General features: G+C 47.2%; 54 protein-coding genes, 1 tRNA gene, 1 pseudogene and 1 riboswitch (2 of these 57 running past the window's edge). Of the genes and pseudogenes, 47 read left to right on the forward strand and 9 right to left on the reverse strand.

The window, feature by feature from the left end; all coding sequences use genetic code 11:
• A protein-coding gene (locus AAE250_RS18100) for a Cof-type HAD-IIB family hydrolase (RefSeq protein ID WP_342289233.1) crosses the window boundary here: on the reverse strand, positions 1-243 show its 5' portion. The gene continues 990 nt to the left of window position 1, outside the view; the window shows 243 of its 1,233 coding nt (coding positions 1-243); it begins with the start codon at positions 241-243; the stop codon falls past the left edge of the window.
• Positions 244-371: 128 nt separating this feature from the next.
• Positions 372-571, forward strand: a riboswitch (cobalamin riboswitch).
• A 58-nt stretch (positions 572-629) separates the two neighbouring features.
• Here AAE250_RS18100 and AAE250_RS18105 point away from each other — a divergent pair.
• The 10 genes from AAE250_RS18105 to AAE250_RS18150 all read left to right on the forward strand — a co-directional run bounded on the left by AAE250_RS18105 (position 630) and on the right by AAE250_RS18150 (position 12,689).
• Complete coding sequence (locus tag AAE250_RS18105) at positions 630-2,648, forward strand: TonB-dependent receptor plug domain-containing protein (protein WP_342289234.1); 2,019 nt, start codon at positions 630-632, stop codon at positions 2,646-2,648.
• 13 nt (positions 2,649-2,661) lie between these two features.
• Positions 2,662-3,768, forward strand: a complete 1,107-nt coding sequence (locus tag AAE250_RS18110) for a DUF5074 domain-containing protein (protein ID WP_342289235.1) — start codon at positions 2,662-2,664, stop codon at positions 3,766-3,768.
• Positions 3,769-3,777: 9 nt separating this feature from the next.
• Entirely contained in the window at positions 3,778-4,911 is a 1,134-nt protein-coding gene (locus tag AAE250_RS18115; RefSeq protein WP_446715771.1) for an ABC transporter substrate-binding protein, read from the forward strand.
• Positions 4,912-5,129: 218 nt separating this feature from the next.
• Positions 5,130-6,158: an iron ABC transporter permease gene (locus tag AAE250_RS18120; protein ID WP_294603249.1), complete on the forward strand. Its 1,029-nt coding sequence runs from the start codon at positions 5,130-5,132 to the stop codon at positions 6,156-6,158.
• Between the two features lie 244 nt (positions 6,159-6,402).
• A complete protein-coding gene (locus AAE250_RS18125) occupies positions 6,403-7,665 on the forward strand; it encodes a carboxypeptidase-like regulatory domain-containing protein (RefSeq protein WP_294603252.1) in 1,263 nt (420 codons plus the stop codon).
• 51 nt (positions 7,666-7,716) lie between these two features.
• A complete protein-coding gene (locus tag AAE250_RS18130) occupies positions 7,717-8,268 on the forward strand; it encodes an RNA polymerase sigma-70 factor (protein ID WP_294603254.1) in 552 nt (183 codons plus the stop codon).
• 14 nt (positions 8,269-8,282) lie between these two features.
• Positions 8,283-9,122, forward strand: a complete 840-nt coding sequence (locus AAE250_RS18135) for a FecR family protein (RefSeq protein ID WP_446715769.1) — start codon at positions 8,283-8,285, stop codon at positions 9,120-9,122.
• A 54-nt stretch (positions 9,123-9,176) separates the two neighbouring features.
• Positions 9,177-10,724 (forward strand): carboxypeptidase-like regulatory domain-containing protein, encoded by a 1,548-nt coding sequence (locus AAE250_RS18140; RefSeq protein WP_294603257.1) that lies wholly within the window; start codon positions 9,177-9,179, stop codon positions 10,722-10,724.
• 118 nt (positions 10,725-10,842) lie between these two features.
• A complete protein-coding gene (locus AAE250_RS18145) occupies positions 10,843-11,019 on the forward strand; it encodes a DUF4250 domain-containing protein (RefSeq protein WP_294603260.1) in 177 nt (58 codons plus the stop codon).
• Positions 11,020-11,090: 71 nt separating this feature from the next.
• Positions 11,091-12,689, forward strand: coding sequence for a ClC family H(+)/Cl(-) exchange transporter (locus tag AAE250_RS18150; protein WP_294603262.1), 1,599 nt, complete (start codon positions 11,091-11,093; stop codon positions 12,687-12,689).
• Here the strand turns inward: AAE250_RS18150 and AAE250_RS18155 are convergent.
• Complete coding sequence (locus AAE250_RS18155; protein WP_294603265.1) at positions 12,686-14,053, reverse strand: TrpB-like pyridoxal phosphate-dependent enzyme; 1,368 nt, start codon at positions 14,051-14,053, stop codon at positions 12,686-12,688. The two genes, AAE250_RS18150 and AAE250_RS18155, sit on opposite strands and share 4 nt — an antisense overlap.
• A gap of 132 nt (positions 14,054-14,185) precedes the next feature.
• Between AAE250_RS18155 and AAE250_RS18160 the strand changes: the two genes are divergently transcribed.
• The gene (locus AAE250_RS18160) at positions 14,186-16,015 is read left to right on the forward strand and encodes a TrkH family potassium uptake protein (protein WP_294603267.1); all 1,830 of its coding nucleotides are present in this window, start codon (positions 14,186-14,188) and stop codon (positions 16,013-16,015) included.
• A gap of 1 nt (position 16,016) precedes the next feature.
• On the opposite strand, the gene AAE250_RS18165 is transcribed toward AAE250_RS18160, so the two are convergent.
• Positions 16,017-16,373: a YybH family protein gene (locus AAE250_RS18165; protein WP_294603269.1), complete on the reverse strand. Its 357-nt coding sequence runs from the start codon at positions 16,371-16,373 to the stop codon at positions 16,017-16,019.
• A gap of 322 nt (positions 16,374-16,695) precedes the next feature.
• Between AAE250_RS18165 and AAE250_RS18170 the strand changes: the two genes are divergently transcribed.
• The 28 genes and pseudogenes from AAE250_RS18170 (at position 16,696) to AAE250_RS18300 (ending at position 42,973) form a co-directional block, all read left to right on the forward strand.
• The gene (locus AAE250_RS18170; protein ID WP_294603271.1) at positions 16,696-17,382 is read left to right on the forward strand and encodes a potassium channel family protein; all 687 of its coding nucleotides are present in this window, start codon (positions 16,696-16,698) and stop codon (positions 17,380-17,382) included.
• 552 nt (positions 17,383-17,934) lie between these two features.
• Positions 17,935-18,558, forward strand: a complete 624-nt coding sequence (locus AAE250_RS18175; protein ID WP_294603274.1) for an HU family DNA-binding protein — start codon at positions 17,935-17,937, stop codon at positions 18,556-18,558.
• Positions 18,555-20,309 carry a helix-turn-helix domain-containing protein gene (locus AAE250_RS18180; RefSeq protein WP_446715770.1) on the forward strand — a complete coding sequence of 585 codons (1,755 nt, stop codon included), beginning with the start codon at positions 18,555-18,557 and terminating at the stop codon, positions 20,307-20,309. The genes AAE250_RS18175 and AAE250_RS18180 overlap by 4 nt, the downstream gene beginning before the upstream one ends.
• Positions 20,310-20,726: 417 nt before the next feature.
• The gene (locus AAE250_RS18185) at positions 20,727-21,860 is read left to right on the forward strand and encodes a FimB/Mfa2 family fimbrial subunit (protein WP_294602371.1); all 1,134 of its coding nucleotides are present in this window, start codon (positions 20,727-20,729) and stop codon (positions 21,858-21,860) included.
• A gap of 12 nt (positions 21,861-21,872) precedes the next feature.
• On the forward strand, positions 21,873-22,823 hold the full coding sequence (locus AAE250_RS18190) for a fimbrillin family protein (RefSeq protein ID WP_342289238.1): 951 nt from the start codon (positions 21,873-21,875) through the stop codon (positions 22,821-22,823).
• A gap of 37 nt (positions 22,824-22,860) precedes the next feature.
• Positions 22,861-23,772, forward strand: a complete 912-nt coding sequence (locus AAE250_RS18195; RefSeq protein ID WP_294602368.1) for a fimbrillin family protein — start codon at positions 22,861-22,863, stop codon at positions 23,770-23,772.
• 47 nt (positions 23,773-23,819) lie between these two features.
• A complete protein-coding gene (locus AAE250_RS18200) occupies positions 23,820-24,755 on the forward strand; it encodes a fimbrillin family protein (RefSeq protein ID WP_294602367.1) in 936 nt (311 codons plus the stop codon).
• A 41-nt stretch (positions 24,756-24,796) separates the two neighbouring features.
• A complete protein-coding gene (locus AAE250_RS18205; protein WP_294602366.1) occupies positions 24,797-25,771 on the forward strand; it encodes a fimbrillin family protein in 975 nt (324 codons plus the stop codon).
• A 322-nt stretch (positions 25,772-26,093) separates the two neighbouring features.
• A complete protein-coding gene (locus AAE250_RS18210; RefSeq protein WP_294602364.1) occupies positions 26,094-26,246 on the forward strand; it encodes a hypothetical protein in 153 nt (50 codons plus the stop codon).
• A gap of 42 nt (positions 26,247-26,288) precedes the next feature.
• Positions 26,289-26,675, forward strand: a pseudogene (locus AAE250_RS18215) (GNAT family N-acetyltransferase); the annotation flags it as partial.
• 112 nt (positions 26,676-26,787) lie between these two features.
• Positions 26,788-28,392 carry a fimbrillin family protein gene (locus tag AAE250_RS18220; protein ID WP_294602360.1) on the forward strand — a complete coding sequence of 535 codons (1,605 nt, stop codon included), beginning with the start codon at positions 26,788-26,790 and terminating at the stop codon, positions 28,390-28,392.
• 49 nt (positions 28,393-28,441) lie between these two features.
• A complete protein-coding gene (locus AAE250_RS18225; protein WP_294602358.1) occupies positions 28,442-30,949 on the forward strand; it encodes a phosphatidylinositol-specific phospholipase C domain-containing protein in 2,508 nt (835 codons plus the stop codon).
• 445 nt (positions 30,950-31,394) lie between these two features.
• Positions 31,395-31,676, forward strand: coding sequence for a hypothetical protein (locus tag AAE250_RS18230; RefSeq protein WP_294602356.1), 282 nt, complete (start codon positions 31,395-31,397; stop codon positions 31,674-31,676).
• Positions 31,673-32,074 carry a type II toxin-antitoxin system VapC family toxin gene (locus tag AAE250_RS18235; protein ID WP_294602354.1) on the forward strand — a complete coding sequence of 134 codons (402 nt, stop codon included), beginning with the start codon at positions 31,673-31,675 and terminating at the stop codon, positions 32,072-32,074. Before AAE250_RS18230 ends, AAE250_RS18235 begins: the two co-directional genes overlap by 4 nt.
• Positions 32,075-32,847: 773 nt before the next feature.
• Positions 32,848-33,726 carry a hypothetical protein gene (locus tag AAE250_RS18240; RefSeq protein WP_294602349.1) on the forward strand — a complete coding sequence of 293 codons (879 nt, stop codon included), beginning with the start codon at positions 32,848-32,850 and terminating at the stop codon, positions 33,724-33,726.
• A gap of 161 nt (positions 33,727-33,887) precedes the next feature.
• On the forward strand, positions 33,888-34,064 hold the full coding sequence (locus AAE250_RS23660; protein WP_446715772.1) for an AraC family transcriptional regulator: 177 nt from the start codon (positions 33,888-33,890) through the stop codon (positions 34,062-34,064).
• 213 nt (positions 34,065-34,277) lie between these two features.
• Positions 34,278-34,760, forward strand: coding sequence for a D-Ala-D-Ala carboxypeptidase family metallohydrolase (locus tag AAE250_RS18245; RefSeq protein WP_294602346.1), 483 nt, complete (start codon positions 34,278-34,280; stop codon positions 34,758-34,760).
• 219 nt (positions 34,761-34,979) lie between these two features.
• Entirely contained in the window at positions 34,980-36,509 is a 1,530-nt protein-coding gene (locus AAE250_RS18250) for an adenosine deaminase family protein (protein ID WP_294602343.1), read from the forward strand.
• A 169-nt stretch (positions 36,510-36,678) separates the two neighbouring features.
• Positions 36,679-36,996 carry a nucleotidyltransferase domain-containing protein gene (locus AAE250_RS18255; RefSeq protein ID WP_294602340.1) on the forward strand — a complete coding sequence of 106 codons (318 nt, stop codon included), beginning with the start codon at positions 36,679-36,681 and terminating at the stop codon, positions 36,994-36,996.
• Positions 36,993-37,391, forward strand: a complete 399-nt coding sequence (locus AAE250_RS18260) for a HEPN domain-containing protein (protein WP_294602337.1) — start codon at positions 36,993-36,995, stop codon at positions 37,389-37,391. The genes AAE250_RS18255 and AAE250_RS18260 overlap by 4 nt, the downstream gene beginning before the upstream one ends.
• A gap of 311 nt (positions 37,392-37,702) precedes the next feature.
• Complete coding sequence (locus AAE250_RS18265) at positions 37,703-38,185, forward strand: HU family DNA-binding protein (protein ID WP_294602335.1); 483 nt, start codon at positions 37,703-37,705, stop codon at positions 38,183-38,185.
• A gap of 123 nt (positions 38,186-38,308) precedes the next feature.
• On the forward strand, positions 38,309-38,536 hold the full coding sequence (locus AAE250_RS18270; protein WP_294602332.1) for a DUF4248 domain-containing protein: 228 nt from the start codon (positions 38,309-38,311) through the stop codon (positions 38,534-38,536).
• A 138-nt stretch (positions 38,537-38,674) separates the two neighbouring features.
• On the forward strand, positions 38,675-39,220 hold the full coding sequence (locus AAE250_RS18275) for a DUF4890 domain-containing protein (protein ID WP_294602376.1): 546 nt from the start codon (positions 38,675-38,677) through the stop codon (positions 39,218-39,220).
• Positions 39,221-39,336: 116 nt separating this feature from the next.
• A complete protein-coding gene (locus tag AAE250_RS18280) occupies positions 39,337-39,885 on the forward strand; it encodes a DUF4738 domain-containing protein (RefSeq protein WP_294602329.1) in 549 nt (182 codons plus the stop codon).
• A gap of 55 nt (positions 39,886-39,940) precedes the next feature.
• Positions 39,941-40,618, forward strand: a complete 678-nt coding sequence (locus tag AAE250_RS18285) for a response regulator transcription factor (protein ID WP_294602327.1) — start codon at positions 39,941-39,943, stop codon at positions 40,616-40,618.
• Positions 40,615-41,904, forward strand: a complete 1,290-nt coding sequence (locus tag AAE250_RS18290; protein ID WP_294602324.1) for a sensor histidine kinase — start codon at positions 40,615-40,617, stop codon at positions 41,902-41,904. Before AAE250_RS18285 ends, AAE250_RS18290 begins: the two co-directional genes overlap by 4 nt.
• A 94-nt stretch (positions 41,905-41,998) precedes the next feature.
• A complete protein-coding gene (locus tag AAE250_RS18295; RefSeq protein ID WP_294602321.1) occupies positions 41,999-42,439 on the forward strand; it encodes a PepSY-like domain-containing protein in 441 nt (146 codons plus the stop codon).
• Between the two features lie 39 nt (positions 42,440-42,478).
• Positions 42,479-42,973 (forward strand): PepSY-like domain-containing protein, encoded by a 495-nt coding sequence (locus AAE250_RS18300; protein WP_294602318.1) that lies wholly within the window; start codon positions 42,479-42,481, stop codon positions 42,971-42,973.
• Between the two features lie 91 nt (positions 42,974-43,064).
• Here AAE250_RS18300 and AAE250_RS18305 read toward each other — a convergent pair whose 3' ends face one another.
• Positions 43,065-44,276: an L-serine ammonia-lyase gene (locus tag AAE250_RS18305; RefSeq protein WP_294602315.1), complete on the reverse strand. Its 1,212-nt coding sequence runs from the start codon at positions 44,274-44,276 to the stop codon at positions 43,065-43,067.
• 31 nt (positions 44,277-44,307) lie between these two features.
• On the reverse strand, positions 44,308-46,842 hold the full coding sequence (locus AAE250_RS18310; protein ID WP_294602312.1) for an endonuclease MutS2: 2,535 nt from the start codon (positions 46,840-46,842) through the stop codon (positions 44,308-44,310).
• Between the two features lie 115 nt (positions 46,843-46,957).
• Between AAE250_RS18310 and AAE250_RS18315 the strand changes: the two genes are divergently transcribed.
• Positions 46,958-47,042, forward strand: a tRNA-Ser gene (locus AAE250_RS18315).
• Between the two features lie 105 nt (positions 47,043-47,147).
• Here AAE250_RS18315 and AAE250_RS18320 read toward each other — a convergent pair.
• Together AAE250_RS18320 and AAE250_RS18325 are read right to left on the reverse strand one after the other, a co-directional pair.
• On the reverse strand, positions 47,148-47,546 hold the full coding sequence (locus AAE250_RS18320; RefSeq protein WP_294602308.1) for an HU family DNA-binding protein: 399 nt from the start codon (positions 47,544-47,546) through the stop codon (positions 47,148-47,150).
• Between the two features lie 245 nt (positions 47,547-47,791).
• Positions 47,792-48,070: a hypothetical protein gene (locus AAE250_RS18325; RefSeq protein ID WP_294602305.1), complete on the reverse strand. Its 279-nt coding sequence runs from the start codon at positions 48,068-48,070 to the stop codon at positions 47,792-47,794.
• 238 nt (positions 48,071-48,308) lie between these two features.
• On the opposite strand from AAE250_RS18325, the gene AAE250_RS18330 reads away from it, so the two are divergent.
• On the forward strand, positions 48,309-48,824 hold the full coding sequence (locus tag AAE250_RS18330) for an OmpH family outer membrane protein (RefSeq protein ID WP_294602303.1): 516 nt from the start codon (positions 48,309-48,311) through the stop codon (positions 48,822-48,824).
• An 88-nt stretch (positions 48,825-48,912) separates the two neighbouring features.
• On the opposite strand, the gene AAE250_RS18335 is transcribed toward AAE250_RS18330, so the two are convergent.
• Both AAE250_RS18335 and AAE250_RS18340 read right to left on the reverse strand, forming a co-directional pair.
• Entirely contained in the window at positions 48,913-49,734 is an 822-nt protein-coding gene (locus tag AAE250_RS18335; protein ID WP_342289240.1) for a DUF4249 domain-containing protein, read from the reverse strand.
• Positions 49,735-49,740: 6 nt separating this feature from the next.
• A complete protein-coding gene (locus AAE250_RS18340) occupies positions 49,741-52,059 on the reverse strand; it encodes a TonB-dependent receptor (RefSeq protein WP_294602298.1) in 2,319 nt (772 codons plus the stop codon).
• A gap of 269 nt (positions 52,060-52,328) precedes the next feature.
• On the opposite strand from AAE250_RS18340, the gene AAE250_RS18345 reads away from it, so the two are divergent.
• The 6 genes in view from AAE250_RS18345 to AAE250_RS18370 are tightly spaced (at most 38 nt apart) and all read left to right on the forward strand, a layout consistent with a single transcriptional unit that may run on beyond the window.
• Positions 52,329-53,468 carry an N-acetyltransferase gene (locus AAE250_RS18345; protein ID WP_294602295.1) on the forward strand — a complete coding sequence of 380 codons (1,140 nt, stop codon included), beginning with the start codon at positions 52,329-52,331 and terminating at the stop codon, positions 53,466-53,468.
• A 14-nt stretch (positions 53,469-53,482) separates the two neighbouring features.
• The gene (locus AAE250_RS18350; RefSeq protein ID WP_294602293.1) at positions 53,483-54,703 is read left to right on the forward strand and encodes a beta-ketoacyl-[acyl-carrier-protein] synthase family protein; all 1,221 of its coding nucleotides are present in this window, start codon (positions 53,483-53,485) and stop codon (positions 54,701-54,703) included.
• 38 nt (positions 54,704-54,741) lie between these two features.
• A complete protein-coding gene (locus tag AAE250_RS18355) occupies positions 54,742-54,990 on the forward strand; it encodes an acyl carrier protein (RefSeq protein WP_294602290.1) in 249 nt (82 codons plus the stop codon).
• Positions 54,987-55,412 carry a beta-hydroxyacyl-ACP dehydratase gene (locus tag AAE250_RS18360; RefSeq protein ID WP_294602288.1) on the forward strand — a complete coding sequence of 142 codons (426 nt, stop codon included), beginning with the start codon at positions 54,987-54,989 and terminating at the stop codon, positions 55,410-55,412. Before AAE250_RS18355 ends, AAE250_RS18360 begins: the two co-directional genes overlap by 4 nt.
• A gap of 15 nt (positions 55,413-55,427) precedes the next feature.
• Positions 55,428-55,793, forward strand: a complete 366-nt coding sequence (locus AAE250_RS18365; protein ID WP_294602287.1) for a beta-hydroxyacyl-ACP dehydratase — start codon at positions 55,428-55,430, stop codon at positions 55,791-55,793.
• Positions 55,790-57,671, forward strand: the 5' portion of a protein-coding gene (locus AAE250_RS18370) for an MMPL family transporter (protein ID WP_294602286.1). It continues 605 nt past the right edge of the window; only the first 1,882 of its 2,487 coding nucleotides appear in the window; its start codon is at positions 55,790-55,792; its stop codon lies off the right edge, out of view. Before AAE250_RS18365 ends, AAE250_RS18370 begins: the two co-directional genes overlap by 4 nt.

Genomic DNA, 57,671 nt, shown 5'->3' on the forward strand with positions numbered 1-57,671 from the left:
TTCTCCGTTTTGGGCACTGATAATCTGACAACCGTTATACGACAGGATGAATCCTCCATAGTTGCCCAGTTCAAGCGCTTTGGCCAGTGGCATTAATCCATAGGTAGGTCTGCCGGATGCTAGTACAATCCGTACTCCCATTTGTTGAACTTTCAGCAGAGCAGCCAATGTTCGTTTGCTGATTTCTCTTTCGTCATTGAGCAATGTTCCGTCTACATCCAGAACTAATAACTTGTATTTCATGGCAACTTGTTTTTGGGGTTTTAGATTACAAAGTTAGGAAATGAAAACAACAATGGTAATTTATTTCCTGCTTTTTGTCTTAACAATTGATAAAAGATGTTTGAAGCGTGATATCTCATAATATATTCTTATCTTTGCCAACGTTTTGTTCCGTATCCTCTATTCGGGGGATTGGATGAAAAGGGAATCGGGTGCAAATCCCGGACAGTCCCGCTGCTGTGAGTTTCATGTAAGGGGTATCATACTTATGCCACTGTTCTTTTAGGAAGAATGGGAAGGCGATACACCGGAAACGAGTCAGAAGACCTGCAAAACAAAGTCGAAAAATTGTCCGTTCGAGGAAAGCGGGCAGTGCGCAGAATGTTTTAAGATAATTTTCGTTTCTTATGATAGGAAGAACTATGGTACGGCCGGTCTGTATCGGTTTCTTTTGTATGGCTGCATTGTCGCTTGGAGCACAAGAGGTTACTAATGATACGATTAGTGGCAAGGTACATGCTATTGAAGAAGTTACGGTCAACGCATCTGCAAGTGCACGGAAAGTAACAAGTACCGCTCCGATACAGATGCTTTCTCGTCAGCAACTGGAACAGCAGGGAGTGACGGATATAGCAGATGCTTTACGCCGTTTTTCCGGAGTGAACGTAAAGGATTATGGTGGTGCAGGGGGAATGAAAACCGTTTCAGTCCGGAGTCTTGGTTCCCAGCACACCTCAGTAGCCTATGATGGCATAACTGTAACCGATTGTCAGAGCGGGCAGATTGATCTTTCCCGCTTTTCATTGGATAACATCAAATCCCTTTCTTTAGCGGTTGGTGATAATGATGATATTTTTCTTCCGGCACGTACTGTGGCGTCTGCTGCATCTCTTCGCCTGCAAACATTGCCTCCTGATTTGTCGGATAAAAATGCCCGTTTGAAAACCGAAATTAAAGTTGGCTTTTTTGGCCTGGTAAATCCTTTTGTGCGCTACGATCAACGTTTGGCTGCGAAGGTATCTATGTCTTTTTCCGGTGATTTCATGAGGGCTGATAATTTATACCCATTTACTCTGGTGAATGGAAAATATGTTTCGGAGGAACGCCGCGAGAATAATTACATCGAAACATATCGGGGAGAATGGAATATCTATGCCCAACCCAATGAACGGTCTGTTTTGAATGGCAAGATGTATTATTACGACGCGTTTCGTGAGCTGCCCGGTCCGGTTATTTTATATAATAGTGTGTGTGAGGAGGAATTGAGTGAAAGAAACTTCTTTTCCCAATTACATTATCAGACTTATTGGGAGAATAATCTTTCTCTGCAAGTGAACGGTAAATTCAACTGGGCTTATTCGCATTACCATGATGAAGGTGCGGAATATCCGGGTGGCGAGATGAACAATCTCTATTATCAGCGGGAATATTATGGTTCTGCTGCGCTGCTCTATACTCCGATGGACAGTTGGGCTTTTTCTTATGCTGCCGATTATTCGTTCAATAATCTCAGTTCGAATGCTGCTTCGGGGGTAAAACCTTATCGGCATACGGTATTGCAGACTTTGACGGCTCGCTACCGTTCTCCGCATGTGACATTCACGGCCTTAATGTTGGGCTCTTTGTATATGAACAGTGCCAAGGTTGGAGAAAGTGCAAGTAATGCCCGGCGTATTTCTCCATCCGTTTCTTTGTCATGGAAGCCTTGGTTGCAGTCTGATCTTTATTTTCGGGCTTCATACAAAAATATTTTCCGTGTTGCTACGTTTACGGAGAACTATTTCGACCGTTGGGGCAGTCGCGACTTGAAGCCGGAAGTGGCGCGGCAATATAATGTAGGGGCGACTTATGGATGTAGTTCCGCTTCATCTTGTTTGACCAGCCTGCACGGGTCATTGGATGGCTATTATAATTATGTAAAGAATAAGATTGTGGCTATGCCCTATAATATGTTTTTCTGGACAATGGTTAACTTGGGACATGTTGATATCTGGGGGGTAGATGCCAATCTGGACGCATCGTTCCGTCTGGCTTCGCGGCATCAGCTTTTGTCTGCAGTTTCTTACACCTACCAATATGCAGTAGACAAAACAGATCCTGCATCTGTGTATTATAGAGACCAAATACCTTATACTCCGGTTCATTCCGGTTCATTCTCATTGGCATGGGAAAACCCCTACATAAACTTGTCTTTTCATGCTACGGGTGTCAGCAAACGCTATGCAGCAGAACAGAATGTAAAGGCTAATGAATTGGAGGGTTACGTAGAGTGTGGCGTCGCGCTTTATCGTTCGTTCCGGTGGAGAGGGGTAGATTGCTCTTTGCGGGGCGATATACAGAATATTGGCAATAAGCAATATAGCATTGTGAAGAGTTATCCGATGCCTGGTCGCTCCTATAAATTAACGTTTAATATATCCATTTAAAAACTAACTGAATATGAAATTGAATTTGAAAGAACAATTAAGGATGCTGGCTTTGATGCTTGCACTTCCGATGGTTTTTGTAGCTTGTAGTGATGATGACGATAATGACCCTACAGGCGGTGCTCCTATAGTAGCGCAAAAAGGCGTATTTGTATTTGATACCGGTAATCAAGGGAAGAATATAGATGGTGCTTTGTCTTTTATTGATGAGAAGACTAATACTGCGATAAATGATGTATTCAGAACCGTGAATGCCCGCAGCTTGGGATCTACGGTTCAGGATGGAGTAATCCTCGGGCAGAATTTGTATATAGCTGTTTCTGAGTCCAACACGATCGAGGTGGTTGATAAGAATACATTGGTCAGCGTGGCCCAGATTGCACCAACGGCAGAGCAAGGCAGTAAACCGCGTGATATTGTAACGGATGGCAAATATGTATACGTATCTATGTATTCCGGCCATGTATCTCGCATTGATGCTTCGAAGAATGTGATAGATAAGACCGTAAAGGTGGGACCCAACCCGGAAGAAATGGCTGTGGCTAATGGCTGCCTGTATGTTGTCAATTCTGATGGTTTGAATTGGGAAGCCGGTTACGTCAACGGTAAGAGTGTTTCCAAGATAGACTTGGCAAGTTTCGCAGAGACGAAGATTCCAGTAGGCTTAAATCCGACGAAGATTGTGGCAGATGCTTCCGGCAATTTGCTGGTGATTTGTATGGGGAATTATAGTGATGTTCCTGCCAGCATCTGGAAAATAAGCAGTAGCGATGCAGTAGAAGATTGGGGAAAACCGGCTACCATTATGGCTGTCAAAGGAAACTCTCTTTATACGGTTTATGATTCTTATGCAGGCGCTGATGCCGTGGAATACACTGTTTATAACACATTGACCGGTAGCGTGGAGAAAGATAACTTTGTTGCATCTCCCGTAGACTCACCTTCCGGCATTGTTGTCGATCCGGACAATGGCAATATCTTTATCACTTCTTATACGTTGGTAGGTGGTTTTGCATCTTATACGACTCCCGGCTATGTAAACGAGTATTCGGCGGATGGAACTTTCGTGAAGAAATACGATGTAGGGGTAGGAGCTGTTTGTATGACATTTCTTAAATAACAGATGAAGATGAGATTTTCTTCGTTGCTTTTACTTTATTTATTATTCATTTTCTCTGCCTGCCAGGGAGGAAAAAAACAGATGGTGCCTTCACAAGTTGGAGACACCATCCCCCTGCGCTATGCCGACAATCTGACGTTAGTCACTTATACCGACTATACCGTTGTCACCTTGCGCAACCCTTGGGATACGCTGAAGACGCTGCATACGTATGTGCTTGTGCCTTCTGCCGAGCCCGTGCCGGAGCACTTGCCGGAAGGTACTGTTGTGCGTACGCCTCTCTCCAAAGCAGTAATCTACTCGTCCGTGCATTGCGGACTGGTGGATAAGTTAGGAGCTTTCGGCAGTATCGGTGGTATCTGCGATTTGAAGTACATCAAACTGCCTGCCGTGCAAGAGGGAGTGGCCGAAGGTATTATCGCAGATTGCGGCGACGGCATGAATCCCGATATGGAGAAGATTATCGACCTGCACCCCGATGCCATTCTGCTTTCTCCGTTCGAGAACAGCGGCGGATATGGACGTATCGAGAAACTCAATATCCCGATCATCGAATGTGCCGACTATATGGAAACTTCCGCTTTGGGGCGTGCCGAGTGGATGCGTTTTTACGGATTGCTCTTTGGTGTTGCTGCGCAGGCCGACAGCCTTTTTGCCGAAGTGGATAGTTGCTATCAGCATCTCAAGATGCGTGCAGCGCTTTCGTCTGTGTCTCTGTCCGTTGTCAGTGAGTTGAAGAGCGGTTCGGCATGGTATGTGCCGGGAGGACGCAGCACGATAGGGAGGCTTTTCGGGGATGCTTGCGGGCGTTATGTTTTTGCCGACGACGCGCATAGCGGGTCTGTACCGTTGGCTTTCGAGACGGTGTTCGACCGGGCAGGAGATGCGGATGTGTGGACGATCAAGTACAATCGCGATCGTGATATGACTTATTCCGACTTGAAGGCAGATTATATCGGATATACGGGGTTCAAAGCTTTCAAAGAACGGAATATCTATGGATGCAATACGGCTAAAGTTCCTTTTTACGAGGAGACACCTTTCCGTCCCGACTATCTGTTGGCGGATTTTATACAGATTCTGCATCCTGAGATAGGAGATTTGGGTGGTTTGCGCTATTTTTGCAGACTTGAAGAAAAATGATAATTTAGCGTCGTGTGATAACAAGTGTATCTCAAACTCCTCCGCCTGAAAGGGGAGGTGCCCGTAGGGCGGAGGGGTTTCACATCCGAAGGGACTTGCACTAAGTTACTTTCTATTTATGTAAGACCCCTCCGCCCGCAAGCGGGCACCTCCCCTTTCAGGCGGAGGAATTTAAGATACTCCGCTAAATTCCCATTTACAATATATACAAAGAACAGATGGCTAAAGGCTGGAAATACGGTATCGTTTTAGGAGTAGTCATCTTGCTGCTCTTTATAACGAATTTACTGGTGGGATCGGTTTCGATTCCGGCAGCAGATGTTTTTCGCATTCTTCTTGGTGGAGAAGGGGAGAAGGCCAGTTGGAATTTCATCCTTTGGGAGTCTCGTTTGCCCCAGGCACTGACGGCGCTGCTTTGCGGAGGCGCGCTGGCTGTCTGCGGACTGATGTTGCAGACGGCATTCAAAAACCCGCTGGCAGGACCATCCATCTTGGGCATCAACTCCGGGGCGAGCCTGGGCGTGGCCTTCGTCATGCTGCTGTTTGGCGGAAGCATCACGGCAGGTACATTCAGCCTGTCCGGTTTCTTTTCCGTGCTGGCCGGGGCATTTGTCGGCGCCATGCTCATTATGGCACTTATTCTTTTCTTTTCCACATTGATAAAAAGTAATATCATGCTGCTGATAACGGGCATCATGATAGGCTATATCGCCTCTTCCGCCATCGCCCTGCTGAATTTCTTTGCCACGGCAGAGGGCGTGCAGTCTTATATGATTTGGGGAATGGGTAACTTCGGCGGCGTGTCCCTGCAACAGATGCCGGCCTTTGCGCTGGTCACTGTGCTTGGCTTGTTCGGTTCGTTGTTGCTGATAAAGCCTCTGAACGCCTTGTTGCTGGGCGAACGCTATGCCGAGAACCTGGGCGTCAATATCCGCCGCGTGCGCAACTGGCTTTTGATTATCACCGGACTGCTGACCGCCATCACTACCGCCTTCTGCGGCCCGGTGGCGTTTATCGGACTGGCTGTGCCCCATGTAGCCCGTATGATATTGGGAACTGCCAATCACAATTCCCTGCTTCCCGTTACTATTCTTAGCGGTGCCGCCGTGGCACTGCTCTGCAATCTGATTTGCGTCCTGCCGGGCGAAGCAGGCATCATTCCGCTGAATGCAGTTACCCCAATCATTGGTGCACCGGTCATTATCTACGTTATAATGAGCCAAAGGAATCCGCAGCATTTCAATTAATCATGCGAATTCGCGGTTCATGATATTTATATAAATGGGAATTTACGGAGTATCTCAAATTCCTCCCCTTTCAGGCGGAGGAGTTTGAGATACACTTGTTATCACACGCCCCTAAATTATCATTTAACTCCTGATTCGCATTAATCTACTTTTCTGTCCCCACTTCCCTTTTTTCTTCCAAAATTCATAGGGTTCTTCCCCTTCCGGCGCTCTTAACTATAGAAACCCCTTAAAACCATGTCGTATGAGAAACTTAGTAAGATTTACACTTGGGTGTCTGCTCATATTTCTATGTTCAAGTATCACCCCGCTGATGGCACAAGATGCCGCGGTGAACGACCTCATCATAACCGGTGTCGTAAAGAACAAGGATAACCGGAAAAAACTGGAGAACGTGAACATCTCTGTTGTCGGAAGCAATATCGGTACCGTTACCAATGCCGACGGTACCTTCTCCCTGAAGGTGACAGAGGCCGAAGCCTTCCGCGGCTTGGAAATCTCCCACATCGGCTATCTCAATACCCGCCTCTCGCTGGATGAGATCGGAAGCGGAAACAGCCTGACCGTATGGATGATACCCGCCCCCAATCTGTTGAATGAAATTGTGGTCTATGGCAATAATCCCCGCGTCATCGTGGAAGAAGCCATCAAGAAAATCCCATCGAACTACTCCGCCAGCAACAATATGCTGACCGCCTTTTACCGCGAAACGGTGCAGAAACGCCGCCGCTACATCAGCGTGTCCGAAGCCGTGATGGATGTCTACAAGACCGATTACAGCAACCGCGATGTAGGAGGCGACAAGGTGCAACTGCTGAAAAGCCGCCGGTTGATGAGCCAGCGGCAAAGCGATACACTGGCAGTAAAAGTACTGGGAGGTCCCAATCTTTCCCTCTATCTGGACATCGTGAAGAACGGCGACGCACTGCTGAGCCCGGAAAACCTGAACTACTATGACTTCCGCATGGAAGACCCTGTCAACCTGGACAACCGCATGCAATATGTAATCAGCTTCCGTCCGCGGGTCAGCCTGATGTATGCCCTGTTCATCGGGAAACTGTACATCGACTACGAGCGGCTCTCCTTTACCCGTGCCGAATTTGAGCTGGATATGGCAAACCGGGTGAAGGCAGTAGAGGCCATTCTCCATAAGAAACCCCTCGGGCTGAGGTTCCGTCCGCAAGAAGTCAGCTATCTGGTGAGCTACAAGCAGCAAGGTTCCAGGACCTACCTGAACTATATCCGGAACGTCATCCGCTTCAAGTGCGACTGGAAGAAGAAACTGTTCTCCTCCACCTATACCGCCTTCTCGGAAATGGTGGTGACCGACCGGACCGAAAACCCCGCCACCGGTATTTCCAACAAAGCCTCGTTCAAGCAGAAACAAGTGTTCTACGACCTGGTAGATGAATACTGGAACGAGGACTTCTGGAAGAAATACAACATCATAGAGCCTACAGAGTCGTTGGAGAATGCTGTAGATAAATTGCGGAAACAATCCAACTGATTATCTGATAGTTTTTCATTATATTTGAGGCAACCAAGAAAACTGTCGGGTATGCTGAATGAACTGATTATACTGGCCAAAATAAAAGAGGGCGATATCAAGGCTTTCGAAGAAATCTTCCGCCGATATTATTCCCCTCTTTGCTGGTATGCCGCGGGTATCACGGGCACTATGGAGTCTGCCGAGGAGATTGTGGAGGAGCTGTTCTATGTGCTGTGGAAGAACCGTGCGGAGTTGCAGGTGCTCCAGTCCGTCAAGAGCTACCTTTATCGGTCGGTACGGAACGAAGCCGTCCAGTATTGCGAGCATCAGGAGGTGAAGGAACGATACCGGGCGTCCGTGCTGGCGAAACCTGAACCGGGCTACTCATCCGACCCGCATTGCCAGATGGAATACAAGGAACTCCAGGCACTGGTTCAACAGATACTCGGGAAACTGCCCCTGCGCAGACGGCAAATCTTTGAAATGCACCGTGAGAAAGGAATGAAATATGCAGAAATAGCCACGGAACTTTCATTGTCCGTCAAGACGGTGGAAGCGGAAATGACCAAGGCGCTCCGGGCGCTGCGAAACGAAATTGATAATTATATCCGGATTAAATAATGGAAATAAATAGAATGAGAACAAAGACAGACGAAGCGTGGGAACGGCTTTATGCCCGCTTCGAGGCCGATAACTTGCTGGCAGATGCTGCAGGAGGCAGTATGGCGGTGCGACGCAAGCTTCACCTGAGGTGGGGAGCGGTGGCGGCAGCCGTGATTGCCGGTATAGTGTGTTTGGCCGCATGGTGGGTTATGCCGGAGCAGGGCGAGGACATCCGTAACTTTGTGACGCAGGAGAACCGGGAGCTTACGACCTTGGTCAAGACGCTTGAAGACGGTTCGGTGGTATATCTGGCCCAAGAAAGTACGCTGCAATACCCCGAGCATTTTGCTACGGACAAACGGGAAGTGAACCTGCAGGGCGAAGCGTTCTTCGACGTTGCCCGAAAGCCCGAACAAGCTTTTACGATTGAAACAGAGAAAGTGCGTGTCGAGGTGTTGGGAACAGCTTTCGACGTCCGGAGCAATGAGGACATTCCATTCAGTCTGTCCGTAAAGCGGGGGCGGGTAAAGGTTTCCCTGAAGCAGGACGGTACGGAAGTGTTTGTAAAGGCAGGCGAGACGGTTACCTTGCAATCGGGCGAATTGCTTTTGAGCAAGACGGAACATCCGGAACTCTTCGACCGTTATATTAAGAACATCCGTTTCAAGGACGAATGCCTTGAAAACGTGTTGCGCGCCATCAATAAGGAGTCCTCGGACTGGCAGATAGAAACTGCATCGCCGGCTTTAGGCAAAAGAAGACTGACCGTTGAGTTTGCAAACAATTCTCCGGAGTCCGTAGCCGAATTGATCTGCTGGACGTTCAATCTGAAGTGTGCGCGGCAAGGCAACAGGTTGATTTTATCAGAATGAAATGCCTGTCTCTGTATGGGCATATCTACCTGAAATCTTATATACAAATAAAATATGAAGTCGTTTCGTTTCTTAGTTCTTCTCTTGGGAATGCTTTTCATTGCCGGCAATGTAAGAGCAGACGGAGGTGATGTGCTGGACCGCATCATCCAGCTTCCCAGGGCTAAAGAAACGATTTATTCCTTGTTGGGGAAGATATCGGAGCAATCCGGTTATCTTTTTATTTACGACAGTAAAGTCATCAACAACGACTCTATTGTAAAGGTCAAAAAGATGAATTGTTCCGTGCGCCGGGCCATCTACGAGATAACCGGTAGCAAGGATCTTGAATTGAAGGTATTAGGACAACATATATTGATTACGAGGGCGGCAGAAAAGGTAACAATGAAAAAAACGGTCGCACTGCCGCCCCAACCGACACACTCCACCGTCACCGGCACCTTACTGGATAAAGAAACCGGAGACCCCATTGCCAGTGCATCTGTCCTGGTGCAAGGCACCTCGCTGGGCAACATCACCAACCGGGACGGGAAGTTCAGGCTTCATTTGCCCGATTCCCTGCGAAACCGTACTCTTTCCTTTTCTCATCTGGGCTATGTAGGACAATCTGTAGAAGCTTCTGCGCTGGAAGGGCAAGACAACGTTCTGAGTCTGGAGCCTAAAGTAGTTCCTTTGCAGGAAGTCCTGATCCGCCTGGTAGAACCTAAAAAGCTGCTTCGCGAGATGATAGAGCGCCGTAGCCGGAATTACTCTTCTTCACCGGTCTACCTGACTACCTTTTATCGGGAAGGCGTACAGCTGAAAGATAAATTCCAAAGCCTGACAGAAGCCGTTTTCAAAGTCTATAAATCCTCTACAATAGAGTCCGAAACCTCCGACCAGGTGAAGCTGCTGAAGATGAGCCGGATTGATAACCGTGAGAAAACGGACAGCGTGGTTGCCAAAATCAGGTCGGGTGTGGAGGCCTGCCTGCAACTGGACATCATGAAGCATATTCCCGATTTCCTTTCCCCCGAAGTAAGCGATGCGCTATATGTGTATACCTCCGGCGACATTGTATTTGTGGACGACCGAAGTGCCAACGTCGTTTACTTTGAGCAAAGGCGGGGGATAGGGGAACCGCTGTATTGCGGGGCGCTGTACATCGACTCGGAGAACAGTGCTCTGCTGCAGGCACGTTTTGAGATCCAGCCCCGATACATAAAAGAGGCAACCGGGCTTTTCGTGGTGCGCCAGGCACAAAAGACCCGGCTGACCACACAGAAGGTAGTCTATACCATCTCATACAAGCCCTGGAACGGCACTTATTACGTTCATCATATCCGTGGAGATCTTTATTTCAGAATGAAAAGAAAGCGTATCTCCTTCAGCAACCCCACCCTCCATACTTGGTTTGAGATGGTGACATGCCGGGTTGATAACGAAAATGTAGCACGTTTCCCCCGGGCGGAGCGGCTGCCTACCCATACCGTATTTGCCGAGACCGACTTCAGGTATGACAAGGACTTTTGGGCCGATTTCAATGTGATACCGCTGGAGGGAGGACTCGAAAAGATTATCGAGCAGGTGTCCCTGAAGATAGAGCAAACGGAGCAGCCCTGACCGGCGTTCCTCAATCGTTTGCGTAAGTAAATTGTAATTTTTACACTAAAATACCTTTTCTTTTTGTTTTTTGTTGTAATTTTGCCCCCGGTATTAGTTTTAATTAAAGATTGTAATTATGAAACTACCTGAGGATCCGGTGATGCTGTATAGCTTCATCAACACAAAACTACGTGACTTCTATCCTTCCTTGGATGCACTTTGTGAGGATATGAACGTGGAAAAGGAAAGCATTGTACGAAAACTGAAAATGGTGGGATTTGAATATAATCCTGCAAAGAACCGGTTTTGGTAAATAATGTTTCTGTATAAAACAACTCCCGTTGCTTGTTGTTGTAAGGCGCAAGTGATGGGAGTTGTTTTGTTATGGAACTTTGGGATAAGACAAAGAAACTTTGGGCGAAAGTCAAGAACTGGAAGACGGTCCGCGGCTGGCACATCTGGAAGCTGAAGCTAGTGGATGCCCGTCTCTACTTCGTCAGCATGTTCGTAGGGCTGCTGACGGGACTGGTTGCCGTACCCTATCATTACCTCCTCTATTACTTTTTCCACCTCCGCAGTGATTTCTTTGCCTCACGTCCGGCGTGGTACTGGCATATTCCGTTGTTTCTTTTCTTCTGGGGAATCCTTGTTTTTGTGTCGTGGCTGGTGAAAAAGATGCCGCTCATCACCGGTGGGGGCATACCTCAGACGCGGGGAGTCATTAATGGACGCATTACCTATAAACATCCTTTCATCGAACTGGTCTCCAAATTCGTAGGCGGTATTCTTGCTTTTTCGGCAGGTTTGTCATTGGGGCGCGAGGGGCCTTCCGTGCAGATAGGCTCCTATGTCGGCAGCCTGGTGTCTCGCTGGACGCGTATCCTGAAAGGCGAGCAGAAACAACTGCTGGCAGCCGGTGCAGGTGCAGGGCTTGCAGCTGCTTTTGCGGCACCGCTGGCATCTTCGCTCATCGTCATCGAGTCCATCGAGCGTTTCGATGCCCCCAAAACAGCCATTACCACCTTGCTGGCGGGCGTGGTGGCAGGAGCGGTGGCAAGCATGGTCTTTCCGGTAAATCCCTACCATCTGATAGAAGTGACAGAGCCCATATTCGCTTTCTTCATTCAGATGAAGTACTTCCTGATACTGGCTGTGGTCATTTCTATCTGCGGTAAACTCTATTCGTCTGTCCTGATCTCCTTCAAGCGCGTGTACGCCAAAGTCCAGTCGCCCACGTATATCAAGATGCTCTACCTGCTGCTGGTGGCCTACGTCATTTCGTTGATGCAAGTCAACCTGACGGGTGGGGGCGAGCAGTTCCTCCTGGCACAGGCACAGAACGGCAGTACGGACATTATGTGGGTGACGGCCATCATGCTGCTGCATTTCGGTTTCTCGGTCTTTTCCGTTTCTTCGGGGCTGCCGGGCGGGAACTTCATCCCGACTTTGGTGACGGGTGGACTGCTGGGGCAGATTGTTGGCCTGATAGGGGTAAAGTACGGCATCATCGGGCAGGAGAATGTAAGCTATGTGATGTTGATTTCCATGTCTGCTTTCCTGGTGGCGGTTGTTCGCACACCACTCACGGCCATTGTGCTGATTACGGAGATAACAGGGCATTTCGAAGTCTTTTATCCTTCGGTAGTGGTAGGCGGGCTGACTTATTACTTCACCGAGCTTCTGCAGATGAAGCCGTTCAACGTCGCTCTGTATGAAGACATGATTCATGCCCCCGATTTTAAAGAAGAGAAACGCTATACCCTTTCTGTGGAAATTATGACGGACTCCTACCTGGACGGGAAACTGGTGGACGAACTCTCCTTGCCGGAGCGTTGCATCATCATCAACGTGCATAGGGATGGAAAGAACCTGGTCCCCGCAGGAACACGTTTGATTCCGGGGGACCAGGTCCAGATTGAGATGGACTCGCAGGACATTGAGAAACTCTATGAACCGCTTGTCAGTATGGCGAATATTTATTAAGCCAGATTTCCTATTTCGTCCAGATTCTTTTGGATATCGGCATCGGTCAGTTCGTAGTTCACCAAGTCGCCGGAGAGGTACTTGTCGTACGAAGCCATGTCGATAAGTCCGTGACCGGAGAGGTTGAACAGAATCACTTTCTCTTCGCCCGTTACCTTGCATTTGTTGGCCTCCTGAATGGCGGCGGCAATGGCGTGGCAGGATTCCGGTGCGGGGATGATGCCTTCTGCTTGTGCAAAGAGGCAACCTGCATCGAACGATTCGAGTTGTTTGATGTCTACTGCTTCCATATATCCGTCCTTCAGCAGTTGCGAGACGATGACGCCTGCGCCGTGGTAGCGCAAACCGCCGGCGTGGATGTTGGCAGGAGCAAAGTTGTGTCCCAGTGTAAACATAGGCAGCAGCGGCGTATATCCGGCTTCATCGCCGAAGTCGTATTGGAATTTGCCGCGCGTCAGCTTCGGGCACGAAGCCGGTTCGGCAGCCACGAAGCGTGTCTTTTTCCCTTCCAGGATGTTGTGGCGCAGGAAGGGGAAAGCGATACCGCCGAAGTTGGAACCGCCGCCGAAGCAGGCGATTACCGTGTCGGGATACTCACCCGCCATTGCCATCTGCTTTTCGGCTTCGAGGCCGATCACCGTCTGGTGCAGGGCAACGTGGCTCAATACGGAGCCAAGTGTATATTTACAGTTGGGCGTGGTCTGTGCCAGCTCTATGGCCTCGGAAATGGCCGTTCCCAAAGAACCCTGATAGTTGGGGTGTGCGGTCAGAATATCCTTTCCGGCACGGGTAGACATGGAGGGCGACGGAGTGACCTGCGCACCGAACGTCTGCATGATGCTGCGGCGGTAGGGCTTCTGCTCGTAGCTGATTTTTACCTGGTAAACGGCAGCTTCCAGTCCGAAGAGGCGGGCGGCATAGGCCAGCGAGGCACCCCATTGTCCTGCACCGGTCTCGGTGGTGACGTTGGTCACTCCCTCTTGCTTGCAATAGTAAGCCTGCGGAATGGCCGAGTTCAACTTGTGCGACCCCATCGGGCTGACACTTTCGTTCTTGAAGTAGATATGTGCCGGCGTGCCGATTGCTTTTTCCAGTCCGTAGGCGCGCACCAGCGGAGTGCTGCGGTAGTATTTGTACATTTCGCGCACTTCTTCGGGGATTTCAATCCAGGCATCGGTCTGGTTCAGTTCCTGGCGACAAAGTTCTTCGGCGAAGATGGGAAATAAGTCTTCCGCTTTCAGTGGCTGCTTGGTGCCGGGGTGAAGCGGAGGCATGGGTTTGTTCACCATATCGGCCTGTATATTATACCAATAGCGTGGAATTTCCTCTTCGGGAAGAATGAATCTTTTTGTCTTGTTGCTCATAGTGGTTAAATTTATAAATAATTTGGAGCCCAAATGTAGTTATTATTTTTAAACCATTTTCTTTTTCCTTTTGTTTTTTGTATATGAAGGCAGATTTGTCTAAGTTTGCCGCGTCTTATTAATAGATGTCTTATGAAGATTTATCATAAATTTCTTCTGTACCAAAACAAATGGATCCACCCTTACGTGCGGATAATCGTGGGAGCAATGACTTCCATCACTTATCTGGCTTCCATCCTGCTGATTGCAGGGGTGGTCTATGAACACGGATTTACAATTTCGGCTGCCGAGGCGCACCAGTTGCAACGTTTGTATCATGGCGTATGGATTGTTTTCATGGCAGACGTCACCCTGCGCATTTTGTTGGAATATAAGGATACCCGGCGCACGTTCAGCAAGCTGACGTGGATATTGACCGTCCTGCTTTATCTCACGCTTATCCCGGTCATTTTTCACCGGCCGGAGGAGGAGGGTGCCATCCTGCAATTCTGGGAGTTCCTGAACGGCAAGCTCTATCACCTTGCCTTATTGCTGGTATTCTCTCTCCTGAGCCTTTCCAACGGGCTGGTGCGGCTGTTGGGGCGGCGTACCAATCCTTCGCTTATCCTGGCCGGCAGTTTCTTGATAATCATACTTATAGGTACGGGGTTGCTGATGCTTCCCCGTTGCACGGTAGCCGGCATTTCGTGGGTCGATTCATTGTTTATCTCCACCAGTGCGGTGTGCGTCACGGGGTTGACTTCGGTGGATGTGGCTTCTACTTTTACAACGACGGGTTTTGTGGTGATTATCCTGCTGATTCAGATTGGCGGCCTCGGGGTGATGACGTTGACGAGCTTCTTTGCAATGTTCTTCATGGGTAATACGTCGCTCTACAATCAGCTGGTGGTGCGCGATATGGTCAGTTCCAACTCGTTGAACTCGCTGCTTTCCACGCTGGTCTATATTCTTGGCTTTACGCTGGTGATTGAAGGAGTCGGGACGCTGGCCATCTGGGGGAATATACACGGTACGATGGGGATGAGCCTTCAGGAAGAACTGGCTTTTTCGGGATTCCATGCCATTTCGGCATTCTGCAATGCCGGGTTCTCTACGTTGCCGGGCAACCTGGGCAATCCGTTGATGATGACGGGGCATAATCCGTTCTATGTCTATATCTCTCTGCTGATTATCCTGGGTGGTATCGGCTTCCCTATATTGGTGAATTTCAAGGATATCATTCTCTATCACTTGGGGCGTTTGTGGAAGTTCGTGCGTACATGGCACTGGGACGGACGCCGTTTTTATCATTTGTACAATTTGAATACAAAGATTGTGCTGATCGTCACGTTCCTCCTTCTGCTGCTGGGCACGGTGGGCATTGCTGCTTTTGAGTGGAACGGCGCTTTTGCGGGCATGTCGGTGGCCGATAAGTGGACGCAGGCGTTTTTCAATGCTTCGTGTCCCCGTACGGCGGGTTTTACCAGTGTAGACCTGGCGGGACTGGGGGTACAGACATTGCTGATTTATCTCTTCCTGATGTGGGTGGGAGGTGGCTCGCAGTCTACGGCGGGTGGTGTCAAAGTCAATGCCTTTGCGGTGGTGGTGCTGAATCTGGTGGCTGTGTTGCGGGGCACGGAGCGGGTAGAGGTTTTCGGGCGTGAACTGTCGCACGATTCCATTCGCCGTGCCAATGCTACGGTGGTGATGTCGTTCGGCGTTCTGTTTCTTTTTATTTTTGTCATTAGCATATTGGAACCCAAAGCGTCTCTCATGGCCATTACTTTCGAATGTGTTTCGGCATTGAGCACCGTGGGTTCCAGCCTGAATCTTACACCGCTGCTGGGAGATGACAGCAAACTGCTGGTAGCTCTGCTGATGTTTGTGGGACGCGTGGGATTGATAACTTTGATGCTTGGCGTCATCAAGCAGAAGAAGCATACGAAGTATCAGTATCCGAGCGGGCAGATTATTATTAACTAATTTACTCGATAGGCTTGACTAACGACCAGTGGGTTTGTATTATTCTCCACTGATTGTCGAGGTTGCGTCTGTAAACTTCGGTACAGTTCCACTTTGTTACATTACCGGCTTCGTAGGAGTCCAGATTAAATGTGAGTATTGCTATGTTTTGCGTGACCTGGACGATGGGACGTATCATTTCGAAACTGTCTGCGGGAGCAGTGTTACTCATGTTTTCATAATGTGCCCGCAGTTGTTGCAGTCCTTCAATTTTCTTTTCAAGAGAAGGGTCGAAATAAACGACATCGGTGTCCGAGAGTTCAACAAATGCCATTCCGTCGGTAGCGGCTAAGGCTTTTTGCTCTAAAGAAATAATCATCTCTGAGATATCTCTATCAGATGTGTTTTCTTTTATTTCTTTCTGTTCTCTGCAAGCTGATAGCGCCATTCCTAACAAAGCCACTATCCATAAATTGTTTTTCTTCATGTTACTTTTTAAGGGTTGATTATTGTAGGCAAAGTTAGGGGAGTTGACGGGACTGAGTGTAATACAAATAATGGGGAAAATAGTACTTTCTACGGTTTTTTGTAATCTTACATTTGCCGGCTTGCCATACGTTTAAAATAAAACAGTGCGATATTAGAGAAAAGTATTTATCTTTGTTGTTTATACTATAGTGACATACTAATATTAATGAAATATGAAATACATTATTATCGGTTTAGGAAATTATGGGCAGGTGCTTGCCGAAGAACTTTCTGCCTTGGGACATGAAGTGATAGGTGCGGACGAAAATATCGGTCGCGTAGAAAGTTTAAAGGAGAAGATTGCTACGGCTTTTGTTATTAATGCTACGGATGAGCAGGCTTTGTCCGTTCTTCCGCTGAATACGGTAGATGTGGTGATTGTTGCCATCGGTGAGAACTTTGGTGCGTCCATTCGTGTGGTAGCATTGCTGAAACAGAAAAAGGTACAACATATTTATGCGCGTGCTATCGATGCTGTTCATCGCTCTGTGCTCGAAGCCTTTGAGTTGGAACGCATTCTTACTCCTGAAGAAGATGCGGCGCGTGGATTGGTGCAGTTGTTGGAGTTCGGTGCTAATATGGAGACTTTCCGCGTATCTCCGGATTATTATGTTGTTAAATTCACTATTCCGGAAAAGTTTGTAGGCTATTATGCCAATGAATTGAATCTGGACAAGGAATTTGGTTTGAAAATACTTGCTCTGAAGCGTGCCGAAACGATAAAGAATTGCCTCGGCATTTCTTTTACCGAACACAATGTAGTGAATGAGCTTCCTGATAATGACCAAATGCAGGCAGGCGACCAGTTAGTGTGCTACGGACGTTACAAGGATTTCCAAAAATTCTGGAGGGCGCTGTAAATGATAATTTAGCGCAGCAAAGCATCAGCGCATCAATGCCTGAAAGGCTTTTATCTATCAGCCCAGGGCAACGCCCTGGGTTTAAGAACGCCCCTCTCACATTACGCCCTGAAAGGGCATAAGATTGTATAACGGGCTTTTGCCCTTTCAGGGCGCAGAGATACGAGCGCATTATTACCCAGGGCGTTGCCCTGGGCTGATAGATAAAAGCCTTTCAGGCATTGATGCGCAAGTAATCCGAATGGAAACCTTGCTCCAGCGCTACGCTGGTAAATCCCCATTTACCTCATCACCTCCTTCTGCAAATCCTTCTCCCGGTCTTTTCTATTATCAGGGAATAAAATTAGAAATTTTATTGTGAAAACTGTATACTTTTGTGGCAATAGTTAGTATCTTTGTATACTAATAGCTATTTGTTACACTATAAGGAAAAATTCATCCCTCTGCAGGGAAACTTTCATACCACTGCAGTGGTATGAAAGTTTCCCTGCAGAAGAACAAATAATTATTAGCATTTGAAGTCCTTCTTCATCACCTTTAAAAAAAATAAATATGAGCGCTTATTACGATCTTTACGAAACACCGGATATCCGGAACACAGGTGAACGTCAACCCTTGCATGCACGCATTGTTCCCAAGGGTACCATTGACCGGAAAGAATTTATCGACCGTGTCCATCATTTTACCGGCATCAGCCACAGCATGCTCGAGGGAGCCATGACAGCTTTCATGGACGAACTGTGCGATAGCCTTGCCGGTGGCTGGACGGTAGAATTGGGTGAACTGGGCTATTTCACCCCTTCGTTGAGTTGCCGTCCCGTCATGGAGAAGAAAGACCTGCGGTCTGCTTCTGTCTCTTTGCGCGGCTTGAACTTTCGTCTGGGCAAGGAATTCTATCGCAGCTTGAATGAAAAGATACATTTTGAGCGCAGGCCGGTCTCCACTACGGGAGCGCAGGCTGCTGCTCCGACAAAAGAAGAATGCCTGAAACTGTTGCAGGATTATCTTGCTCAATATCCCTGCATCAATCGTGCGCAATACTCCCGACTGACCGGACGCAATTACAAGCAGGCCGTTGCCGAGCTGAATGCGTTTATTGCAGACGGTGTGCTGATGAGGCACGGGATGGGGAAGAGTGTGGTGTATGCCAAGAACACAAATCAATTGGAAAGATGAATAACCTCTACCGCACAATACTTACATGGATGATTACGGCAATCAGCCTGACCGGGACACATGCCCTTGCCGATGACAGCACCTCCCTGCCGGACAGCCTCGTTACCGACGACTGCGTCTACGATTATACCTTCTCCGACTTCGACAAAGCGGAACGCATCATGCAGGAACTGCGCAAGCGGAAGAAGCTGCCGGACTACAAACTCGACATCACCGAAGGCGACCTCTACTTCAATACCGGACAATACTACCGGGCATTGAAATTCTACAAGCGCGCCTTGGAGAGCGATTCCGTGCGGCTGGACGACAACCGCACCATGGAACAGACGCACCGCCTGATCTCCTGCTACGACTGCCTGCACAACGAGGTCAAGAAAGCGCAGTACGTGGACCGGCTGATGAAGAAAGCGGAGCAATGCGATAACAAGGAAATGCAATCTATCGCCATGTTCAACATGGGAAAGATGCTCTATTACCAAGGCAACAAGGAGAGAGGCTACGACTATATGCAGCGTGCCGCCGACCTGATGGAGCAGACGGACTATAAATACAAGTACGACAACCTGCGCTATAACTACAACACCCTGCTCACCTTTCAGGAGCTGGATCGCCGGAGCGAGGAAGCTCTCCGCACGCTCGAAGCCCTGCAAGAGGTGGTGATGGGAGAAACCGGCAGTGAAACCCCGATGGAAGGGCTGAGCGAGAAAGAGAAGAAAGCGATGTACGCCCATTACGCCGTTGTCCTTTTCCGATTGGGGCGCACGCAGGAAGCGGAAGATTATTATAAGAAGTTCCTCTCCACCGCCGCAGACTATACCCGCGACGACTACCTCGTCATGCCCTATCTCTTCGACCGGAAGAGGTACGATGAGGTGATCCGCATGAACTCCGCCCGCGAGAAAACGCTTGCCGCACAGGGTGACACGGTGACCTACCACATGACCACCATCAAGAAATCCCTCGGACGGGCCTACGAGGAAAAAGGCGACTACCGTGCCGCCACACACTATTTCAAGGAGCTTGCCGTGCTGCGCGACAGCATCAAGAACCGGGAACAGGAGAGCGCGGCACTGGAACTGGCAACCCTCTACGAAACGCACGAGAAGGACTTGCAACTGCAAAAGCAGGAAGCCGATGCCTACACGCGCAATATTTGTTTGTGGACTATAGGGTGTATCGCTCTCCTGTTGGGCATCCTCCTGTGGCTTACCGTCCGCCACAACCTGACCATACGGCTTAAAAATTCGGCTATGGTACAGACCATCGAAGATTTACTGGCCTATAAGGAAGAGCTTGAGAGTCTCCGGAAGGAACTGCGGCAGAATGAGGCGACCGCCGGAAAAGTTTCCCTTCCGGAAGTGACGGAAGAACCAATCGTTCCCGTTCCTGCCGAAGAGGTTCTGCCGGAGAAAGAGGTGATAGAAAACCAACGGCTGTATTGGGAACTGGACGCTATCGTCACAGAACAGAAGCTGTTTCTTAAAGATGCAAAGCGCGATGACTTGATAAAACTTATAGGCGTCAACAAAAACCGCTTCGCTAAGATTTTGCAACAAAACACGAACATGCCCCTGCCGAGCTATCTGAACAAAAAGCGGATGGAATATGCCGCCTCATTGCTACAGACTTGTCCGGAATATACCATTGCCACTATCGCAAAACTCTGCGGAATCAGCCTTTCCAACTTCAATAAGATGTTTAAAAGTAAATATGGAATGGCTCCTGCCGAATTCAGGGATAAACAGAAATAGCCTGATTTACAGTGATATTGGACAGGCCGAACTAATGTTTGTGACAGTTTGAGCCAACAAGTGGACAGATTGAGCCAACAAGTCAAAAAAAGAGCATATCATTCTCATTTTCTTTCTCTACCTTTGGAGCACGTAAATAATGAAAAATGGTATGCTCCAATGAAGATAAACAGTATTGATATATTTAACACCTATAGTTTGGAAGTTAGAAATAATTTCCTAACACACACACACACACACACACACACACACACACACACACACACACACACACACACACACACACAAAGCAGACGTCTCTATAATCAAAAAATAGCAAATAAACAAGCCTTCCGGCTTTTTATTTCTTCTATATTATATCCCTTTCTCCTATTTATTTTCACTTGCATCCCGGTACCGGTCTGTGCCGGGATAATCATGAGATCCTATTCTGATTATAAAGCCGGTAGTGCCTTTCCGGTGCTGCCTTCCCTGCTTATAGTGTCTCTGCTGACGATCATACTTCTTACTATCGCCCTCTGTCATTACAAACGCCGCCTGCGCCGCAGCCAGGAATATCTGATACGTTACATCACCGAAAATCTGGAATTGAGGAAGCAAGTCCCCACTTCCCGGCGCCCCTATGCGCTCAATCCTCCCGACATCACTCCCGAAGAATTTACTAAAATAATAGATAATATGCTGAGAAGAATCATGTTTCTCCCGATTGTGCTCATAGCGCTACTGCTGACGGGCTGCTCGAAGGACGACACAAGCAAAACCCCGCATCCCGACCAGGGCGCCGTCGTGGTAAACACCGACTGGGCAGCGCTCTCTCCAGATGCCACCGTACCGGGCAGCTACATCCTGCGCATTGGCGACAAAGAACAGACCGTCAGTGGAGCGACGAATGCTTTCAACGCCTTGTTCCTGCCCGGCGAACAGAACCTGCTGGTCTATAACTCTGCCGAAGGGAGCATCGTCAGCGGAAACGCCGCCACAGTAAACACACTGCCGGACGGCACACTGGAACCGATGCCCGGTTACCTGTTCTCCGCCGCGCAGAAGCTGGAAATAGAAAAGGACGATACACTGAAAGTAACCGTAGCCATGCAGCAACGCATCCGCCGCCTGACGCTGACATTGAAGCTGAAGCCCGGCGACGAGCAGCGCATTGCCTCCACCACCGCCACACTGACGGGCATTGCCTCCTCGATAGACCTGGCCACCGGAACCATTGCAGCAACCCAAGGTAAGACCGTCATCCCTGCCTTTGCCCCCGGAACGGACGACGGGCAGACACGTGCAGCCGGGCAACCGATACTCTCCGCCACCATGCGCCTGCTGGGTGTAATCGCCGGAGAGAAGCAGTTGCTGACATTGGAAATCACCCAGACGGACGGCCATGTGCAGACCCTCACCACCGACCTGACCGAACCCTTGAAAAACTTCGGCAGCGACATGAAACCGCTGGAACTGAATGCCACGCTGGAACTGCCCGCAGAAGCAGGCCTCACAGCCACCATTGGCAACTGGACCGTGATAAACAACGGAAATATTGATATACATTAAAACAACAAAAATATGAAGAAGAAGAACTTCAGCAAGCCGGGCATAGGCCTTGGCATAATGCTTTGCACCTTTGCACTCCTCCCGGCAGGGTGCAGCAACGACAGTGCGCCGGATGATGGAAAAAGTGACGGACGCGTGGCCCTGCAAGTGACGGGCGGCATCAGCGTGCAGACCCGTGCCCACGACAAAACGTGGGATGCCGGCGACCAAATCGGCATCTATATGTTTGCCGCAGGCCAAACCACCCTTGTAGAAGGAGCCGATAATATCCCTTACGAGACGAAGACAGATGCCGGCATCTTCACCCCGGTGGCAACCATCATCTACTTCCCTACAGACGGAAGCAATGTGGACTTCCATGCGTGGTACCCTTACAAAGACGTGGGAGACGGCGAATGGACCGCCGACCTTACCGGCCAAACCTCACAAGCCGTCCTCGATCTGATGACTGCCGATGCTAAAAGTAGCACACAAGCAGGTGCAGCCGTTTACAACAAGGAGAATCCCTCAGTCGTACTAAACTTCCGCCACCGCCTGACCAAGTTGCAGCTGAACATCACCCCCGGCAAGGGCATCACCCCCGACGAGCTGAAAGGCCTGAAGGTGGAAATCACCAAGCAATGGAAAACAGCAATCTACGATCCTGAATTCGATGCAACCGGCTTCACGGAGGAACTCGCCTCCATCTCCCTGCTGACTGCCGCCGACGGCACCTCCGCCGAAGCCATCCTCTTTCCGGACGACCTGACGGGGAAAGCCCTCACCCCGGGCCGGCAACTGGTCTTCACCTTCAGCAGCACCGGCGAGAAGTTCTATTGGGACATCCCCGCCGGCAAGAGTTTCAATGCAGGCGACAAGAACATCTACGACATCACCATCAACCGCAGAACTCTTGATGTCTCCGGTGGCATCAGCGACTGGAACGAGGGCAACGGTGCCGGCGAACCTGGCAGTGCCGAGTAAGAATAACCAAGAATAAATAGATAAAGAAGAATAACTCATGAAGAATTATCTGATTTTGGGCACTGCGGCACTTATGCTTGCCGCATGCAGTACCAATGAGAACGAACCGGGCGACGTGACGGATGGACGCGTGCCGGTAGAATTCCGCGCTTCCGTGGGAGTGACGCAAACCCGTGCCATCGACCAGACCTGGTCGCCAGCCGATGCCATCGGCATCTACATGGTAAGAGCCGGACAAGCCTTCCTGCCGGAGAACATCAGCGAGGAAGCAGAAAACGTCCGCTATGTGGTGGATGGAAGCATCCCCAACGCTTTCGTCCCCGACGGAACCGCTATTTACTACCCGATGGACAACAGCGGCGTTGACTTCTATGCCTACTATCCGCAGGGAACCGTCGGACAGGAAGCATCTACAGCGCATTACCTCTACGCCATCGATGTAGCCACACAGACCGATCAGGAAGCTCTCGACCTGATGTACTCTAACAACGTGAAAGACAGAAAAAAGACGGACAAGACCGTCGCCCTCGACTTCAAGCACCAGCTTTGCAAGGTGATACTGACCGTAGAGCCCGGCGAAGGAGTCGATGCCGGAGACATGAGCGGATTGACGGTAAAGGTGGACAAGCAGCACACCACCGCTACCTTCGACCTCACCGCAGGGGTGCTGAAGGTGGATGCCGCAATCCTTGCCGACATTCCCTTCTGCAAGCAGACGGAGAAATATATCTACGAAGCCATTCTGCTGCCCGATGCCGCTACTAGCCGTATCTTCGAGTTCGACCTGAACAACAGTCACGATGCCCCCTTCACCTGGAAGATGGAGAAAACGCTTGAAGCCGGAAGCAAGTACACTTACACCGTGAAGCTGAACCGCACAGGTGCAGAAGTAAGCGGGGAGATCGGAAAATGGGACGAGAAAGGCGGCACAACGGTGGATGCCAACTAAACGGAGAAGAATTCAAGATAAGATATAACTAATAATTTTTCAGAAATATGAAAGCGAAGCATTTGATGATTATAACCATAGCTGCAATGTTGGCAGCATGCAGCAGCGACGAGACGGATAACACCGGTACGGAGAAGGACAACATAGTCCTTTTCACCGGAAGCATTGAGGGAACCCATACCCGGGCCTACGACCAGACTTGGGAAGATACGGACAAGATTGGCATCTCCGGAACAACCGGCGGCGTGGCCTATACAAACGTCCCCTACAAACGTGACAACGCAACGTTTGTAGTAGATGATGGACAGCAACCTATCTACTATCAGAACGACCAGACGGTGACTTTTACCGCCTACTACCCGTGGAATGAAAGCATGACCGCGGCCACCACCATCACTGCCGATACTTGGGGACAGGTGGATCAGAAGAACTTCGACTTTCTTTATGCTACAGGCACGGGAAGCAAGGGAGTGCCGGTGGACTTCACATTCAAGCATAAGATGGCAAAGCTGGTGCTAATCGTGAAAGCCGGTAACGGTGTGACTTACGAAGAAGTGGCGGCTGCCGTATGCTCTTTGGAGAATTTTCTGCACGAAGGAAATTTTGACCGGACAACCGGAGTAGCCACTGCTACCGGCAGTGTGGGAGTGATGTGGACTTTCGCCAATAACACTTCCGATGTGGCATACAACACTCCGACTGTAACAAAAGATGAATCCAAGGCTTCTGTCGCTTATACCCTGATTCTTTTCCCGCAGGCTTTCTCGTCCAATAATCTAAGTTTTACGGCAGAGACGGGCGGCAACTCGTATTCCACCGAAATAGACTTGGCTCAAGTTACGGGTAACGACAGTAAAAACGAACTGCAAGCCGGCGCGCAGTACAACATCACCATCAACCTGAACAAGACCGGACTGACGGTGGGTACTTCCTCTATCTCCGCATGGGACGAAAAGAACCATGAAATCAATGCCGGCATGTAACCGGACAAATCATTAATAATCACTTATAACAAAGAACGAATATGAAAACTATTAGAAATTACAGCCTACTGGCAAGTGCAATGCTGACACTGGCTTTCACCGCTTGCAGCAATAACGAGATTGAAACCATCCCTTACGACGGACCGGTGGCTGCACAAGTCATTGCAGGTATAGACGGAGCCGTAACCCGTGCAGCAGATGCTTCATGGGAGAACGGTGACGCTATCGGTATCTCTTGCAGCAGTACGAATACCAATTACACCAACATGAAGTATGTCACTGCCCAAGCTAACGGAACCTTCACCCATTATAATGGTGATACTGAAGAAACGAAAAGCGGCATCTTCTTCCAGGGAACGGACCAAGTTACTTTCTCCGCTTATTATCCTTTCACCGGAACAGAAAAGGGCCTGCCGGGAACAGATGGGACAATCTCCGGCAACACCTCCAGTCAATCAACTAATCAGAAGGACATTGATTATCTGTTTGCCGCCGGAGCAAAGACCACCTATGCAAGTCCTACCATCAATTTTAGCAGCGAAGACACTAAATTCAAGCATATGATGGCACGCCTGAAGCTGGTATTGCAAACTTCTGCAGATGCCGGATTTTCAGTCGAGGATGTAAAAAGCGGTACTTATACCTTGGGAGGATTGAAGCATGAGGGTACTTTCAATGTGAAAGACGGTACAGCCGCACCTACAAGTACATGCTCCGTTGTTGACGACTGGTCTGTTTCCACAAACTGCCCATCGCAGGATGCAGGTAACCAACGTATCTTCACCATGATTCTTTATCCGCAGGATGTGAGCGGAGCATTGCCTTTCACTGCCACCATTAGCAATCAGAATTATAAAAATAGTGCTGATATTAAATTCACCAACAATAAGTTGGTAGCCGGCACCTCCTATACCTTCACCATCACGATAAAGAAGACCGGACTGACGGTAAGCGGTTGCACCATTGGTGGATGGACAGATGTTACAGGCGGTAGTGGTGATGCCACCATACAATAATATCAGACAAAAATGAAAAAATTGCCCCTTTCCCCGGACACCAAAGACACTCCCCCCGACGACGACTCCGGCAGCGACGGCGACTAGGGAGAGAACCCGCTGGGATAAAATTCCCCGTTCCATAGACTCAGCCACCGCCGGGCATCAAGCGTAAGCCCGGAGCGAGCCACCCTGCTAAAGGTAGCAACTGCCTCTCTCGCCGGAGGCGGTGGCGCAACGTAAGATGTTGAAAACAAAAGCGTTCTTTGAAAGATTGTGTTGGAGACTAGAGAAAGAAACCGTATCTTTGCATCGTAAACCAAATAGAAAGGAGGAAAGCTGTATGGCAAGGCCTATCAAGGAAACCCTGATACTTTACGGGGAAGATGCCCGAAGATTTCTGGAACGGATGAAGAATCCGCCCAAGGAAACGAAGGAAGAAAGAGAAAGAAGACTGAAAGACTATGAAGCTGCAATGAAAATGTTGAAAGTATAAAGATATGGAGCAGCAGATTAGAGATTATCTTTCGTCAGTGACGTTTCCGCCTATTTCAGTCTTGCAAACGATAAAGTTTCCCTGAATGATTTTGAAAGCAAGACGGAGTTCAACCGCTTTAGGAAACACCGTTTTGTGAACGAGAAGCGGTTGGAAAGCTATCCTGCCGTGAAAATCTGTCGTTTGGGTGTTGACTTGTCTATGAAGGGACAGTATGTGGGAACATTTCTTTTGAATTTCATCAAGAGTTATTTCGTTATCAACAACAAGACCGGTTGCCGTTTCTTGACCGTAGATGCATACGCCGATGCCATTCCCTTTTACTTGAAGAACGGCTTTATTCCCCTGAATGACGAAGATACTGATGCCGATACCCGCCTGCTGTATTTTGATTTGGCAACCATAGCCGAAGATGAATTAGACGATTAAGCCTTTTTAAATTATGGCGGATTTGTAATCCGCCACTCTTCCCTTCAACACTTCCCCTTTCAAACCGGACGCTTATAATGACATTGTAAAAACAATAAAAAGTATAAGCGATATGAAACGATTAACAGTACTACAGACCGCCTGCGCACTGGCATCCCTGCTGATGTTCGCCGCCTGCACGCAGGACGAAGTGACGGACAGCACTTCACACATACTGCCCGAAAGCAAGTACCCTTTGATGCTGACTGCCACGCAAAGCGAAGTGGTAGCTTCGCCGCAGACACGCGTGTCGGACTATGACGAAAACGGCAGCCACAAGAGCAAGTGGACGAAAGACGACCAGATAAAGGTCGTAGTCAGCGGAGGCAACAACGATATGGAAACTATTTGTACGCTGAACGAAAGCGGTAACATAACTGACTATAATCCGTCAGTCTATTGGAAAACCACCCAATCATCCAAAATCAATGCGTGGTATTCCAACATCGCCGGGCAAAGTACGATGACAAAAAATATCGTCAGCCTTGCCAACCAAAGCAGTGGACTTGCGTATGTGTTGAAAGCGGACGAAAAGTCTGACGTAAATTACAATAGCAAAGACATATCCTTGAACTTCAAGCACCAGCTTGCCAAAGTACGGGTGAAGGTAGAGAAAGGCTCTTACACCGGCAATCTGAATGTCACCGCTGTAAGCGTAAAAGGATATACCTCTTGCACCGTCAACAACGGTGCGGTTACAGCAGCAAGTGGCAACTCTCTCGGCGGCATCTCCATGAAGAAAAACACCTATGGCAACGACACTTACTGGGAAGCCAACCTCGTGCCGGGTACGAACGCAATGGACAAGGTAATTACCATCAATGCCGACGGTAAGACCACTACCTGCACACTCACCTCTGATATCACGCTCGCGGCAGGAAAGGTGTACACCTATACCGTGAAGGTAAATACGGCGTTCTCCATCCTCGACAAGAACGGAAGCCCGGTGGATGCAAGCAGTATCAACAAAGATGTCACCATCAGGGGCACAAGCGACCAGCCCATCACCATTACGGGCACTTGCAACGTAACGCTGGATGGTGTCACATTCAATATAGATAACCATGATGCCGCCATCAATGTGGCAAACGGAAGCCCCACTCTAACCGTGACAGGCACGAACAATATCAACACAACAAAAGGGAAAAGTGCCATTCTGCTTACCAATGAAAATACCGACATCACCCTTGACGGGCAGAGTAGCGGGACACTGAATATCTCCCAATCAGCAACAGCTGCAATTGATAAAGCCATCATTGGCGGCAAAATAGATGCAAGTGTCGGAAACATCACCATCAAAAACATAACCCTGACGATAGACCGCACAAATGGCGATATGTTAACTGCCGCCGTTATCGGCAGCGGAATGGCCTATGAATCCTCTTCTTCATGTAAGGCTATCACCATAACAAACACAACACTGACAGTAAAAAACGGTGGCCAGATTGAAGGAGCCATCATTGGAACAGGAATGGCGCAAGCAGCTGGTAATAATAATGTTACCGCTTCTTGTGGAAACATCACCATCACGTTGAAGAGCGGGCAGAATCAACAGCAGTTCTTGAGCGGCTTGAACAGTACTACAGATTTGAGTGCGAGTAAAGTCGGTAAAGGTGGAACACTTAAACAAGGAAGTGGTAGTGCTACCGCTTCTTGTGGCACCATTAGCTGGAAGTAGATTAGTGAACAAAAAATAGTATAAACAAACCATCTAAAATCTATTATTTATGAAGGAAAATTTATTATCGGAATATACCTTATTTGAAGGTGCCGGAGAAGAATGGAGTGATGTATGCGCTTATCAAGCATTCAATGAAGAAGACCCATACAGGTTTCCAACCCAAATCAACATTGATTATGTACAGTTCATCGACCGTATACAAATGGTTTACGCTGATAAGGAATTGCCTATGCACGGTGGAGGTGCGCGCAAGAAAATGGAGATTAAGTTCGACAGGGATGAATATATACAAACGGTGATTTGCGAGTATTGCAAGTTTGGTCGCTCTCCATATATGATTTGTACGCTGTGGTTTAAAACGAATAAAAAAGAAGCCGGATTCCGCTCTTTCTATCAGCCCGATGATAGAGTGAAAGTAGAATACACCTTTCCGGAAGGCTATGCGCTGGCGTGCATTGCGGGGAGAACAGACCATTACAATACGAATGCAGACCCATGCGTGGCAGGGCTGAAACTATTTGGCAGCCCTATCAAGAAAGGCAGGAAGATACTTGAAGATGATACTGAGAAGCAACATCCCGAGGCACATACGCTAAGTGACATCGACAGGGAGGAGTTGGAATGCAGCCCGGTAAAAACGCTTGATTTCAAATTGGAATCCAAGGAAGAGTATCTGGATTGTTTTTATTGGCAAAAGAGAACCTGTTTGATAACGTACATCAAAAAGTCTGAGAAAAGTTTTGAATTTATGTTGAGTGGGGGCAAAGATGACAAAGTGAGCAGAAGTAAAGTCTTTACATATAAATGTTCTAAAAGTATCCCAACAGCTCCTCTGTCCAAAGTCTTTGTGTGTAGCGGTGCTCTGTTTTGGCTTTTATTTTTTCCGGGAACAACACATTCGTGTCTGTTGATGTGGGAGAATGACACATTCAAACTGCAAAAGAATGATACGATTCCCAATCTTTCTCTCACATTTAATAAGACTGCCATTCAGTGTACAGACAAAATCAGAGCCATTGAAATTATCAATTACAACAACATCGTCTATCTTTTGGCACTTGCAGACATACTCCCACCGGGACTTGACAGAATACAGTATCGTTGGCATATTCTCCTGTTCGACAAAGCGAATCGTGCATTCATAGATCATAATAACGGTAGATTTTATCATCGGTTTGACAGTGCTATATTTTACAATGCAGGCTATCGGAATTTTGTGCATTTTATCGAGCTGGCGGATGCGTCCAAACCTATGGGGCTTTATTTTAATCACCAATGCTACATCTACGATTTAGAGGAAAAGAACCAAAAGCTGGCCTTTGACTTTGACATCAAAACCCCTTCATATATGGTTCTTGACCCTGCAAAACATAAAGAACTGAGAAAGATTCAGTATAATGACTACACCTACCTGCTGGAAGTGAAGAAAGCCGACTGCCAGCTATACGAATATGATACGAAAAAAAAACATTTCGTTAAAAAGAATGTGTTTGCAGATATATTTGCCAACCTTGCTTATAAACAGATACAGGTGTGTGTAGATGACAATATTCTTTGCCAATTTATAGGGAAGAGTGATGTACAGTTTGAATGCAAGGTATTCAAACTGTATGATATGACTTCTGACTTCTTCAATCAGGAAGACTGGATGGGTGATTTGTATTCAAAGATTAAAGACCAAAAACTATGCGACATAAAAATGCCCTCTACACATAATTCCGGTTCTTTTAAATATGAAATTGCCAGACGAATATCATGTCAGTCTCTCAGCATCAAGGAGCAATTGGAGATAGGAGTCCGCTGTTTTGATATCAGACTCATTGTAAAGGGAAATTCTGTATACATGCATCATAACGGCTTCTATTTTGCCGAACAAAGTCTATCCAAGGCAGTGGATGAAATCTCTCGTTTCATGACCGAACATCCTAAGGAATTTATAATACTAAATCTTAGAAAAGGAAAATTTGCAGGAGGTTATAGTTCTGATCAGTTAAAAAAGATTCGTGATTTGCTTTTAACTTTGAAAGATAAAGTATGTATCAATACATTGAGCGCTTCAACTACATTTGGAGAACTGGATGAAAAGAGACGTATTATGCTGAATATTATCAGCGATGAGCTGCTGGGTCTGGCTGATGACAGTAAATATAAACGCTACTTCTGCCGTTTGAAAATGGATGGTACTTATTCACCCGATATTTATAGCACTAAAGACTCGACTTCGACCAAGCAAATGCAAGAAATGAGAAAGCATTTGCATAAACACTTAGATAATATGCCTGAAAGAGTGGGAAAGGCCGATTCCTTTTTCTCTCTGGATATATATGCCATTAATATATCTCCTAATCTCTATTATTCAATCAGAAAAGAAGCTGATTTGGTGAAAGGGATAGTAAAAGAAGAGATGGCTTCTTTTGACCCTGTAAAACGGAATGAAATGTTGACCGGCATGAATCTGATTACACTCGATTTCATCACATCACTTGAAGCCCGCCATATAATAAAACTGAATATATACAACCAACCGATGGTTATCTGCTATATTTTAGAATGATGTAACCTGCTGATTTTATGAAACGAATCTGAACAAGAGTATGTAAGGCTGGAGTGAACTGGATGATGCTTTCAGGCACGGATTTAATCGTGCAGAACAAAATTGTTCTGCAAAAATACGGAATACCCGTCCCGGCGGATTGTAAATCCGCCGGTTATAAGTATCAGGATTTTTAATCTGCCTTTACTATGCAAATTTAATAAATTCACATGTATATGAGCGGATTACAAATCCTAATACTCAATCATCGGATTGCAAATCCGATTGCACGTATTGCACGGAAATCCGATTGCACGTCACGTAATCCGATTACCATATCCTCCGATGCTATGCAACATAAGAGTAATAAGGATTGGGAAAGATAAAAAAACAGAGGAAACAATTGCCATTACAGCATAAATGGTTACTTTTGTGTTGTTCTTAAAAAAAGAAAGGAGACAGAGTTATGAAAACTTTTGATGCTAATATTCATTTAGCTGATTATTACTTTTCTATGCTGAACTCATTGAGTGATAAGGCTAAATTGTATTTAGTAAATAAACTCACCGAGTCTTTGATGAAGAGTGTCGGTAAGGCGGAAGAAGCAACAGAAACAAAAAAGGATGAGGCTCTTCGCAAGCTGGCAGGTGTTTGGACCAATGATCCGGATGCCGAAGCTATGGAAAAAGCAATTCGGACAGGACGTAGAAGTAATAAAACACGCAAGATAACATCCTTTGACGAATGACGAAATATTTATTAGACACAAATATTTGCATCTTTTTCCTGCAAGGGAAATATGATGTTCCCGCACGTATAGAAGAAATAGGACGAAACAACTGTTGTATTTCAGAAATAACAGTCGGTGAATTATTGTATGGAGCAGCATGCAGTAGCAAGAAAGAACTGCATCTAGCACAAGTCAAGGAATTAATAAGCTTATTTGTCGTTTTACCTATTTACCCAGTCTTGTCATTTTTTGCTGATTTTAAAGCTGAATTGCGTAAACAAGGCAAATTGATTGATGATTTTGATTTGTTGATTGGCTCTACGGCAGTAGCAAATAAAATGGTTTTAGTATCAGAAAATACAAAACATCTTTCTCGGATTCCCGGTATTGAAACTGAAAACTGGATAAGAAGATAGTATCCGTCCGTTCCTCCGTTCCGGCGGATTTGCAATCCGATTGCATGTCACGTAATCCGATTCACCGAATGGTATTTCAACTTAAACGTGTACTTTTGCCCCCACAAATCCCCCCCCTCAAATGGATACAACAAATAGAGTTTTAGATGAGTTATACTTTGTGACTTCAACCGTAGTAGATTGGATAGATATATTTACCCGTCCCAAATACAAACATATCATCTTGGAATCTATTGCCTATTGCCTACTGTCAAGTAAAAAAAGGATACGGAAGGATGGTNGACTTCAACCGTAGTAGATTGGATAGATATATTTACCCGTCCCAAATACAAACATATCATCTTGGAATCTATTGCCTATTGCCTACTGTCAAGTAAAAAAAGGATACGGAAGGATGGTCACCCGGAATTAATCTATTTACATGATTTCTATTTGCAAAAACTGAATTATATTCATAATAATCCTGTGCGGCAGGAAATCGTCTCACGTCCGGAAGAGTATTTGTATAGTTCGGCGAGAAATTATGCCGGGGAGAAGGGGCTGTTAGAGGTTATTGTGACTTGAGTATTATATGCGGTGTTGCAACGGATTACAAATCCTGATACTTGCTAAATTTAATATTAAAAAACATGTACTGTTATGATTAGAAAAGTATTCAAGTAGGTGATACCATCACCATCTGCTGTACCTCACACGGAGGTACAGGCTATAGATAAGCTAAAAGCATATCGCTGTCATGGGATATAAATATTTTTAATTATCAATCTATAATTATGGCTAAAACAAATGAACCTCAAGATGCTCCCATCGTTGAAAAGGAAGCAAAGAATGCAGACGAAGTAACTAAAAAAGAGATACCGGCTGCCGAGAAAAGGGCAAGCGGCATAACTCCTTTTTGGGAAAACAATGGCATAGGTGAAAATAAAGGAGACGCCAACGGATCTTTCTTCGACATCATTTACGATCGGATTGTAGATGTCATTGGCGGTGATGACCCGCAACAGTATCTGTGCATAACCCTGCCCGGTCAGGCATTGTCGCCCGAAGACTTTGCGTATGACTACAAAAACAATGCCCCCAAGGGACCGACCATCGAGGCGAATGAATCGCGGCTGGCAAACAAACTGTTCGACCCCGGCCATGTAGTGGGAGCTGACAACGGCATGACACTGCCTTACCAGTATCGTTCTGCGCTCGACACGCTAACCCCAAAACTGAATGAGAAGATTGCAGAGGCCAAAAAACTGCTGCGCGAACTTCTGCTGACTCCCTACCCGTATGATTTCGGAGACGGAGAAGACAAAACATACACTCTGCAGGAGGTCTTTTATCGTCTGTACGATGAGTATGTGGCAGAAAAAAAAGCATGGGCGGAAAAACAGAATGCGGCTAAGGAGAGGTTGCGCAAACTGTATCCCAGTACGGATGCGGCAGGTAATCTTAAATACAATGAAGCCTATCTTGAATGGTACGAAACTGTGGCTCAAAGCCAAATTATGGCACTGAATGAAAAGCGGGCAAAAGTATTGGCAGTCTTTTCTCCGAACGACATGGATATCTTGGCAGGAATACTGGACAGCAGTTCGGGGGCCGAACTGGAACAAGCCAGAGAAACCCTGCAGAATACCGGTCATGAGTATCAGGATTTTTAATCCGCCTTCGCTATGCAAATTAAATAAATTCACATGTATATGAGCGGATTACAAATCCTAATACTCAATCAATCGGATTACAAATCCGATTGCACGTATTGCACGGAAATCCTCCGTTTGATAAGTTCTTCTTGCGTTAAGCATGCATTTTTGCGTGCATCCTGAACAAAAAGCGGATGGAATATGCCGCTTCATTGCTACAGACCTGTCCGGAATATGCCATTACTACTATCGCAAAACTTTGCGGAATCAGCCTTTCTAACTTTAATAAGATGTTTCAAAGTAAATATGGAATGGCTCCTACCGAATTTGGGGACAAACCGAAATGGATTGATTAACAGTGATATTGGACAGGCCGAGTTAATGCTTGTGACAGTTTGAGCCAACAAGTGGACAGATTGAGCCAACAAGTCTAAAAAAGAGCATATCATTTTCATTTTCTTTCTCTACCTTTGGAACACGTGAACAATGAAATGGTATGCTCCAATGAAAACAAACAGTAATCCGGCATAATCTGCCGCAAATAGTATAAACTTATAAAATTTTGAGTTATGAAGTATTTTACACTTGAAGACTGTACACGTTCTGCTACGGCAACAACGAAAGGCATTGACAACACTCCTAATGCTGAACACACAGCGCATATCTTAGAGAGTATAGAAACCTTGATAGACCCGCTACGCGAAGCATGGGGGCAATATTGCAGCAGTGTGGGACTGGGTTCGCCGGGCATTCATGTTTCGTCCGGTTATCGTGGTCCGGCACTGAACGCTGCCGTACACGGCCCCAATACGTCGGCTCATTGCTACGGCTATGCTTTCGACCTGATACCCGTAAACGGTGAGATGATAAAGTTTAAGCATTTCTGCCGCGAGTTCCTCTCCCACCATCCATTCGACCAGATGATTTCCGAAAAGGAAAACAAGAAAGGCGTGCCGAACTGGATACACATTGGCTACAAGCATCCCGATGGAAGACAACGCGGTGAGTTCCTCACTATGATAAATGGCAATTATTTCCCTATGACGGATTAAACGGAGTTAGTATCGTACATTTTCCGACTTCTTCTTTAGTAATAACAACTATTAAAAGTAAATAAATTATGAATTATTTTAGCATTTCAGAATGCATACACTCCGAAACAGCAAAAGCTAAGTGTATAGACAATATACCGGGAGCCGAGCAGTTAGCACATATCGTAGAAAGTATAGGGGAATATTATCTAATGACGACATAATCAAAATTGGGTATAGATGAAGAATAGGTTACTATATTCTTGTTTCATATTACCGTTACTATGCGTATTCAACATAGTAACGGTTTATGCGCAACCTGACTCCGTAAAGGTGAGCGAGTATTTTGCAACTATACGCAAGGATGAAAACCGTCTGCGGCAGTTCTTTGCCGAAATGCCTAAGGGAGGGGATTTGCATAATCACCTGACTGGTGCGGCCTATGCAGAAAGCTATTTTAAATTCGCTACAGAAGATGGCCTGTGGGTGGATATGGCTACCGGGAAGCTCTATCAGCTCAAAGATAGCACAAGAGGCAAGGAGATGTTGCGACTTTCACCTGATATGCCGAACTTGCATAATACCCGTATGGCATTGATAGATAAATGGTCTATCCGCAATTTCAATCCGGGAAAGTTCCCGTTGGGGGCAGACGAATATTTCTTCGGTGCATTCGGACTGTTCAATGCCGTGGCAGGAAAACATACGGTAGAGTTGATGCAGGAATTACGCAAACGGGCAGCACGTGAAAATGTGCAATATTTGGAGATAATGCTTTCCTCGCCCGGTATCAATGTGGCGAAAATTGATGCTCTTTGTGGAAATGATTTCTATGTCCGTTACAATGATCGGTTACAGAAGGCCATTCTTGAAGACACGGAACGGACAAAGGGACGGGAAGGAACAGACAAAGTCCTGGACGAAATTTTCAAAGAATGGGAGAAGATACCGGCAATGAGCGAGTGGGTGGACAAGTATGTTGCCTATATTGACAGCATTGACATTCATAGTACCCTTTCATCCGGATATGACCGTGCCCCTGTCTGCTATTATCAAGGGTATGCCAGCCGCAATGCCACTCCGCTTGTGGTCTATGCTCAACTTTACATCGCATTCAAAAGCTGTCTGAGGAAAGGAAGCAAGTTGGTGGGTGTAAATATCGTATCTGCCGAGAATAGTGAGATTGCGATGGCAGACTACACTGCTCACATGAAAATGTTCCGCTACTTGGATAAGGCTACAGGAAACCGTGTAAAAACCTCTCTCCATGCAGGGGAATTGACATTGGGACTGGTCGAGCCGGAAGAAATGTGCAGTCACATCCGTGAAGCGGTTTTCGTTGCCGGAGCTGACCGTATCGGGCATGGGGTTGATGTTGCATTTGAAGAAGGAAGTATTTCGTTACTGGATGCCATGCGAAAGCGACAGGTACCGGTTGAAATCAATCTGACAAGCAATGAGTTTATTCTCGGTGTCAAGGATGATGCTCATCCGTTCATGCTTTATCGGCAAGCGGATGTACCTACTATTCTTTCTACGGATGACCCGGGTATATTGCGTACAAATTTGACGCAACAATATGTGTTAGTTGCCTTGCGCTATGATATCAGTTATTACGAAATTAAGCAACTGGTTCGCAATAGCATACGCTTCGGTTTCATGTCGGCAGAAGAAAAACAAGCGTTGCTGAGACGAGTCGAGAAGGAATTCGCCCATTTCGAGGAAATGTGGCGGAAGAATATAGAAACTATTAAAAAGTGGGAGAATTGATGTCTGGAATTATTCATCTATAAAAAATATTACTCTCAAAGATTATCAACGGACTGTTTACTGCGTTGAACGGAGTTTCTTCCTCTTTTAGGTAAAAACCTACTCTTCAGGATGCTGAGAATGGAAATTATGCTTATCTTTGTAAAGCCTTCACCAAAACGATGAGATTATGACCCATACAACAGAAAAGATTATAGATAAAATTAAGGAATTGAAAGAAACGGTATTGCCATCAGGCAAACTGATACTTTTCGGTTCACAGGCACGTTCTGACGCTACTGCTGACTCTGATTGGGATATGTTGTTACTTTTGGATAAAGACAAGATAACTTCTTCTGATTTTGATACTTATGCCTACCCCTTTGTAGAGTTGGGCTGGAATCTTGGAGAGTATTTCAGTATGAAGCTTTATACACTGTCCGAATGGATGAAACGGAAAGGTACGCCATTCTTTAAAAACATAGAAGAGGAAGGGGTTGAATTATGAAACTGAGTGAAGAAGAAAAAAAATCGCTGATGATGAACCGTATGAATCGGGCTCTTGAAACTTGGGAAGAAACGAAAGGTATTATCAACAATGAATTTTGGTATGCAGCTGCCAACCGTATGTATTATGCTTGTTATTACATGACTACTGCGCTACTGATAAAACAGGGATACACTGCTTCTACTCATTCGGGAGTTATCCGCTTGTTCGGGCAATACTTTGTTAGCACAGGTATCGTTTCACGCGAAATGGGGCGTTTGTACAGCAAAGTGTATGAATTGCGCCAGTCCGGTGATTATGATGACTGGATAAGTATTGGTAAAGAAGACATTTTGCCTTTAGTAGCTTCTGTAGACGAATATTTGAAAGCACTGAAGAAATTGATTGATGAATAAACATATCCACCACTTTCAGTATAAGGGTTTTCACCACCTATGATTACAAATCCGATTGAACAGGAAGTAATATTCTTAAAATGATGTTTTTTTTCTTCTTTTTTTTGATCTTATTTACTTTCAGGCACTTATCTGTCCTTATTTATCCCTTTTTATCCTCCTTTATCCTCCGCTAACCCACCTTTAAAGCACCACCCCGTTTTCGTCTCATAGTATCTTTGCATCGTGATCACAAACAAACAGGTTTTGCGGACTGACGAGCGAACAAAGCCGAAATAACAAAATTATTAATCATTTAAAATTAGAAAACGATGGCTTTGAATTATGAAGTAAAAAAGAGAGTGTTTGGTTTTGATGAAACAAAAACCGAAAAGTATGTGGCACAGATGAAAACGCTGGGAATGCTGGAGTTTAAGGATCTATGTGACGAGGTGACGAAAGTGGGCATGGCGCCCCGTGGTGTGGTAAAGTTGGTCTTGGACGGGTTGATTGATACTCTGAATATGAATATCAATAAAGGATTCTCGGTGCAGTTGGGCGACTTTGGTTGCTTTCGTCCGGGCATCAATGCCAAAAGCCAGGAGACGGCAGAGAAGGTAACGGCCGGTACGGTGTATCGACGGAAGATAATCTTTACTCCGGGTACTTATTTTAAGGATATGCTGACTCGTGCCAGCGTGGAGAAAGTGAACTGGTCGGGCAACGGAACGGTTTCCGGAGGCAGTTCCAATCCTAATCCGGATGGTGGTGATTCCGGTTCCGACGGTGATCAGGGCGAGAATCCGTTAGGATAAAACATCTTGATAATAAGGAGGGTATGAACTATTCTCAGGAAAGGTTCATATTCCTCCTTAAAATACTTGACTTCGCCTTCTGGATGTCGTATCTTTACATCAATAATTTAAACTAAATGAACTATGAAAACAAAAAATGGCTTTCTAATCACTACTTACACAAAAAAAGACTTGGCATGTATGTATTGTCCCAATTCTACTGCCCGCTGTGCTATCCGTACCCTCACGCGATGGATAAAACGGAACCACGAGCTGTACGAGGCATTGGCATATACGGGATATAACGTCCGAACGCGAACCTTTATGCCGAGGCAAGTGGATATCATTGTGCGGTACCTTGATGAACCTTAATAAAGTTTTCTACCTCATTTTTTATGTTAAAGCGAAAAGTTTTGATTAAACTTTCCGCATTTCTTTTTGTCATATAACCGTTGCAACACAATAGGTATAATTAATAATAAGGTACTAACTTAAAAAAGGAATAGAATGATGAAAAGAATAATTTTAATATTGATGGCTGCCTTTCTGACAGGCGGTATGGTAATGGCGCAGCATGCTCGCCGCAGTGATAAAATGCCCGATCCGAAAGTGCGTGCCGAACGTATGACGGAACGGATGGCAAAGGAATATTCTCTGAACGATACGCAGAAGAAGCAATTGCTGGAAGCCAACTTGGCGCTGGTAGAGAAAACGGGAAATATGCCGATGCACCGTCGTCCGGATATGAGAAAAGGTAAGAAAGACAGTGATTCTTGCTGTTGTGCAAAGGCGGACAAGCATCATAAAAAGGGAGACAAGCATCATAAAAAAGATGGCAAGCTCGACAAAAAGGATGACAAGAGAGCCCAGTTGACAGATGAACAACGTGCTCAAAGAAAGGCCGAGATGCAGAAGAAGCATGAAGAAATGCAAGCTGCCCGTACGGCTTACGATGCGCAACTCCAAAAGATTATGACAAAAGACCAATATGCTGCATACAGCAAGAAGATGCAGGAAAGAAAAGCCAAGATGGATTCTAAAAGAAAGGCTGCCTAAAAAAGTTCGGTTTTCGAGGTATTAGTATGCAAGGGAAAGTTGTTTTATCGGCTTTCCCTTGTATTTTTCCCGCCCTTTTTGTTCCTTTGCCTTGTCTATTTATAAAAAACGGAACAATGAAGAAATTAGTTTATATGTTGGCATGTGCATCGGTAATCTTCTTCACGGCTTGCTCGTCGAAGAATAAGAGCGAAAAAGAAGACGCGCAGCTACTGATGCAGGACAGTACAGAGGCTGCTGCTCCGCAACGCATGCAGGTATCTGATGTAAAAGCAACCTTCACTTTTAAAGGAAAAGAATATCAATCTTCCGTCGTCCGCAGACCGGATGAATCCTTGCCCATCGTAAAGAACGAACAAGGAGAGAAATTTGTAGATAATCGCATCACCCTGCGCCTTACTTCCGGTGGCAAGCAAGTGGTAGATAGAGTGTTTACTAAAGAAAGCTTTGCTTCACTGGTCGATGCAAAGTTCATGAAATATGCCATTCTCGAAGGATTGGTTTACGATCAGACCACTCCGCAGGGTATTATCTATGCAGCCAGTGTCTGCTATCCGCAATCAGACCTTTATGTTCCTATCAAACTGACTATTACGGCTGATGGAAAAATCTCCATGACTCAGGACGAGATGATGGAGGATTATCAGACAGACAGCATTGATTAGCGAGAATCGTCGGTTTTCCAGATTGTTTCCAGTTTTATAAACCATCTTTGCCGGTATGAAAATCCTGATTGTAGAAGATGAGCAAGATTTGCGGGAAACCATCCGTACATCGCTCTTGAAAGAAAAGTTTGTCGTAGAAACTGCCGGCGACTATTTCTCGGCGCTGGATAAGATAAATGACTACGATTATGATTGTATTCTGCTGGATATCATGTTGCCCGGTGGAAGCGGTCTGGACTTGCTGCGTGAGCTGAAAAGGCTTCGCCGCAGTGACAGTGTACTCATTATATCTGCCAAAGATTCTTTGGATGATAAAGTAGACGGCCTTGAACTGGGTGCTGACGATTACCTTACGAAACCTTTCCATCTGGCAGAACTCAATGCTCGTGTAAAATCGTTGATTCGGCGTCGGCAAATCAAAGGTGATATGAGTGTTGTTATTGGCAATCTTGTACTTTATCCCGATGAACGGCGGGCAGAAGTGGGTGGGGCTTCTTTGCAACTGAACCGTAAAGAATTCGATTTGCTTTATTATTTTGTAGTTAATCCCAACCGGGTTATCAACAAAATGAGTCTTGCAGAATCTGTGTGGGGAGATAATATAGACCAGACCGATTCGCTCGATTTTATCTATTCGCAGGTAAAGAACCTACGTAAGAAGCTGAAACAAGCCGAGGCTACCATCGAACTGAAGGCCGTTTACGGTTTCGGTTATAAACTGTCCGAATTATGAAGCTACTGCACTACACTTACCGCAAGCTTTCGCTGTTGCTTTTCTTGTTGATGGCGGTGTGGGGTGTGCTGTTTTATTACGCCATTATTGACGAGGTGGTGGATGAAACTGACGATACGCTGGAAAATTATGCCGATATATTAATAGAAAGTGCGCTTCACGATCCTTCGGTGCTCGAGACATCGGGCTCACTGATGTCTACTTATAAGTTTCGTCCGATCTCCGAAGAAGAAGGACGGCATTACAAGCAAGAGTATTACGATTCTACTGTCTATATTGAACTGGAAGACGAAGACGAGCCGGTGCGTGTGATGTGCACCGCTTTCCGCATGCCCGACGGACAGTATTACGAATTGACCCTGATGATTTCCATCCTGGAACGGGATGATATGGTGGAGGCGATGCTCTGGTATTTGGGTGCTTTATTCCTGCTATTTTTAATCTGTACCTCTGTAGGTATACGATTGGTGCTGAAAGGCGTGTTCCGTCCGCTACATAAATTGCTGGACTGGCTGAAGTTGATACAGCCCGGCAAGGAAGTGCCTCCTTTGGATAATCCGACAAAAATAAATGAATTCCGCCAACTGAGCGACGCTGCTGTGGACATGGGCAACCGTAGTTACAAGGCCTACGAGGAGCAGAAGCAGTTTATCGAAAATGCTTCGCACGAGTTGCAGACACCGCTCGCCATTATTCGCAGTAAGCTGGAATTGCTTGCCGAGAGCGAGGGACTGACTGAGCAGCAGATGAAGGAACTGGAAGACATATATTCCACTTTGGGGCGTGCCGTAAAACTGAACAAGTCTTTGTTGTTACTTTCGCGCATAGAAAACGGGCAGTACGCTGAAGTGGAAGATATTTCTGTAGACGAGGTTCTTGACGAACTCTTGCCCGACTTGATGGATATTTATGAACATAAGCAGATACATCTGATACGGGAGCGGGGAGAGCAGCCTTTTGTTATCCGCTGCAATCATTCGCTGGCTCAGATTCTGATTTCCAATCTGGTGAAGAATTCACTGTTCCATAATCGGGAGAGGGGAGAAGTACAAATTATTACGACTCCGAACTCCTTGTCTATAAAGAATACGGGAGATGCGCCTCTGGATGGGGAGAAACTGTTCCGCCGTTTTTATCATGGTGCCGATGGTAAGAAAGATTCTACCGGCTTGGGACTTGCCATAGCACGCTCTATCGCTCTTTCTGCTTCGCTGAAGCTGACTTATGAGTGGCAGGATGGCATGCATCGTTTTCATCTTGTTAAAGAAAATAAAAAGAACCGTTAACTCCGATTATTCCCAAATCTTTCCCAATTCTATGTCGTTATTTGCAGTGTGAATGATACGAAACTTATTAATAACACTTTAAAAAATAACGATTATGAAGAAAGTATTATCTATTCTTGTGATGGCGCTTGTAGCCGTTCAATTTGCTTTTGCAGGAGATGTGATCACTCAGGATGTGAAACAGCTTCCGCTGACTGCCCGCAATTTCATCAACCAGTATTTCAGCAAACCTCAAATCTCTCATATCAAGATTGAGAGCGAGATACTGCAAACTAAAAAGTATGAGGTACTGCTGACCGACCGTACTGAAATAGACTTCGACAAGAAGGGTAACTGGGTGGAAGTGGATTGCAAGAAAGCAGCCGTTCCTGCTGCATTGATTCCGGTATCTGTAAAGGAGTACGTAAAAACGAATTTCCCCAGAGAAATCATCACCAAGATTGAGCGCGGACGTAGTGGCGTAGAAGTAGAATTGAGCAACGATTACTCCTTGAAGTTCAATAAGAAAGGAAAATTCGTCAGTATGGACGATTGATTCCGGTAGTGTATGTTTAACCAAAAATTTGATAGACAAATGATGAAGATTCGTATATTAGCAATGATGTTTATTGCTACGCTGGCATTCAGTGCATGTAGTGACGATGATGACAAGGATCATATAAAGGTTCCTGAGGCTCTGTCGCAAGCCTTGAAAACCAAATATCCTTCTGCAACAGATGTAGAGTGGGAACAGAAAGGTTCTTATTATGTAGCAGACTGCAAGATGGACGGCAAGGATATAGATGTCTGGTTCAATGCGAAGGCAGAATGGCAGTTGACGGAATTTGAGATTTATTGGAATGATCTGCCCGGAGCGGTACAGACTTCTTTCAATAACAGTGAATATGCCACTTGGAAGAAGGATGACTTTGATATGCTTGAATACCCGGTACAACCTATTCAATATGTCATTGAAGTGGAAAATGGGAAGACAGAATATCAGTTGTTCTACTCGGAAGATGGCAACCTGATGCAGACAAGGGATGTTACGGGTAAAGATGATACGCACTGGCCCGTAAGCAATATGTAGTGACTGATAAATAAAAAAGAAGCGGCAATGTTTTGTTTTGCAGAAACATTGCCGCTTTTATCATATAATTGCCGGTCTTGTAAATACCTGTTTACATCGGCTTATAATCTTTAGCCAACCCTCCTTCACTCGTCTCTTTGTAAAGAGAAGGCAAGTCGTTTCCGGTTTCCTTCATTACCTCTACCACTTTGTCGAAAGACACCCGGTGCATGCCATCGGTGAAGGAAGAGTAGAGATTGGCATCTAGAGCACGTGCCGCAGCATAGGCATTACGCTCGATGCAAGGGATCTGCACCAATCCGCAAACCGGGTCGCACGTCATTCCCAAGTGATGTTCCAATCCCATTTCTGCGGCGTATTCTATCTGTGCCGGACTTCCTCCGAACAACTGGTTGGCAGCAGCAGAGGCCATAGAGCAAGCTACGCCTACTTCTGCCTGGCATCCGGCTTCTGCACCCGAGATGGAGGCATTCCTCTTTACGATATTTCCTACCAATCCTGCTGTGGCAAGGGCGCGGAGGATACGCATATCGCTGAAGTCGCGGCTTTTGGCCAAGTGATAAAGTACGGCGGGCACTACTCCGCACGAACCGCAGGTGGGTGCAGTGACGATGACACCTCCCGAAGCATTCTCTTCGCTGACGGCAAGCGCGTAGGCAAATACCAGTCCGCGTGATTGGAGCGACTGCTTGTATCCGCTGGCACGTATATAATAGGTGGAGGCCTTACGGCGCAAGTTCAGAGGGCCGGGCAAGACGCCTTCCTGTTCCAATCCACGTTTTACGGCAGCCTTCATCGTCTCCCATACTTCCTGCAGATAATCCCAGATATCACTTTCCTCACACTCTTTGACGTATTCCCAATAGCTCTTTCCGGTACGTTCGCACCATTGCAGGATTTCGGTCATGCTGTTCATCTCGTATACGTCCGGGGTATTGACAGAGGTCGCTCCATCGTTTTCTTCCGCCAGGGCACCGCCGCCTACACTGAACACGGTCCATTGGTCGGTTGCGCGGCCTTCGCTGTCCAGAGATACGAACTTCATGCCGTTGGGGTGGAAGGGAAGGAATATCTTGGGTTCCCAGATAATCTCTACTGGTGCGGCCGGTTGCAGTGTTTCGGTGATGGCAACATTGGTCATGTGCCCTTTGCCGGTGGCGGCGAGGCTACCGTATAGGGTTACTTGGAAGGATGCAGCTTCCGGATGTCTGCCCAGAAATATCTCGGCAGCTTTGCGTGGTCCCATGGTATGGCTGCTCGATGGGCCGGTACCGATGCGGTAGAGTTCTTTGATTGATTTCATATGTTTATGATTTTAGATTTATGATTTCAGATTAATTCAAGTCTACGACGGTGATGCCCGAACCGCCGAATTGTATATGCTCGTCGGCATAGTGGCTTACCCCGGATACTGTCTCAAGATATTGCCGGATAAGTGTCCGCAGGATGCCTGTGCCCGTACCGTGGAGAATGCGCACTCGCGACATGCCCACCAGGATAGCGTCGTCAATAAAATAAGTTACAGCCTGCAGGGCTTCGTCGCCACGCATACCACGGACGTCGATGTCTTGCTTGAAGTGCAACTTCTTTTCGTACATACTGTCTTGCGTTTGGGTGCTGATATAGGTACTCTTGGTAGAAACATCCACCTGCTTGGGTTGTGCATTAGTGCGTTCCAGTCTGTCCAGTTTGACGGTGGTCTTGATGCTTCCAAAGGCAATCACGGCATTCTTGCCGTTTACTTCCATCACTTCGCCTACTGAGCTTTGCCCCTTTATCCTGACGGTGGAGCCGGGGACGATGGCTGCCAGACGCTCGGCTTCTTTCCGTGCCTGCTGTTCGGCCAGGGCCTGGGCAGACATACCGGTATCGGTACCTTTGTTGGCTTTCTTCTCTTTCTTCCGGTTCTGTTTCTCCTTCAGCTTTTCCATTTTGCGGGCTATCTTGTCTTCCTGCTCTTTGTTGGCAAGGGCCTCCATGGATTGGCGGAAGTCGGTCAGCTCCTGGCGTGCTTGGCGTGTCTTCTCTTTATCGGCCTGGGCTTCCTTGATGGTGCGGATGGTATTTTCGATGCGGGCATTGGCATCCTGCATCAGTTGCTCGGCATCTTCTTTGGCTTTTCGCAGAATCTCTTTGCGGGACTTCTGCAACTCTTCGATTTCGGTCTGATAGCGGGCGATGGTTTCCTCCATGTGCTTTTCACGCTGACGGATGGTCTGGCGCTTGCTTTCCCAGTAGCGTTTGTCGCGCACGATGTCTTGCAGATATTTGTCGGCATTGATATATTCGCTGCCTACAAGTTCCGATGCATCGGCTATTACGTCTTCCGGCAAACCTATCTTGCGGGCAATCTCCACGGCGAATGAACTTCCGGGATTGCCTATCTGAAGCTGGAACAAGGCCTGCATCAAGTGGCGGTCGTACAGCATGGCGCCGTTTACCACTCCCTCATGGTCTTCGGCAAAGTGCTTCAGATTCTGATAGTGCGTGGTGATGACACCGAATGTTTTCCGCTCGTTGAAGCGCTTCAGCACGGCTTCGGCAATGGCACCGCCAATTTGTGGCTCCGTACCGCCGCCGAACTCGTCTATCAGGATGAGGCTGCGTTCGTTGCAATTCTTCATCATGTTTTTCATGTTCGTCAGGTGCGAGGAGTATGTACTCAGGTCGTCCTCAATGGACTGCTCGTCACCGATGTCGATGAATATGCTGCTGAATATTCCGGCGTGGCTGCGCTCGTGCATCGGGATGAGCAGGCCGCATTGCAGCATGTATTGCAGCAATCCTACCGTTTTCAGGCAGACGGACTTACCGCCGGCGTTGGGACCGGAGATGATCAAGATGCGTTGGCGCTCGTTCAACTCAATGTCCAGTGGCACTACTTTCTTGCCGTGCTTGGCAAGGGAGAGTTGCAGAAGCGGATGTACTGCCATCGTCCAGTCCAATATCTGCTTGTTCTCAAAAGCAGGTTTCAATCCGGATATCTGTTCGGCAAACAGGGCTTTAGCACGTATAAAGTCTATTTCGGCCAGGAATTCGTACGACAACAATATGTTGGGGATGGCTGGACGCAGTTGGTTGGAAAAGTCCGACAAGATGCGGATAATTTCCCGGCGTTCGTCTCCTTCCAGTTCGCGGATGCGGTTGTTGGCTTCTACTACCTCGGCAGGCTCGATGAAGACGGTCTTGCCGCTGGCGGACTCGTCGTGCACGATGCCTTTGATCTTTCGTTTCAGTGCGGGGGCAACGGGAATCACCAGTCGGCCGTCGCGCATGGTGGGCGTTACGTCTTTATCTACTACGCCTTCGGACTGGGCACTGCGCAGGATGCTGTTCAGCGAGCGGGAGATGCTTCCCATCGTAGCGGCCAGTTCCCGGCGGATGCGTGCCAGTTCGTTGGAGGCATTATCTTTTATCTTCCCATAAGGGGAGAGGATGCTGTTTATTTTCGCAATGAGTTGCGGGAATACGGTGATGTCTCCTGCCAGTCTTTTCAGGCAAGGGTAGGGGGAGGCGCTTTCTTCATCGTCGTCGTTTCTTTGTAGGAAACGGACAATGTCGCGTATCGTCTCCAGCGAACGGCGCAGGTCGAATAGCTCCTGCTCGTCCAGGTACATGCCTTCTATCCGTATCCGTTTCAAGGACGGGCGTACATCAAAGAAATATTGTGCGGGGAAGCTGTCTTCCTCTTGGAGTATACGGAGAAACTCGCTGACCTGGTCCAAGCGTTCTTCCACTTCGCCGTAGCGGTCGGAGAAAGCCATGTCCGTCACTCGTTCTTCGCCCAGTGTGCTGAGGCACTTTTCTTTCAGCAACTGGCGTATCTGGTCGAAACCTATCTTCTGTTCAAAGTTCTGTGGATATATCATGGGCGCAAAAGTACGATTAATTCATGAAAAAAGAGAAAGGAAGTTTGCAGAATTAAAAATGATTTGTACCTTTGCACCGCTTTCAACGGAAAGCACTTCTTGAAAGAGGAGTTTTGGAGAGGTGGCAGAGTGATCGATTGCGGCGGTCTTGAAAACCGTTGAACTGAAAGGTTCCGGGGGTTTGAATCCCTCCCTCTCCGCAATAAGCGTTGAAAATCAACGGTTTATAAAGAAAAAAGTCCGGCTTTACATCAACAAGATGTAGAGCCGGGCTTTTTTCTATGCTCCGATGTGCTGTCTACTTTCTATAGTTCGTCCACATCCACCCATTCCATCTGTGGGTCTACGAGTGTTCGCTCCGTCACTTGTCCGCGTTGCCCACGGCTATACTCGGGGATGAAGCGCACCTGCACGGACGTTATCTGTCCCGGATTTACCTCTTCGGGCGTATCCACTCCCCGCCCGTTGGCCTGGCATGTGCAGTAGAACGTGCCCACACCCATCAGCCGTACCGACCGTCCTGCACTCATCATGCCCGCCAGTACGTCACCCAGATTTGCCAATACGGCATACGTGTCTCCCCGGCTCACGGTGGAGATGAGCGACAGTCGAGCAGCAACGTCGTCCGTCGTGTAGGGCCGCCCTTTGGTGACGGCTCTGGGATACCATTTTCCTTTTTGTTTCTGTTTTTTGTAAAATGCCATTTGTTTTTTCCTCCTTTCTTAATCGGTGAGCCCGGCCGATGCCGTGACTGAACTGGCCTGATGCCGTAGCTGTGTCAGGCCGATGCCGTTACTCATACTACAATCATGTATAATGATTGTATCAATCATCCCACATGATTATGGCAATCATCCTACATGATTGTACTAATCATCCTGTATGATTGTCATCTTTGTCGCAAAGGTAGTGTAATTAAGTCGTATACCAAGCATGGCTGAGTCTATTTCTATTCGTCCCACTCCATCACCACATCCTTCGATGTAAACGAGTAGGCGCCGAAGCAGCCCAATGCCCCTCCCTTGATATTGCTGACCGGGTTTGCCATGGCGCTCCCCACGTCGTACAAAGTTTCAAAGAAGCGATACGCGTCTTTGTCCAGACATTGCATCTCCACCGTCACCACGTCGCCTTGCTTTACGTGGTCATCATCCCTTCCGCTATTCTCGTAATTGATAAACAAGGGCAGGCGAATGACAATGCCGTCCATGTTCTCGGTGGAAAGCACCTTGTCTTGTGGATCTTGAACGGAATGAAAAAGGGGATATGGCTCCTGATGCAGGTGAATATGACATATGCAATATGTGCCTCATTATTGATGACAATGTAATTAAGATTTTTATATTTGAGAATGGTAATTAGTTTTATTTTGTTATTTTTGTGCGAGTCTATGAAATTATGTTTTAGCTAATTGAGGGTAGAAGAAGATAAACAGATAAATAATAGAATAAACAAAACAAAGAATTATGAAGAATACAATTAAATTGATTGCAGTTATAGCATTTGCATTGGCTGCAATGAGTGTTTCAGCTCAACAGGTGAGATTGGGACATATAGACCTTCAGGAATTAATTCAGTCCATGCCCGAGACGGTTGCTGCAAAGAAGACTTTGGAATATAAGCAGGCGGAAGTAGATAAGGAATCGAAAAATTTGCAAGAGCAATATAAAAAGAGGATGAATGATTATTCCAAGAATTTATACAAAATGTCTGATGTCATCCGGACCGCAAAAACTCAGGAATTGGAGGAGTTTAAGGAAAGAATTCAGCGTTTTGAGGAGATTGCTGCGAATGATCTGAAAAAAACTCAGGATGATTTGTTTAAACCGATTATGTCTAAAGCTATGGATGCAATCAAGGCAGTGGGAAAAGAGGAAGGTTTTACTTATATATATAATATGAAGCCGGAGTTTATTCTTTTTGATGCTGACAATGCAGAAAATGTGATGCTATTGGTAAAGAAGAAACTGGGGTTGAAATAATTTCTATAAAGCATAGGATAGGAAGGGGGGGGGCTCTCCCTGCGGAGTACTCCCCCTATTAAACAGAAAATGCTTATTGGCTATATTTCTATTCGTCCCACTCCATCACCACATCCTTCGATGTAAACGAGTAGGCGCCGAAGTAGCCCAATGCCCCTCCCTTGATATTGCTGACCGGGTTTGCCATGGCGCTCCCCACGTCGTACAAAGTTTCAAAGAAGCGGTACACGTCTTTGTCCAGACATTGCATCTCCACCGTCACCACGTCGCCTTGCTTTACGGGGTCATCATCCCTTCCGCTATTCTCGTAATTGATAAACAAGGGTAGGCGAATGACGATACCGTCCATGTTCTCGGTGGAAAGCACCTTGTCTTCCAGCCGGTCTTGCAGCAACGGTTGCTTGCCGTTGATGCGCAATACATAGCGGTAGTACTGGTTCTCTTCGCCTGCCGGGTCTACGAAATGAATTTGCGGGTCGGGAATATCCTTTACCGGGAGTTTCCAAAGCGTCAGCGAGTCTATTTCCACCCGGGGCGGCATGTAGGTGGTGGCGGTATATTCAAGCCCCCCGTAGGTCACCGACAGATGGTATGTATGGCGCTCCGTGCCCTGAATGGAAGCGGCCACATACCTTCCGTCCTGGTTGGGGAAGAGCGTTTCCCGGTTTCCTGCATCATCGTCCGAAATCACTACCACTGCATCCGTCACGGGCGGATAATCGTTGGGCGCGTCAAAGTCTTTGGTTTTTGTAATCAGCACTTCGGCAGGCTCGCCCATGCGGACGGTGCCCTCGATAACCAGTTCCGGTTCCACTGAATGCAAATCCACGTCGATAATGTCTTCGCACGAAGCGAAGGAGGCGGCCAACACGAAGGCCGACGTTAGCGTAAGTATAGTTTGTTTATTCATACAGCATTAAAATTTGAAGTTCCAGGATATGGAGGGCACATAGGTGAATAGCGAATAACGATAGGCGGAAGTCTTGCTCGGGTCGTCTTCGTTCGTCTTGAACTGAATCATGTAGGCATTACGCCTTCCGTATGCATTGTAGAGGCTGAAGGCAAGCTCGGACTCAAACTTCCGGGTCTTCTTCAGCAGGCAGGTGGCGCCCAGGTCCAGACGGTGGTAGGCCGGTGCCCGATAGCCGTTCCTTTCGGCATAATACATCACGTCTTTGCCGTCAATCTGGTATTTCCCGCTGGGGTAGCTGATGGCATTTCCCGTGTAGTAGACCCATGCGGCAGAGAGCGTCCATTTCCGGCTGAGTTCGTAGATGCCAACCAGGGAGATGTCGTGCGTCCGGTCTTGATAGGCGTTGTACCACTGGTTGTGGTTGATGCCGTCTATCTTCTTCTCCGATTTTGCCAGTGTATAGCTTGCCCAACCGTTGAAACGTCCCACTCGCTTTTTGAACATGAACTCAATGCCATAGGCGCGTCCCTTGCCTGTGCGTATTTCGGTATCGATTACGTCGTAACCTTGAAACTCGGCATGGTCTTTAAAGTCTATCTGGTTGCGCATATCCTTATAATATGCTTCTACGCTGAATTCATAAGTATTGTCCTTGAAATTGCGGAAGTAACCTATGGTGAACTGATCGGCCACTTGGGGCTTGATGTTATTGGAACTCGAAGTCCAGCGGTCGAACGGAGACCCCATATTGACGTAGGTGAGCAGATGCATATTCTGTACGGTGCGGGCATAGGATGCTTTGACGGACGAAGCATCATTCAGCCGGTAGACTGCGGACAAACGGGGCTCGAGGTTGACGTAGGTCTTTACGAACTTGCCTGCGCCGTACCATAGGCTGTCTACTACTTCTTTGTTTTCATCTAGCTCGTAATATTCTCCTTTGCCCAGTGCTGAGAAGATAGACAGGCGCAAGCCGTAGAGTATCTCGAGGTGCTGCCCCAGTTTCAGTTGGTTGGAGATGTACAGACCATTTTCCCATGAATATCGGTGATGCAGGTTGAGGGTGTTCTTTACATCAGACTCCGTCTGATAGTCGCCCGGGGCCAGATCGTGGTAAGTAGATTGGAATCCCATACGCCAGGTACTGTTGCTACTGGGCTGGTATCTGAATTCCTGCCGGATGCCGTAATCGTCTATTTTTGCATCGCCTTTCATATCCATGCCCATATCCATTTCGGCCGAATAGGAATACCGGCTGTATTGCAATGAAGTCATAGAAAACCATCGGGGACTCATGAGGCGGCTCCATTTGGCATTCAGGAATGCATTTCCCCATCCCATACTTGCTACGTCTTTCATCACCATCTTATCGCGTCCCAGATAACCGGATACCGAGATTTGATCCCGTTGCGAGAGGGCAAAGTAGAGTTTCATGTTCAAGTCGTAGAAATAAAGGTAGGCATTCTGGGCTTCCTCAATTCCCGACAAGCGAGCTATGGCATCGGCATACGTGCGCCTGGCACCCAGCAGGAAGGAGGATTTGCCTTTCTGTATAGGGCCTTCCACGTTTACTTTCGATGAAATCAGCCCGATGCCGCCCGATACGCCATAGTCTTGCATATCTCCGTTGCGTTGCTGCACGTCGAGTATGGCAGAGAGGCGCTCGCCGTATTGGGCGGGGATGGGACCTTTGTAGAGGGCCACGTCACGCAGCACGTCCGAGTTGAAGGTGGAGAAGAAGCCCATCAGGTGAGAGGCGTTGTAGACGGAGACATTGTCGAGCATCACCAGGTTTTGGTCAGCCGTACCGCCACGGACAAAGAATCCGCTGTTTCCCTCACCGGCACTCTTTACGCCGGGCATCAGCTCCAGTGACTTGATGATGTCGCGCTCGCCCATCAACACAGGGAGCTTGTTCAGTTGCTGCACTTCCATTTGCGTCACTCCGGTTTGAGCGCTGGAGACATTGGCATCCTTCCGTTTGGAGGTGATTACTACTTCATCCAGTTGCATGGATGCCTGGTTTATGGTTACATCTTTTTTTATGTTGCCCGAAAGAGAGACCTTCACTTCCCGGGGATCATAGCCCATATAGTTGAAAAGCAGGACGTGATCTCCTTTGGGAAGGGTCAACGAATAATTTCCCTTGGTGTCTGTCAAGGTTCCATAGGAGGGTTGAGCCTTGAGGTGGATAGATACTCCTATCAAAGCTTCTCCTGTCTTGCCGTCGGAAACCTTGCCGGTCACCGTGTACCTTTGGGCAGAGAGTAAAAGGGGAAAGAAGCATAATAGTAGAATAGTAAATGCCAGTTTTAGTTTCATTATGAATCTCGTAAATCATTTAATTAAATTCGGAAAACACTTTTATCAGGCTGCAAATATCTACAATTATTTGATATAATAAGGTATAAAAGAAAGAATTCATCTGTTCGTAACCTATATTACTCATCGGGCTGGAGAATATAGAATAGTCTTAAATCGCCATTCATTTCTTTATGACTATTCTATTTTTCTCCATTAATAATCCATTAGTCGCATCTTCATTTCACTCATTTGCTGTTAGAATAAGTTTTCATAATTTTGTTCCCAGTATGAAAAATATCAGAGTAAAAAAGGTCGAGACAAAACGTGAAATGAACGATTTTGTGAGGTTTGCAGCTAAGCTGTATGCCGGCTGCCAATACTACGTCCCTGACTTGAATATGGATATTATTGATTCACTCAACCCAAAAAAGAACGTAGGATCGGAATGTTCCGAAATACAGCCGTTTGTAGCATATAATGCTGCAGGAGAAACAGTTGGTCGCATAGCTGGTATTATCAACCATCGCGCTAACGAAAAATGGAAAACGAAAAATGTTCGATTTGGCTTTATCGAATTTATCGATGATCTGGAAGTGTCGGCGGCTTTGTTGGCAGCTGTGGAACAATGGGGCAAAGAGCAGGGCATGGATTGTATACAAGGCCCAATGGGTATTTTTGACTTTGATAAGGAAGGAATGCTTGTTGAAGATTTTGATAAAATAGGATCCATGATAACCATCTATAACTTTCCATATTATCCTAAACACATGGAAAATTTGGGATATGAGAAAGAGGTGGATTGGGTACAGGTTGCCATTGACATCCCCCGGGAAATTCCTCCGAAGTATGCCCGTGTATCGAAACTGGCAGGAGAACTGTTTGGGCTGCATGTCAGGAAACTGAGCAATGCCGATATTTCAAGGCGTGGATATGGCAAGAAAATATTCGATCTGCTGAATGTGGCTTATGCACCTCTCTTTGGCTATACAGAACTCTCGGATAAACAGATAGATTTATATATAAAGCGGTATTTACCGCTGATAGACAAGCAATTATTACCCGTCATAGAGAACGAGAACGGTGAAGTAATAGGCGCGGCAGTAACCATGGGCAGTCTTTCGCATGCGTTGCAAAAGACAAAGGGAAAGCTTCTCCCCTTCGGATGGTATCATCTGCTCCGTGCCTTGAAGTGGAAGAGGGAAGATACAGCGGAACTGCTTCTGATAGCTGTACGCCCCGACTATCAGGGACTGGGTGTGAATGCATTGTTTTTTGCAGACCTTATACCTATTTATAATAAGTGTCACTTCACACGAGCCGAGACGGGGCCGCAACTGGAGAACAATATGAGGGAACTGACACAATGGAAACCTCTGAATCCCACTTTCACTAAAAGAAGACGATGTTATAAGAAGAAGCTAACATAAAAACGATAAAAGATATGGAAAGAAAAGTAGTGATTACAGGTATGGGTATATGGTCGTGCCTTGGAAAGACACTCGAAGAAGTACGCGATTCGCTGTATAGCGGAAAGAGCGGTATCATTTTCAGCCAAGAGCGTAAGGATGCCGGATTTCGCTCTGCCTTATGTGCCGAAATAGAGCATCCTGACCTCAAACCGTTCATTCCGCGCAATCTACGGCAATTCATGCCCGAAGAAGCTCAATATGCCTACATGGCTACCCGTGCGGCTCTTGAGAATGCCAAACTGGACCAGGACTATATCAATGAACACGAAGTGGGCATCATCTACGGCAACGACTCTGTGGCTGAGGCTACCATGCATGCGCTCGACAAGTTCCGCGAGTTTAAAGATACATCCGCTTGCGGCAGTGGCTCTATCTTCCAGTCAATGAACTCTACTGTAACAATGAACCTTGCCTGTTTATTCAAACTGCGTGGCATAAATTTGACAGCTTCCGCTGCTTGTGCTTCAGGCTCACAGTCCATCGGACTGGCATACCTCCTGATACGCGACGGTTTGCAGGATTGCATAGTCTGTGGCGGTGCCCAGGAAGCCAACTTGTACAGTGTTGCTTCGTTCGACGGCATACAGTCGTTCTCTATACGCGAAGACGAACCCACGAAGGCGAGCCGCCCGTTCGACCGCGACCGTGACGGCCTGGTACCCGGAGGCGGTGCGGCAACGGTGGTTATCGAGAGTTATGAGCACGCTGTGAAACGAGGCGCTCCCATACTTGCCGAAATCGTAAGTTGGGGATTCTCGGGTAACGGCGACCACATCTCCACTCCCAATGTGGCGGGTCCTGCCCGTTCTTTGGAATTGTGCCTGAAGAATGGCGGCATAGATCCGCGCCAGATAGGTTACATCAACGCCCATGCCACTTCAACACGCATCGGTGATGCCCGGGAAGCGCAGGCCATCGCACAGATATTCGGCGACTACCGCCCGCCGGTGACATCCACCAAGAGCCAGACCGGACACGAGATGTGGATGGCGGGAGCCAGCGAACTGATTTACTCCATGTTGATGATGAAGAATAATTTTATCGCAGGAAACATCAATTTTGAGAACCCCGATGAGGAAACAGCTTGCCTTAATATAGTGCCGGAAACGCGGGAAGCGCATTTCGATCTGTTCCTTTCCAACTCATTCGGATTCGGTGGGACGAACTCAACTCTTATTGTGAAGAATATATAGTAGAAACAAGAACTAAAACAAAACTAAAAAGATAGATTATGACACGTGAAAAGATTGTAGAAAAGGTAAATGCCGTGTTGGCAGAAGAATTTGAAGTTGAATTGAGCGTTTTTACTCCCGACGCAGATATAAAGGAAACACTTTCTCTGGATAGCCTTAGCCTTGTAGACCTCGTGGCTATCATCCAATACACTTATAAAGTAAAGGTTCCTGCGGCAGACTTGCCTAAAATCAAGACGTTCAACAATCTCTATGACTACATAGAGGCACACTTGCCGGCAGAATGAAATATATAGAGATAGAGCGCCTCATTCCGCAACGCGACCCTATTGTGATGGTCGACGAGCTGATAGAAGTGAGGGAGGAGGTGGCTGTAACCGGCCTCACCGTCAGGACCGACAACTACTTTATCGACGAAGAAGGACTACTGGCTGAACCCGGGCTTATAGAGCATATAGCCCAGTCGGCCTCTGCCTTCGCCGGATATAGAGCCATAAGTGCAGGTGCAACCGATCCTCCTGTGGGATACATCGGTGAAGTGAAAAAGTTCCATTGCTATCGCCGCCCACAACCGGGAGAAGAATTGCACACTACTATTACGATGGGAGCCGAAATGGCCGGTGTGACTATCATAACCGGTGAAACCCGCATCGCGGATGAAATAGTGGCTGATACGCAAATGAAGATTTTCATTCAACCCAATGATTGAATAAACTACTTGACTATGCTGTTCGAAAACAAATATTATAAAATACTGGATGCGAAGGTGGATGGACTGGATGCGGTCTACCGCATTGCCCTCTTGCCCGATTGCGATGTCTATCGCGGCCACTTCCCCGGCAATCCCGTAAGTCCGGGTGTCTGCAATATCGAAACCATCAAGGAATGTGCCATGTTGCTGACAGGCAAGAGGCTGCTGATAAGCACCATCAAACAATGCCGCTTGACTGCCGTTGCTTCACCTGCCCTTTGTCCCGAAGTGGATGTAATTCTCAGCCTTTTGCCTACCGACAAAGGATTCACCGTTACAGCCCGGATAGCGGATGCTGAAAGGACGTATATGGAATATAAAGGAGATATGATTGTATGACACAGCTCTGTATTAAGATTTATCGTTATTTCCGCAACCACCGCGCCGCCTTCTGGGTGTCGATGATTGTCCTATATGCCTTTTTCGGATATTTTGCTTCGCAGATATATCTCGAGGAAGACATCAACAAGCTGATGCCTTCCTCCAAAAACGAGGACGGCACCACCAAGCTGGCTTTTGCCAACCTGCGTATCAAGGACAAGACTTTCCTGCTCTTCGAGGGTAGGGAAGGGGCTTCTGTGGAACATATCGCCGAAACGTGCGATGCTTTCATCGATTCGTTGGAAACCCGGAATGCAGCTATGGACTCAACGCAGCAGATGATTGGAGATGTTTTCTACAAACTGCCCGATGACCTGATGCTGGATGCCATCGATTATCTGAGTGCCCACCTTCCGGTTTATATCGATACCGCCGCTTATAGCCGGCTGGACACGATGCTCACTTACGAGCACATGACCCGACAGATGCAGACCAATCGTGATGACTTGTTGAGCCCGGTAGGAACGGCGTTCCCCGAACTGATACAGATGGATCCTGTGGGACTGCGCAGCGTGCTGATGGAACAGCTGAAGCCTTTGACGGATGGCGCAAGTGGCAGTTACAAAACTATCGACGGACATATCTTTGTCCGGGACTCTACGGTGTGCATGGCATTCATCACTCCCATGTATTCGGCCACCAATACGGGGCAGGGTTCGGCTTTGTTCCGGTTGCTGAATGAGCAGATAGAGCAGTTCTCTGCTTCTGTCCCTGATGTGAAAATCAGCTATCACGGCACTCCTGCCAGCGGATTCTATAATGCATCGCGGATTAAGGCCGACTTGAAGGGGACGATTATCGGGGCGTTGGTGCTGGTGCTGCTGTTTATCTTCATCTGCTTCCGCAACTACGATACCATACCGCTGCTGTTGCTGCCGGTGGTGTTCGGCACCCTCTTCGGGCTGGCTGCCATGTACTTTATCAAGGGGCAGTTCTCGCTGCTGGCACTTGGCATTGGAGCCGTTGTGCTGGGAGTGGCATTCAGCTATGTGCTGCACATCATTACGCATTATAAGTACGTCAGTGATCCGGAGCAAGTCTTGCGCGACGAAGTGAAACCGGTCTGTTTGGGATGTCTTACTACGATCGGTTCTTTCATGGGACTTATCTTCATTCGGACGGAACTCTTGCAGGACTTCGGATTGTTTGCTGCTTTTGCCATTGTGGGTACTACGGCTTTCAGCCTTATTTATCTGCCGCAATTCCTCAATCCGGAGAAGAACAAGGTGAACCGCCGCGCGTTTGCCATTGTAGACCGTATCAATAACTACCCGTTCGACCGCAAGAAGCCGTTGCTGCTCGTTATACTTGCTGCCGTAGTGGTCTGTATTGCGTTCTACATTGCAGGCGGCACCCGATTTGATGCTGATATGCACAACCTGGGCTATAGGGCCGAAAATGTTTCATACTCGGAGGACTTGCTTCGTGCCAAGACCCATACCGGCGACAAGCAAAAGTATTTTGCCAGTTCGGGGGCGACGATGGAAGAGGCTATTGAGAACTTTTCCAATATGGCAAACAAGCTGGATTCGCTACAGTGGGCCGGACTGGTGAAGAGCTATACGCATACCGATCAGATTTTTGTACCGTTACGAGTACAACAGCAACGCATTGATGCCTGGAAGGAATTCTGGACAGACGAACGCTTGCAACGGGTACGCAGCCTTATCGGTAAAACAGCTCCGCAAGCCGGTCTTCGTCCCGAAGCATTCGACGCTTTCTTCGAGTTTGCCACTGCCGATTATGAACCTGATGCCCTCTATGAGGCAGGCCTTATTCCGAAAGGTTACCAATCCACTTTGATGGAGCAGTCCTATAACGACGACTACTTGTGCT

The organism is Bacteroides sp. GD17, assembly GCF_038448625.1.
Lineage (GTDB): Bacteria > Bacteroidota > Bacteroidia > Bacteroidales > Bacteroidaceae > Bacteroides.

Bases quoted from the DNA above. Each gene is read 5' to 3' on its own strand.
- AAE250_RS18355 (WP_294602290.1), top strand. From the start codon at position 54,742: ATGACACGTGAAAAGATTGTAGAAAAGGTAAATGCCGTGTTGGCAGAA.
- AAE250_RS18290 (WP_294602324.1), top strand. From the start codon at position 40,615: ATGAAGCTACTGCACTACACTTACCGCAAGCTTTCGCTGTTGCTTTTC.
- AAE250_RS18225 (WP_294602358.1), top strand. From the start codon at position 28,442: ATGAAGGAAAATTTATTATCGGAATATACCTTATTTGAAGGTGCCGGA.
- AAE250_RS18110 (WP_342289235.1), top strand. From the start codon at position 2,662: ATGAAATTGAATTTGAAAGAACAATTAAGGATGCTGGCTTTGATGCTT.
- AAE250_RS18105 (WP_342289234.1), top strand. From the start codon at position 630: ATGATAGGAAGAACTATGGTACGGCCGGTCTGTATCGGTTTCTTTTGT.
- AAE250_RS18180 (WP_446715770.1), top strand. From the start codon at position 18,555: ATGAATAACCTCTACCGCACAATACTTACATGGATGATTACGGCAATC.
- AAE250_RS18365 (WP_294602287.1), top strand. From the start codon at position 55,428: ATGCTGTTCGAAAACAAATATTATAAAATACTGGATGCGAAGGTGGAT.
- AAE250_RS18230 (WP_294602356.1), top strand. From the start codon at position 31,395: ATGAAAACTTTTGATGCTAATATTCATTTAGCTGATTATTACTTTTCT.
- AAE250_RS18150 (WP_294603262.1), top strand. From the start codon at position 11,091: ATGGAACTTTGGGATAAGACAAAGAAACTTTGGGCGAAAGTCAAGAAC.
- AAE250_RS18240 (WP_294602349.1), top strand. From the start codon at position 32,848: ATGGCTAAAACAAATGAACCTCAAGATGCTCCCATCGTTGAAAAGGAA.
- AAE250_RS18120 (WP_294603249.1), top strand. From the start codon at position 5,130: ATGGCTAAAGGCTGGAAATACGGTATCGTTTTAGGAGTAGTCATCTTG.
- AAE250_RS18205 (WP_294602366.1), top strand. From the start codon at position 24,797: ATGAAAACTATTAGAAATTACAGCCTACTGGCAAGTGCAATGCTGACA.
- AAE250_RS18285 (WP_294602327.1), top strand. From the start codon at position 39,941: ATGAAAATCCTGATTGTAGAAGATGAGCAAGATTTGCGGGAAACCATC.
- AAE250_RS18210 (WP_294602364.1), top strand. From the start codon at position 26,094: ATGGCAAGGCCTATCAAGGAAACCCTGATACTTTACGGGGAAGATGCC.
- AAE250_RS18160 (WP_294603267.1), top strand. From the start codon at position 14,186: ATGAAGATTTATCATAAATTTCTTCTGTACCAAAACAAATGGATCCAC.
- AAE250_RS18245 (WP_294602346.1), top strand. From the start codon at position 34,278: ATGAAGTATTTTACACTTGAAGACTGTACACGTTCTGCTACGGCAACA.
- AAE250_RS18190 (WP_342289238.1), top strand. From the start codon at position 21,873: ATGAAGAAGAAGAACTTCAGCAAGCCGGGCATAGGCCTTGGCATAATG.
- AAE250_RS18320 (WP_294602308.1), bottom strand. From the start codon at position 47,546: ATGGCATTTTACAAAAAACAGAAACAAAAAGGAAAATGGTATCCCAGA.
- AAE250_RS18235 (WP_294602354.1), top strand. From the start codon at position 31,673: ATGACGAAATATTTATTAGACACAAATATTTGCATCTTTTTCCTGCAA.
- AAE250_RS18170 (WP_294603271.1), top strand. From the start codon at position 16,696: ATGAAATACATTATTATCGGTTTAGGAAATTATGGGCAGGTGCTTGCC.
- AAE250_RS18330 (WP_294602303.1), top strand. From the start codon at position 48,309: ATGAAGAATACAATTAAATTGATTGCAGTTATAGCATTTGCATTGGCT.
- AAE250_RS18135 (WP_446715769.1), top strand. From the start codon at position 8,283: ATGAGAACAAAGACAGACGAAGCGTGGGAACGGCTTTATGCCCGCTTC.
- AAE250_RS18200 (WP_294602367.1), top strand. From the start codon at position 23,820: ATGAAAGCGAAGCATTTGATGATTATAACCATAGCTGCAATGTTGGCA.
- AAE250_RS18305 (WP_294602315.1), bottom strand. From the start codon at position 44,276: ATGAAATCAATCAAAGAACTCTACCGCATCGGTACCGGCCCATCGAGC.
- AAE250_RS18155 (WP_294603265.1), bottom strand. From the start codon at position 14,053: ATGAGCAACAAGACAAAAAGATTCATTCTTCCCGAAGAGGAAATTCCA.
- AAE250_RS18115 (WP_446715771.1), top strand. From the start codon at position 3,778: ATGAGATTTTCTTCGTTGCTTTTACTTTATTTATTATTCATTTTCTCT.
- AAE250_RS18125 (WP_294603252.1), top strand. From the start codon at position 6,403: ATGAGAAACTTAGTAAGATTTACACTTGGGTGTCTGCTCATATTTCTA.
- AAE250_RS18280 (WP_294602329.1), top strand. From the start codon at position 39,337: ATGAAGAAATTAGTTTATATGTTGGCATGTGCATCGGTAATCTTCTTC.
- AAE250_RS18295 (WP_294602321.1), top strand. From the start codon at position 41,999: ATGAAGAAAGTATTATCTATTCTTGTGATGGCGCTTGTAGCCGTTCAA.
- AAE250_RS18345 (WP_294602295.1), top strand. From the start codon at position 52,329: ATGAAAAATATCAGAGTAAAAAAGGTCGAGACAAAACGTGAAATGAAC.
- AAE250_RS18165 (WP_294603269.1), bottom strand. From the start codon at position 16,373: ATGATTATTTCTTTAGAGCAAAAAGCCTTAGCCGCTACCGACGGAATG.
- AAE250_RS18300 (WP_294602318.1), top strand. From the start codon at position 42,479: ATGATGAAGATTCGTATATTAGCAATGATGTTTATTGCTACGCTGGCA.
- AAE250_RS18140 (WP_294603257.1), top strand. From the start codon at position 9,177: ATGAAGTCGTTTCGTTTCTTAGTTCTTCTCTTGGGAATGCTTTTCATT.
- AAE250_RS18145 (WP_294603260.1), top strand. From the start codon at position 10,843: ATGAAACTACCTGAGGATCCGGTGATGCTGTATAGCTTCATCAACACA.
- AAE250_RS18350 (WP_294602293.1), top strand. From the start codon at position 53,483: ATGGAAAGAAAAGTAGTGATTACAGGTATGGGTATATGGTCGTGCCTT.
- AAE250_RS18195 (WP_294602368.1), top strand. From the start codon at position 22,861: ATGAAGAATTATCTGATTTTGGGCACTGCGGCACTTATGCTTGCCGCA.
- AAE250_RS18255 (WP_294602340.1), top strand. From the start codon at position 36,679: ATGACCCATACAACAGAAAAGATTATAGATAAAATTAAGGAATTGAAA.
- AAE250_RS18275 (WP_294602376.1), top strand. From the start codon at position 38,675: ATGAAAAGAATAATTTTAATATTGATGGCTGCCTTTCTGACAGGCGGT.
- AAE250_RS18260 (WP_294602337.1), top strand. From the start codon at position 36,993: ATGAAACTGAGTGAAGAAGAAAAAAAATCGCTGATGATGAACCGTATG.
- AAE250_RS18185 (WP_294602371.1), top strand. From the start codon at position 20,727: ATGAGATCCTATTCTGATTATAAAGCCGGTAGTGCCTTTCCGGTGCTG.
- AAE250_RS18130 (WP_294603254.1), top strand. From the start codon at position 7,717: ATGCTGAATGAACTGATTATACTGGCCAAAATAAAAGAGGGCGATATC.
- AAE250_RS18335 (WP_342289240.1), bottom strand. From the start codon at position 49,734: ATGAATAAACAAACTATACTTACGCTAACGTCGGCCTTCGTGTTGGCC.
- AAE250_RS18360 (WP_294602288.1), top strand. From the start codon at position 54,987: ATGAAATATATAGAGATAGAGCGCCTCATTCCGCAACGCGACCCTATT.
- AAE250_RS18175 (WP_294603274.1), top strand. From the start codon at position 17,935: ATGAGCGCTTATTACGATCTTTACGAAACACCGGATATCCGGAACACA.
- AAE250_RS18250 (WP_294602343.1), top strand. From the start codon at position 34,980: ATGAAGAATAGGTTACTATATTCTTGTTTCATATTACCGTTACTATGC.
- AAE250_RS18270 (WP_294602332.1), top strand. From the start codon at position 38,309: ATGAAAACAAAAAATGGCTTTCTAATCACTACTTACACAAAAAAAGAC.
- AAE250_RS18340 (WP_294602298.1), bottom strand. From the start codon at position 52,059: ATGAAACTAAAACTGGCATTTACTATTCTACTATTATGCTTCTTTCCC.
- AAE250_RS18310 (WP_294602312.1), bottom strand. From the start codon at position 46,842: ATGATATATCCACAGAACTTTGAACAGAAGATAGGTTTCGACCAGATA.
- AAE250_RS18220 (WP_294602360.1), top strand. From the start codon at position 26,788: ATGAAACGATTAACAGTACTACAGACCGCCTGCGCACTGGCATCCCTG.
- AAE250_RS18265 (WP_294602335.1), top strand. From the start codon at position 37,703: ATGGCTTTGAATTATGAAGTAAAAAAGAGAGTGTTTGGTTTTGATGAA.